Here is a 57,671-nt window from a genome sequence, read left to right on the forward strand (position 1 = left end):
GCCGTTTTTATCAACAAGGTATGCGGGCCGCAACCCTTATACAGTCTATCTCGTAGACCTCTTTGTCACCCCCCCAGAATTCTCTCCGAGGTCTTACATAATTGGTAATTAGTAATTGGTAGTCGGTAAGAGGACGCTGGGCGCTAGGGCTTAGAAACCCGGTTTCGACCTGTATAGGTCGTCGCTAAACTAAGATTTCTCGTAGAAACCGGGTTTCTTTTCCTAAGTCCTGCGTAATTAAGAAGAAAGCGAGTAATTTTGAGTTTAAATTATTAAGTTTTTAACTTAAAACTTTTTCACTAACAACTCAAAACTCTTACACTTAAAACTTTCCTTAAGGTTTCGGTAGCGCGCCTTCTGGACTAGGAGAAGCAGCCGGTTCGGGAGTCGTCGTAGCCGCAGGAGAAGGCAAAGGAGTCCCACTAGCTAACTGATTAATTTGGTCTTTATAGTTAGGAGGAGCTAACTCAGTAGCTCGATCAAACAGCGTTTTTGCCTCATCTGTTTTGCCCTGTTCCTTCAGCACGATCGCCTTTCCTAAAGTCGGGCGAAAATCTTTGGGATTAGCCTTAGCAGATTCGTCGTAAATTGCGATCGCCTCCTCGTAGCGCTTCTGCACAGCATAAACCTGTCCCAAAATCAACTGCACTGAAGTTACATCAACACTTTCCGGTTTCGCCAGATTCGCAGCCGGAGCAGCCTTCAGCGTATCTTGCAGCAATCCGATCGCAGCTTCTGGTCGCTGCTGCACCAGCAGTAAATTCACCAACCCCTGCAAAGCCTTAATTTCCCCAGGCTTAGACGCTAAAATTGACCTGTAAGCTTGAGCAGCCCCTTCGCGATCGCCCGTGCGTTCCTTAGCCTGAGCCAGCAAAATCCCGTATTCAGTAGTCTCAGGATTCAGCGAAGCCAACTTTTCCAAAGGAGCGATTGCATCCTTAATGTCCCCCACTCCTTGGCCGATCAACTCCAGCCGCACCTGCAACAATCCCCGTAAAGCCGTTACGTTGTCTGGTTCTCGCTGCAAAACCAATTCGTACCCCCTCGCCTGAGCTTGCAGCAACTCTGATTGCTTCTCCCCAGACTGCGCCGTTTGAGTAGGTGTTGGAGTTGACGTACTTTGGGCTTGGCTGGCCTTGAGAATACTGTCCAAAATGGGAACCAGAGAAAATCCCAAAAAAGCGATGAGCGACAGCACCACCACCACAGTAATCAACCCACGACGCTTATTTGCTTTTTCCATAATTCAACTATCCCAGCTTAAAATCTACTATTTTCTAAGAATTAACGCATCGCTCAGGGGCGTCTGCCATTTAACTAGATCCATGCAACCATAAAAGTTCTTAACTTCAAAGTCCGAACGGACAAAGCAGCCTTTTACTTGCAGCTAATATGGTAACAGACCCATAACTCCATGCTAGCTAAACAATTTTGGACACTCAGACCTGCAGCCCCACGGACTGCGGTGTCTGTCCAATTTAGTCTGGTCAAGCTAAAAATTACCGAAAATATGGCGGATCAGGCCGTTAGGTAATTGGATTAAGTAAAATAGGCAAGCTGAATATCCTAAATGCTATTAGCCAGCAACTCCAGATCAGCGCGATCGCAGGATCGATCGGTCAGCAACTCCCAAAGTCCTTCCTCGCAAGGATTTTAGCAGCCAGCGAACCGATCGGCACTCGTAGCGTTGAAAGTTGGCGTTGACGGGTCACAACCAGACCTCCGGGCGCAAGCCCGCCTGTCAGGTGCTAGTAGTTTTTAAAGCAGTTTCTTCAGTTTATTCCTAATTTCCCTTAAGGGATGTGTCTCCGCTGCAAGGAGTTTTTATGAACCCCTCTCCCAACCGGTCTTCCAAATCGTCCAAATCTACTTCAACTCGCAAGGATCAGCCGAGCGAACAGGCCGTCAATCCGCCTAAAGATACAGATTCCATTCCTGAGACACCAGACGAAAGTTCGGTGCCTTCGGCGTTGGCTGCACCTGTTGACCAAAATCAACCGGCAACGCCAACAGACGCCCCAGCGTCCAAGGATAGCCTGCAACGACCACGCTACAGTTCTGCCCCCGACAAGGACAAAACAAAGCCACAAGACCAGCCCAGCAATGCTCCTGTACCCCCGGCGCCTGCTGCGTCTTCGACACCTGTCAGCGATACTCCAGCCCAAGCAGTCGCACCGCCGGCAAACGCCGAGCCTGCCGCTAACGAAAGTCAGGCCGCTGAGGACATATCCTCCGTCATGCGCCAACATCCCATTCCCCCCCCCAGCGAACCCAGACAGTACCGAGCTGTTGGTTTGGTGCGGGGCCGCTACACGCCATCAGAAGAGCAATTCACCCGGGGTATGCTGATAGCTGCCGACGGAACTGCCATCGATGCAGTTTTGCTGGGTAGAGTCATGAGTTTAGTCAAAAATCACCTGGAGCTGGAACAAGAACACCTGTGGGTGGTCTATCCCCGCACCAGGCAAGAAGACGGCAACTTGCACGCCCAGATTATGGGGGTTTGGGAGCCGGAAACGCTCAAGAAACCTCCCGAACCTTCCTCTGATGAGGAAAATCAGGAAGCAGCGGAGATTGAGGCTAGTGACGAAGCATCGACCGCATCTTTGCCTCCCTCGGAACCTGATGTTGAAGATGGCTATTTTTCGATTAGAGGTGAGGTGATTTATCAATCCCAAGACCAAGAAAAGTATGTCATCGTCAAAATCAAGCAAGCTCCCCGCAAGAATGACGACAAGATGAAGTTTTTTAAGTTGAAACTCAAGGGAGATTTAGCTACAAAGGCGATCGGGTTTTTTTGGGATTTCCACGTCAAATTGAAAGCTGACAGTCTGATGATTGAGCAGGCTAATAATATTGGTGCCCTGCCGATTAAAAAGCGGAAATTCCCCCCTGGCAGCAAGCCGCCCGGTGGCTTCAAAGGAGGAGGGAAGCGTCCGTTTACTCCTAGGCCCAGCGGTGACGGTGCTCCTGTAGGGCGTCCTACCATCAAATCCGCAGCAGCAGCAGCACCACCGCCTGTCCCCAAGGAACCTCTTCCTAAGCCGGTTAAGAAGCCTAAGCCGATCGAGGAATAAAAAATAGTGAAAGTAAAAATGCAAGATTAAAGGTTAAAAAACTTTTAATCTTGCATTTTTAGTTGAGCTGCTGATTGTACTTCTGTACATGAGCGAGTAGGCTCTGCGCTACCACCTCGCCAATTTGAACAGGAACAGCGTTTCCGATTAAACGACCCAGTTTGCTGAAACAGACACGCTCACCAGGAGCTAGGAAGCGGTAGTTTTCGGGAAAAGTCTGAAGGATAGCGGCCTCTCTCAGAGAAATTGCACGATCCTGTTCCGGATGTCCGAACCGACCATTTCCGTAGCCGAAGCATTGAGTTGTGATCGTTGGAGCCGGGGCGTCCCACTTCATACGACCATACACGCTAGCATAAGTTTGTCCGGATTTCTTACGATGACAGGGTGCCAGCAGTGAATCATCCCAGTCATGCCATGTGCCTCCGGGTTTTGAGGCTCTGATTCGGCGGAGGTTCAGGTCACTTAGTGAGGATGCGGTATGAAGTGCGTCATTTGGATCGGAGCATCCGGCTGCTAAGGCGGGTAGATGGGAAATCGCCTCACGCACAGTTGTGCACGATCGTCTAGAAAAGATTGGAGGTACTAATTCTACTGGCCCGAATCGGGACGCTAGCAGCACAAGCCGTTTACGAGTCTGTGGAACTCCATATTGAACACAATCTACAATACTGCAACTGGTCGCATAGCCTTCGAGGTTCTTCAAAAAATCCTTGAAAACTTCATGCTCTAAAAGCTGTGGCACATTCTCCATCGTTACGAAGTCGGGTTGAGTCTCCCGTACCAACCGACCGAAGTCGGATACGAGAACCCACTTAGTGTCCTGGCGTTCCTGGCGCCCCTTACGGCTGTAAGTCGAGAATGGTTGGCAGGGCGCGCAGCCGGCCAGCAAACGCAATGTCCTATTGCCAAAAATATCTGCAAGTTGGGAACCAGATAGCGAGCTGACATCCTGCTGGACGAAAAGGGCGTCGTTGTTGCTCTGGTATGGGAAGCGACATTGTGGATCGATGTCGATGCCCGCAACAACCTGAATACCTCCTCGGATCAGTCCATGCGTAAGACCGCCCAAACCGCAAAACAGATCGATGCAGCTAATGGCTGTACTTCTGCGATCGATCTGAGGCTCTTTGCCATTGTGAGCGCCGACCATAGTCTCATCTGGATTCATGCCTTGGCTCATGTAGGTCGGTTCTCCGGCATTAGGAACTCATGTGCATCGATCGATAACTTGAAGCAATTTACAACCTCTCTCAGATACAATGCTGTTCGTTCAGTGAGGTCACGAAGCTGGCTAACAGTAATATTATTGCCACTCTCTGCAAATGATAGATTACCGTGTGCTAGTTTGTTCCGAAAACTTTTGATCAGGGAAAGTGCGCCTTGGTCATCCCGAAATGGTTGTTTGACAGCACGATTAGCCTGACGACTTATATTTAAGGACAATCCTAGACGTTTACTAAGTTTGTAAATCTCCTCATCATCCCAATTTCCACCTCCACCTTTTTCAACTTCAAAAGTTGATATGGGAAGTGCTTGCACTAGGTGTTCGCAGAGGTTCAATGCAGATTCCAGGCGATTCTCGTAGTTGAGATCATTATGGGTACGTGCGGTACATCGCACCCACTCGCGGCGCAACTCAATGGACAACTCATTGGGCAGCGATCTGTTATTAACCACTGCCTTAGATACGGCATCTACGCACCGAGTAATAGTTGACTCGACAAGATTGTAGAGCTGTAAGTAAACACTCGAATAGAGGATTTTCTGCTGTTGCGGAGTGATCGTAGCTTCCCCGATTTGTGGAGCTCCTCCCTGTACTTGTTCCTGTATGGACTCAAGCAGGTCAAGGTAAGTTTCAATTTCCTGTAAACGCTCTTCAAAAGCTTGGCTCAAATCCTCCATCCTCAATCTCCAAGTAAACGATCGCGAACGAAATGTATACGAGCCCTGAGTCTGCCTATTGCGTTCGCACCGTCAGCGCCGGTCACTTTTGTAAAGTCCCTGCTGTTCAACCATTCTTCAACTTTGAGCGATTGGTTAGCTATCTCAGGCCGTTGCTGAAGTGCCAGATAGCTTCCAATGGCTATAGCTTCAAAACGCGATCGGGGTGTAGCCTTACCTTTAAGTGTTTTGCGGAAACCCGACGGGAAGTTGCGCGATACAAAGTCTATCATGTCCATGAAGCGTTGCCGGTAGGACTCAATGTCCGCTGGGTTATTTTTAAAGCGATCGTTCATCTTCTTCGTGTAGGTGAAAAGAAATGCCGACACTCTGTCTTTGTATCCTTCGAGCCCATCGCCGTATGCAAAGAATCGTGTAACGAGCTCTTCTCTCTCGCGCTCCAATAACAGCTTGTCCGATAGCGGCGCAAGTTTGACAAAGGTCGGCTCTTTGGCGAGTAAAATGACAAGATCGAGAAAAGCACCTCCTAACGCACCTCGACGCACCTCAGCCTTGTTCGCGACCTTGCTTCCTGTGTTAATTCGATCAAAAAGATCAAATCGTGCTTGCTCATCGGCGTGTTCATTGAGCACGATCCCCCTAATGGAACGGTTCTTGATTTTTCGTTGCCGAGATTCGGGGAGATCTTTGAATCGAAATCCGGTCAGTAGCGACAATTCTTCCAAGTCACCTAGGGGAAAGTCCCCAAGAACGAACTCCTCAATCGTTCTAAGGCGCTGTGAACCATCAACAATTTCAAGCTTACCTGTTGAGGGGCTTTCCCAAAAGAAGAGGAAAGGGATCGGAAGCCCCATCAATACCGACTCAATGAACCGGGATTTGCGCTCTGGTTCCCATGTGAACTCGCGCTGGTAGGCCGGAATCTCGAAATCTCCATTCTGCATCTTTTGGGCCAGAAGCTCAATGGAATATTCCGTCAGATAGAACTCAATTCTCTTTGTGTGTTCAAAAATCTGTACCTCAGCAGTAGCAACCTCCTCATCAGTGAACTTAGACTGGTTCTTGTCGATCATCTTTGAATATCCTCTCGTGGTTCATTCAATTTATAATTCGTGACTTTAGTCTAGGGACTGTCTATTCGAGCCTCACTTGGGCGCCCCACAAATCTTGCGGGAGAAATACTCTGTCGGTGGGTAGGGGAGCAACTGGGGCCGTGAGGGTAAATTGACCCGCTTCAATTTGCTGCTTCAATTCCAATGCTACTTGCCGGGAGAGAAACATACTCGCAAGGGGGGCGGCCCGTACTGGTTTGCCCTCTATCAGGATGCGACCTGTCTTTAATTGAGCGTAACTAACTAAACCGAATGTGGGACGAACGCGCCGGGGGATAGAGAAATCTACCACCGGCGCTACTATTTTTTTGTCTGATACTGCACAGTGGGCGACGACTGTTTCATTTAAGACGGGAAAGGGGATGCCGACTCCCAGCATCAGGGATGGGCCGTAGTTTTTGAAGTAGCAGCCGCGCACCCATTTCGAGTTCATCTGTTTGGCATCGCCGATGAGTGCGAGGGTGGCAGCGGGGCCGATGGGGGTGCGGTTGGGCTGGCGTTTTTGCAGTGGGAAGTGCTGGGTTCCTTCCCAGGTGATGTAGCCCTGAGCGCCTCCTAGGAAGATACGGGTGCCGATGCCGATGATTTCGAGGTCGGGGTCGTTGAGCAGGGGAGACATGGCTCCAAGGTTCGAGTAGACGGCGTTGCCGAGGTTTGGTTGCAGGGGGCCGAGGTAGGTGAACAGCGGGCGATCGCCCCCGTTGACTCCAACAATAAAGTTTTGATATGCGTTGCGGGGATTGAATAAATAAAACTGGTTGATTGTATCGCGGGTAATCGTGGTTTCAAAGGAGGCGCGGGGGTAGCAGTCTGTTACTTGCCCCAAGGCACGCAACTGCACGGGTTTCCCGGCAATCAGGTCTTCGATGACGTGTCCGCCTCCCCGTTCGCGGGATTCTTCGCCGTCTTCGGCTACTTGGGTGGCTCCCAGGTACAGGTCTACTGCCCCGAAGCCGGAGTAGGCTAAAACGCCGTCTAGCCAGCACTGGCGGATTTTTATCGGCGGGTCGGTATGGCCGAGGTTGATGATTGCACCGGAGGATTCCATGGGCTCGAAGGTGCCGGTGGTAATCACATCGACTTCTTTGGCGGCTTGGGTAATGCTGGTTTCTTGAACTCTAGTTTTGAGTTCTTCGATTGTCCAGACTGTGGCTTTGCCTTGGCTGATTTTATCGTTGATTTCGTCGATCGATCTCATATATTTTAGATTTTAGATTTTGGATTTTAGATTTTGAATTGATTGATTTTGGAGTGATTTTGATTTTGGATTGATTTTGGATTGATGGAATGTCGATCGAGCGAATGCTGTTTTGGCGATCAACCTCGGTTTGATAACACCGCAAAATGCTATAACAGATATCAGGATTATATTATAAATAAAATAAAGAGCGATCGCCATGAGTCAAGCGATATTAAAACCAGTCACCTTCGATGAATTTATTGACTGGTATCCTGAAAATTCGGTAAACCGTTACGAACTGCACAATGGAACTATTGTTGAAATGCCTAAAGCAACCGGAGAACATTCAGAGGTAGCCGGCTTCCTTGTCGCTGAACTCAACTTTGAAATCCGACGACTAGGACTTCCTTACTTCATTCCCAAAGAATGCGTTGTCAAAGCTGATAATGAGCTATCTGGTTACGAACCGGATGTGATCGTTTTAGACAGGCAAGGAACGGACAGCGAACCGAGATAAAAAAAGGAATCTATCATTACGATGGGTAGTCCTGTCCGGCTAATTGTCGAAGTTGTCAGTACCAATTGGCGCGATAATTATGGCTACAAATTGGTGAATTACGAAGCTTTGGGCATTTCTGAATACTGGATTGCGGAGTATTTAGGACTTGGTGTCAGACGCTATATTGGCACCCCGAAAAAACCTACTTTTTCTGTTTAACAGTTGATTGACGGTGAGTATCAAGTCAGTCATTTTCGGGGTAGTAATAGAGTTTTGTCACCCACATTTGTGCAGTTGAATTTGAGTGTTCAACAGTTTTTTATAGCTGGCAGAGATACGGTAACAAATGCGAGGCTTGAAGATAATTAGGTGAGAGTGTTAGTACCACATTTTTCCTAATTTTATAGTGAATACTTCTGTACTATAACTGGCAATGAATCAGGATTGAAGTCATTATGAACCTTAACTATTGATTTTCAGGAGCCTCATTTTCAGCATGATCGGGGATGTCTGGTTTCTGTTCTGGTAAATATTTTTCTGGTAGGCTTTCGGCGACTCCTATAGATTCATGTTTTTCATGGATAGCAGAATCGATTGCTGCTAAGGTTTTAGGGCTGGCACTCCACTGGTTTAGAATATCTTTAATGAGGGCTTCCCTAATCCAAACTTGAGCTACAACGGTGAGGGGGAGAGCTAGCAATAAGCCTAAAAATCCAAAGAAGGTGGCGAAGAATACTTGAGCTATTAATGTTACTGCTGGCAGCAGTGATACTTGCTGTGCCATGACGTAGGGGGTGAGGACGTTGCTTTCAAACTGTTGAATTAGAAAGTAAAGGATTAGGACAAAACCTGATTGTAAGGGAGAATCTAAAAGTGCGATCGTCATTGGGGGGATGACGCTCAAAGTGGGGCCTATATTGGGAATTAGGTTAAGAAATCCTGCTACTACAGCGTGAGCTAGCGGTAGGGGGACTTGCAAGACCGACAAACCAATTAAGCTCAAAAAAGCAATCACACTCATGCTAATGAGAGCGCCGATGACCCATCGACCGAGAGCTATTTCGCATTCATCTAAGATGCCATCGACTCGTCGCCGATAAAAAGATGGAAATAGTTGGATGAATGCTTTGCGGTAAGATAGAGGTTCTGCTAATGTCATCAATGTCAAAACTATGACTAGCAAAAAGCTGAGAATAACGCCTAATGTGTTACCGACAAAGGCTCCTGCACCGCCAACGAGTTGGTTGAATAAAGGTTGCAGTTGTTGCATGATGTCGTTAACATCAAGATTGGGCAGCCTCTGACCAAATTGTCCCGAAAAACGACCTTCAAATTGATCTATCCACTGATTTAATCTTTCTATTCCTTGAGGGGCTCTTTGGGTAAGTTGTTGAAACTGTTGGGTAAAGGGCGGTACAATTATCAGGAATAAGCCTACGAATACGAGGATTAGGAAGCTAACTGATAAGAGTACAGCGATCGATCTTTTGAGTCCGAATTTTTGCAAGTAGCGTGCTAGCCTGTTTAAGGCGGTGGCTAAGACGACGGCCGCAAACAGCAGCAGTAGGGCCTGCCTGATTTGCCACAAAATGTAACAAGATGCGATGAGGGCTAATAAGCCCATCCACTGTCCTAGCTTCATTAGATTTTAGATATTAGATATTAGATTTTAGATTGAGGAATAGGGTATGGGGAATTACTGCTTGCTAATTGCTCAGCAGCCCAGAAGCGATGAATCGCCTTTATATCAAGATACAGCAGATGGGCGCGATCGCATCTTTAATCATATACCCCTACTCGGACATGAGTATAAGCAGCCTCCTCAATTCCCTTTGGCGAACACCTGCTGCGCTGTCAGCTTCAATTCGGGGAAAGTTCGGGACTCAATACCCTCGGCGCCTCTGAACAGTTTGACTTGGTATTCCCCGTCAATTAGTTGGTAAACCGAAAAAGTGGGTTGTTTGGGGTTGCCAATAAACCGTCTGCCGCCCAATCCTAGATAGTCTATAATCCAATATTCTTGAATACCCATTGACTCATAAGCCTCAAGCTTTAGGGCATAATCATCACCCCAATTAGTGCTAGTTACCTCGACGATTAGGGGGACTGATGAACCCATTGTGATAATTGATGATTTTTCCCATCGCGGCTCGTTTCCAATGGTTTGTTCGTTAAGTACAATAATATCTGGTTCATATCCCGATTCCTCGCGCATGGGTTTGATGACGCATTCTTTGGGGATGAAGTAGGGTAGGTTTAAGCGTTCTATTTCGAGAAATAACCAGCCGCTGGTAAAACCGGCCACTTTAGAATGTTTACCTGTTGCTTTTGGCATCTCAACAATCTCTCCATTGTGCAGTTCGTAGCGGTGTTCTGAATTCTCAGGATACCAATCAATGAATTCATCGAATGTTACTAATTCTGTGATGGTTTGAATCATGGTGAGTGCCTCAACTTTGGTTTTGATAGCTGTACGGGGAATTAAGATTTTGGCAAAAACATAGTTTTTAGACCTAGTGTATATCGATCGCACTTTTTGATTGTGTCTCTACTGCTGCTGGCGCGATCGCCCTAACCTATAGAATTCTTGTTACCTTCAAGCCTTTCTCGAACAACTTCTTGATAAAAAGTCTCTAAAGCTGTCACGCAAACTTTATCGTCAAACAGATCACCTTGTCGCTGACTCATGCGTTGTGCAATGTCTCGGCGCCACTTTGAATCTATACCCAACTTGACAGCTATTTGAATATATTCTTCTTCATTTTTGGCGATTGTGTCTGTTACTCCCAGCCTTTTGAGAAAGCTATAAGCATGAAGTCCCCGCATAAATTCTCCCGGACAAGTTACTATGGGTAAATTGCAAGCGAGCGCCTCCAAAGACGTATTCCCCCCCGACCAAGTAAAAGTATCTAAAAAAACATCAGACAGAAAGTTAATTGCTATGTAATCTTGTCGAGTTGGAATAGTTCGGAACAGACAGTAATCTTCACTGTCGAGATTCACAGCAGCAAAAGCACGCTTTAACCGTTCCCGCAGTAATTCGCCGCGAGGAAAAATAAACTGAGCTTGCGGAAGGCGGCGAGCAATTTCTGCTAAAATAAAATCATATTGTGGTAAGTATTTGAAAGGAGCTTGGCAGCACAAATAAATAACGGCATCTTCTCGCAGGTTAAAATCTGAGCGAGTTTGGGTTAATTGACCAACAATCGGTTTTGGGTAGGCAACGCCAATATTAGGCAACTTAATTAAGGTTTCTGAGTAGTGCAACTGTGCATTTTCCGGTTCCATCAATTCACTGGAAATAAAATAATCAATCGTCGGTAAACCAGAGGTTACAGGATGTCCCCACGCCGAACATTGCACGGGGGCAAGGCGCAAAGCTGCTACTTGTATAGTTGGTGCGTCCATGCCAATTTCCGGGAAGACAAGAATATGCAATTTATCATCAATAATTTGTTGGCATACGCCTTCTAGGTTGTGAGGAATGTGGCGAAATCGATCGCTGTATTGGCGAAATCTTTCTGTAATTGGATCGGGTTCGTCCCCCGTATAGTAACAGTAAATTTCAAATAGTTGGTGGTTGCAATAACGCAGCCAGCCAGTTAACCATAAAGTGCCGCTGTAAGAATGCAAATAACTAGAAATATAACCGACTCTAATTTTGCCATTTTCCAGCAGGGGAGGCATTGATTGCGGTTGCACCCACTGCGAATAGTTGGCGACCATAACTTGATGCACTAAATTAGCATACTTTGATTGCGATTCCACAACATTGTAAGCCTGATATGCTAGGTAAAAATTAGTAAAACTACTAAAACCCCGCAAAGCATTAATTTTGTATTCGGGAGTTTTTAGGGAGGTTTGCTGAATTACGTTTTCTAATCCTTGGACAAATCTTTTCCTGTAAAATAGGATTTCATCTGATGTGTTATAAATGATCGGCAATATCAAGTGTTTGAATAGTTGAAAAACATATTCATGGGGCAGTAGTTTCGTTGCTCTTTCTGCACTTGATATAGCTTCTTGAGTGCGTCCGTTTTGCTGAAAAATTTTGATTATTTGAAAGTGCAGTTGTCCTGCTGTTGGGTAATGGTGGATGCCTGAGTCAAGAATCCCGATCGCTTCTTCGATTCTGTTGAGGTTTCTTAAACACTCGCTTAAGTTACTATACAGTTCTATATCTCCTATCTGGGATACTAAAAACCTTTGATAGTGCTTAATGGCAGCTTCGTATCTTCCTTGACGATAGAATTGGTTGCCGAATTCTCTCAACGCTAATGCTTGGGAATCAACAGTTATCTCGCTAAGTTGTTCCTGTTCCACTACTGGAATTTCTGCGGTTCCAGACTCTGCTATTGCTTGGTGATTTTCCGCATTCAACTTAATTCGATATTGAATCTGTGGCAAAATATCCTGCCACTGGCTTCGATTGAGGTTTTCTAATAAAATAATTTCTGGTTCGCAGCTAGTATCTAAATCTTCTTCCATAAAAAGATTCATCACAATCGCTGATAAAATTAGATTGGGATCTATTTCGGATTTTTCTAAACTTTCGCTCACATATATTAAAATAGTGATAAAATCGCAATCGGGATGATTTACCCGACTCCTAATAATTAGTTCTAACTCTAAATAAAGAGATTCTTCTGGTTGGTTCCAATCAGGAAAAATCAGCAAATTTAAGGGTTTCAGATTTAAGGTGGCTAGATCCATGTGATTGTCTGTCTCATTTATATTGCTGGGCATGGAGGGGTTTTGGTGTGAAAGTTCGATCGCCCCTGGTTTAATTTAACTCGTCTTTGGGAGCTGGCGATCGCCCTCCATCCCCTATCTTGGCTGTTGGCGCGATCGCCAGCCGAGGACGGCAGCTAGGATGATACTGGGGGTAAAGACGGCGATTAGGGCGTTGAATGCGGTTAAGGGTATAGAGATAATGGGGCCACCGTACTTGATGATGAGGGAGATTACAGCGGAGATCAGGAATACTTTCAGGATAAATCCGGTGTTGGTGTTCATAGAATTGGTCTTTGGTTATATAATCTGGTTTTGGGAGGGAGAAGAGGGGCGCTTCATTTCGGGATAGCTTCGGTCGCGCGGACTTGGCTAATATGCCGAGAAGCCATCGAGACACCATTATTGCAGGATCTCGGAGGATTGGGGGGCGATCAATTTTTCCCCAGATAGCGCGGCTCAGATGCCTTTCCATTCTAGAATAGGAATGTGCCATCAGCTAATTTACTAATATTAGGCTTGAGAGAGAATGGATAAGCAAGAATCAGACTTGATAGAGAAAATTCGTCAACAATTTGACAATGCTCCTTACCCTAAATTTGCCCTCGATTACTCTCCCAAAACAGACTATCAATCTCTCTACATTCATAATCTGGTAACAGCTTACTATTTAAGAAATCAAAAAGTTATAGAGACTGAAGGTAAAGTTATTTTAGACGCTGGCTGCGGCACTGGCTATAAATCCTTAATTTTGGCAGAGGCAAATCCCGGAGCAAAAATTGTTGGCATAGACCTTTCTGAAGAATCTGTTAACTTAGCTCAAAAACGGCTGCGACATCACGGATTTGAAAAGGCCGAGTTTCATGTTTTAGCCATCGAAGACTTACCCAGCTTGAATCTCACATTTGACTACATTAATAACGACGAGGTGCTTTATATTTTACCTGACATAGCGGTGGGATTGCAAGCGATGAAATCAGTCCTCAAATCCGAGGGGATCATCCGTACCAACCTGCACAGTTCTCTTCAGCGCACTAACTTTTACCGCGCCCAAGCACTTTTCAGGATGATGGGGTTGATGGATGAAAATCCGCAAGAAATGGAGATCCAATTAACCCGTGATATTATGAATGCTTTGAAAGATGACGTAAGACTTAAAGTAACTACCTGGGACGGTAACCTTGCTGAAAAGGAACAGTCCATACTGATGAATTATTTGTTTCAAGGTGATAAAGGCTATACGATTTCTGAAATGTTCGCGGCGCTGAGAGTTGCTGATTTACAGTTTGTGAGCATGGTGAATTGGCGACACTGGGAATTGACGGACTTGTTCAAAGATCCAGATAACTTACCTGCATTTCTGGAGATGAGTTTGCCAGAAGTTTCTATAGAAGAGAGGCTGCATATGTTTGAACTGTTACAACCAGTTCATCGTTTAATTGACTTTTGGTGCGCTCATCCCGCGCGAGAGCCGTTGTTACCTGTTTCGGAATGGACTCTTGCTGATTGGCAGACTGCACGGGTGTATCTGCATCCCCAGCTAAGGACTGCTCAGGTACAAGAAGACTTGATTAACTGTATCAATGGTTACAGACCATTCGAGATCAGCAGTTATGTGCGTTTGCCAACCAAAGTTCCTATCCTAATAGAGAGTATTAAGGCTGCTTGTTTGCTGCCGCTTTGGGAAGGAGGTTGTTCTGTCACCGACCTAGCCGAACGCTGGCTAAAGCTCAGACCCATCCATCCCGTTACCCTAGAGCCCGCGAGTCACGAGACAGCGTTTGAGGAGGTCAAGGAACTTTTGAAAATGCTAGAAGCTTTTATATACGTGCTTTTGGAGCGATCGGCTTGAGAACGAAAAAAAAAATCCCGCGAGTGATATGAAGCCTGTCAGAAGTGGGTAAGTTATCTCTAAGAGTTAGAAATCAAGCATCCCACCCCTCTAGGAGAAACAACCAATGAAAACTGAATTTAAAGCCAGATTCCTGCAACACCTCAATCAAAAAAGACAGGATAAGGGTTTCACCCTGATTGAACTGCTGGTCGTTATTATCATCATCGGTATTTTGTCTGCGATTGCTCTGCCTTCCTTCCTCAGCCAAGCCAACAAAGCCAAGCAGTCAGAAGCCAAGCAGTATATCGGTTCCATGAACAGAGCTCAGCAAGCTAAATATGCAGAGGATAATGGCTTTGTAAAGGACGTTAATGATTTGGGTTTGGGCATCAAAACTCAAACTACTAACTATCTATACTCAATCCAACAGTCAGATTTTGCATCGGATACAAAAGCGACCAACTTCGCAACACCTGTAAATAAAAAGTCCCTCCAATTATATGCTGGTGGGGTAGCTATAGGTTCACAAACTGGAGCAGGCGCGGCTACACAGGACAAAACCACGTCAGCCGTTTTATGTGCATATGATGGTGAGGCTACTGCTTATAAGCCAGATCCGAACGCGGCGATCGGTTCTCGGTGTGAAACTGGTGGTACAGAAGTCGCCAAGTAAAAAAGGTATTACGGCTAGGAAGGTTCGATCAATGTAGTCTTAACTTTTTCCAAAAGTGGGTAGTGTTTGTATACACTACCCATTTGCATAGTTTCTAGAAATATTAGTTTCCCATATTAAAAATTTGACACCCTCTAACTTTTTAGACAACCCGGGATTGCCTGAACTACAAACTTTTCAGCAGCAAGCAGATAAATATGCAATGCAGGGACATTATGCTCAAGCAGCAAAGTTGTACGAGCAAGCAATAGAAGTTAATCCAGACACCAAATCTAATTACTGGCATTTGGGCTTGATGTTTCTGTTGCAGGAACAAGAAGCAGAAGCTCAAACTACTTGGCTGCTAGGCATGGCAGAAGGGGAACCAGAACAAGTGGAGGAGTGGACAGCAGAACTGATACAAGTGTTGCAAGCGGAAGCAGAGCGACGTAGAGGTATAGCAGACTATTCAGTAGCTTGGGTAATTCGGCAGCACATCCGAGAAATTAATCCCGCAGATATTAGCAACCTCTTGCACTTGATTGGCTTGTGCATCCTGCTTGAGACCTATACAGGAGAGGAACTGAATGCTCTGGGCTTAATCGATCATCTCCATTCAGAGCAACTCGCAGAGGCAGACTCTGAGCTATTAATGCAAGTGCTCAACAGTGTTTTACATTATGCTCCCCTGCACCCTTCGTCGCTCGAACTAGCGGAAGCCTGTCTAGCCCATGTCCGGGAACCTCTAGTTTTTATTGAAATTGTCATCGCAGCGTCGGTGGAAATTGCTCACTCGGCATTGATGCCGGGACTAGCAATAAGCTTTGCAGAGTTAGCTCGCACTTTAGATATTAATAATCTCGGAATTTTGCTACAGTTAGGTACTTATTATCAAAATGCTCAGCAATATGCTCGGGGTATAGAAATTGCCAAATTGCGCTATTCCTTATGCAAGCAACTAGCAGATAAAGTTTTTTCTAATCATCAAATTATGCGGGGATTGATGAGTGCAGGTGGATATTGGGAACAGGTATTACCGGTAATCCAGAGACACAAATCACTGTTGGAGTCACTGATCGGCGAACAACCAACATCACTTCACGCGACTACAGTCCAAAATCTGTTTCTTACTACCTTCTTTTTACCGTACTTTGAAGACAGTCCAAAAATTAATAAACCCATTCAAAATCAAGTCTCTCAGTTATGTCAAACTAATGTTGAAACCTATGCCAAGGAGCAGGCAGATCGATACAGACAGCGAGTGGCATCCAGTAAAAGCAATGGTACTGCTACTAAGCGTTTGAAGATTGGTTATGTATCGCATTGCCTCAGAAGACATTCAGTTGGCTGGCTAGCACGATGGCTTTTCCAGCATCATGATCGCGCTCAATTTGAAATACACGGTTATTTCCTGATCTATAGAAAGACGGAGGACTCTTTACAGGAATGGTTTGTCAATCATGTTGATAAAGCCCACAAAGGCGGTTTTTACGGTACTGAAGTGGCTGAGCAAATTTATCACGATGAGATTGATATTCTGATCGATCTCGACAGCATCACACTCGATGTGACTTGTGAGGTGATGGCACTCAAGCCTGCACCCGTTCAAGTCACTTGGCTGGGTTGGGATGCTTCAGGGTTGCCGGCGGTTGACTATTTTATTGCCGATCCCTATGTTCTGCCGGAGTCTGCTGAGGAATATTACAGTGAAAAAATTTGGCGTTTGCCTCAAACTTATATAGCTGTGGATGGTTTTGAGGTGGGTATTCCAGATTTGAGGCGCGATAGGTTGGGTATTCCGAGTGATGCTGTTGTATATCTTAGTGCTCAGAGGGGCTATAAACGCCATCCAGATACAGCGCGACTACAGATAAAAATTATTGCAGAAGTACCAAATAGTTACTTTTTAATCAAAGGTTCTGCTGATGAAGAATCAATTAAAAACTTCTTTTTTCAGTTAGCAGAAGAAGAAGGTGTGGCGGGCGATCGCCTGCGTTTTTTGCCAGAGGTAGGAGCCGAATCTGTTCATAGAGCAAACTTAGGCATTGCAGATGTAGTTCTTGATACTTATCCTTACAACGGTGCTACAACTACCCTAGAAACTTTGTGGATGGGCATTCCCCTCGTGACGCGGGTAGGACAGCAATTTGCGGCTCGCAACAGTTACACGATGATGATCAATGCTGGTATAACTGAGGGAATAGCTTGGACGGATGAGGAATATGTCGAGTGGGGGATACGCTTAGGGAAAGATACGGCTATGAGGCAACAAATTGCTTGGAAATTGCGACATTCGAGGCAAACTGCTCCCCTGTGGAATGCTAAGCATTTTACGCTAGAGATGGAGAAAGCTTACCAACAAATGTGGCAAATGTATCTGGAGAAACATCATTCGTAAAACGACTGATAGCAATGTATGACATAACTTGAACTGTGGAGGATAGTTAAGTGAGTGATGCTTTAGATGAGGTGATTGCGCCTCGATTGTCCCTTTGCATGATTGTTAAAGATGAAAAAAAGAATTTACCGAGATGCTTAGAGAGCGCTAAACCTTACGTTGATGAAATGATAGTGGTAGATACTGGCTCTCAGGATGGTACGCCGGAGATTGCTCTTCAATATGGAGCAAAAGTCGATTACTTCAAATGGTGCGATGATTTTGCAGCCGCTCGAAATTTTTCTCTTTCCTTAGCATCGGGCGACTGGATTTTAGTTTTGGATGCTGATGAAGAATTAGTTGTTAATACTGATGCGTTGAAAGAGGAATTAACTTCAAAAAGGGAAGTCATAGCCTATTTACTGATGCTAAGCGAAGCCAATGCTGTACAGGGGACAACCCCATTACACACACCCAGGCTATTTCGCAATCTTCCAGAACTTAGATATGTAAGTCGCCTACACGAATATATAGACTTAAAAAAATGGTACGATCGTTCAAACTTTTTAAGTCAGTTAGAAAGTTTGAAAATTCTGCACCATCCTAAAACCGCTCCTGAAGAAATCCAGCAAGAATTGATAGAGCGTGACATTGCTATTTTGGAACGAATCCAGCAAGAGGAAGGTATTAGCTTAAGACTTCTTTACAGCCTTGCTAATGTTTACGGGGCTACTCAGCAAGCTGAGAAAGCTCAAGAATGCTACGCTGAAGCATTTGAGCGACTTTTTCCACACTTGATGGAAGGGAACCCGCCGGATGATTTTGCTTTTATTCCCTCCCTGATTTTTACATTGGCGGGGCAGTCCTTGCAGAATCAAGATTATGAAACGGCACGGTTAATTTGTCAGCGCGGTCTGGAGTGGTGCGCCAACTATCCGCCTATAAATTACATAGCTGGAATGACTTTAATTAGTTTAGGATTTCCTCTGGGCGCTATTGCTTATTTTGAGAAGTGCTTGCAACTTGGTAAAGATGTCAGTTACTATACAGGAGAGCCTTTTGAAATCAGTTTTATGACAACTGATGCGGCCTGTGGTTTAGGTGCTGCGTACATTCAGATGAAGTCCTGGCAAGCCGCTATATATGCTTTTGAACTAGCGCTTAATTTTGATGAAAACTGTACAGACGCTCAAAGAAATTTAGAGGGAATTAAGGCTTTGCTTAATCAAGAAGTGTAAGGATGGAGATAGGTGGAGAAGTGGTTAGCTATCCTCTACTTTTAGGGCTGATGCCTGTTGGTTAAATTTTTCTAGTTCGCAACAATTAATACCTTTTGCTTCCCGAAGTGCGATCGCTTCTTTATTCTCATTTTCCAACAAAATTCGACCGTAAAGTCGACGTGTCAAAGCTAACCACTGAATTTCGCTCAACTGTCCAATCAGTGTAATTTCTGGGCCGTCGGAAACATCTAAATCTTCTTGCATTAAAAGATTCATCGCCACGCTTGATAAAGCGAGATTAGCATCTTCGTCAGAAATGTTACTATTGTCTACCAGTAAAGTCATCTTGCTTTTGTCTGGGTGAGTTGCGATCGCCCTCACTACTCGTTCCAATTCTAAACCAAGAGACTCTTCTGGCTGCGTCCAATCTGGAAAAATAATTAGATTAATCTCTTTCAAGTTTAAACGCACTAGAGTTGCGTCTATCAGGGCGGAACTAACCGTTTTCGCCATTTTTGACCAAGAGAACTTTTTGGCTTGTTCCAACCCAGCCGCAATCAATGAGTTGCGAACCTTCGGTTTTTGTACCTCGCAAAGTGCATCGGCTAAACCCTCAACATCCTCATCATCCACATATAAAGCTGCTTCTCCTGCCACTTCAGGAATCGAGGCATTAGGACAAGTAATGACGGGACAACCGCAGGAGAGTGCCTCCAGTACAGGCAAGCCAAATCCTTCATATTTCGATGGATAAACCAGTGCAACAGCACCGGCATAAGCTAATCTCAACTCCTCATCATCAAGTTGAAGCTTGTGAACTACAGTACCTAATGTATAATTTCTAAACTCTCCTTCTAATAAAACTCCACTCCCCGTACATACTATTTCAAAACCTTGTTTACTTGCAAGTTGAGCAAATGCGCGGAAGAATAAAATAGAATTTTTATAACCAGCTCCACCACCAACCGAAATAAAATATGGTTTTGAAATTCCGTACTTCGTTTTAAAACTACTAATCTCTTCTTTACTCGCTGACGAGAAAAGATTTTTAACTCCGCAATGAGCTACAGTTACCGATTCTTGGGCAAGGGCTGGGAAAAACCTTGTTAAGTCCCGTGCTGTACTTTCTGAGATAGCAACATATGCAGAAGCATGGCGGATACCGTGATGCTTTTCCCTCCACATGGCTTCATCTAAATTCGTCGACCAAACTTCTGGAATCATGTCATATGCCATAAACACCGAAGGTGTTGATAGCGGTGTCGTGTAGTAGGAAGAGATAAATAAAACAGCCTCTTCTTCATCGCAGACTGCTTGCAGCATTTCGCGATCAGCATCGGTTGTTCCGTAGTTATAAGCTGCTATAGTACGGTATCTGATACCCAAGATTTTGGGCGCTGTTCCAGCCCTGTCAAGAACTACAATATGCTTAGCAAAACCATTTTCTGCCCATTCTTCTAACAATGAGGACCATACACGAGCTATCCCTGTTCTGTAAAGCTGGAAGAATACGCCATCAACAATGATTTTGGGACAAGAATTATAATACTTTCTTATAAAAATTTTTCTATTTTTAAAATGTAAAGCAAGTTGATCGATTCGTCCGTCTCGACCTGTAGCGTTTGTTATATGGCGAATTAACCGATTTGCATCAGGAACAGGGGTCAATGAATAGCCTGCCAATCTTGCCCGATGAGACAAGTCCACATCATCCCAATATCCAGGCCCATAGTCTTCGCACCATCCTCCCAACGCCTCTAACAAATATCTTTTAATACACAGCGCCCAACCTTCTAAATAAAATTCTCCTAGTTCATTTTGCGCTAAAGGTCCAGCTAAACCTTCGGCAGCCAAATTACACAAATATTCAATCGGTGAATCTATTATTTCCACGTCATTATTTAGGTGAATAATATACTCACCATTTGCTACCTTCGCTCCCTGATTGTTTGCTGCCGCAAAGCCTCTATTGGTCTCATTTCGTAGCAGCTTAATCTTCTGTCGCCTGCAAAATTCTTCCAATGCTGTTTTTCCTTTTGGTGCGCTACCATTATCAATAAATATTATTTCGGTATCGGGTAAGTATTGGAGATTTTGTTCCCACAGTTCTAACAATTCACTGTGATCCCACCAAGGTACAACTATGCTCGCTAAACACTTAACTGCACTCGTGAAGTAACCTTTACTTGCTTCAACCCAAAAGCAGCTCTGAGCATGAGACCAGTAATTACTAATCGTGATATTTTGAAAACCTGTGGCTTTCAGCAATTGTTGCAGTCGAGGCGCAGTAAAGCCCGTCTTGTGAAACTCGCCAGGGTGGGTCTGCAACCCAAATATAGTATCTAATTGCCAACCCCATCGTTCATCTTCTGGCTTAGCTAACCACTGCTGCATACACCATTCTAGATTTGGTAAATTCATCACCAATTTACCGTCTGGCTTTAAAACTCTTGCCCATTCTTGAAGAGCTAGTGGCACTTCAAATTTTCCAATATGCTCCAGCATATGTTCTGTAAAAATTTCATCTACAGAGTCACTTTCAAAGGACAGATTAAAGATATCCATTTGAATAACGCCTGAAGCATAAACATATTGGTCTATATTAGAGTATCCCTCCTTGATGTGTGTCCCACAGCCAATATGTAACTTTACTAAGTTGTCGTTTTGCTTCATAATTTCTTCTTTTTTGGAATAACAATTTTTTATCTTTTCTATTTTTAGGGAGCTGGTATGTTTCCCTACTAGAATCACTCAACTTTCCTTAAAGATCGCCCTCCTCTCCCCCTATTCTCCTGCCTCTTACTTTTTCCCCTTCGCCTGCCCCAACAGCGCCTTATAATCAGCTCTGTTGGGATTTAGCTTCACCAACTTCTCCAAAGGCTCGATCGCCCCCACCTGATTATTCATCTGCAACCGCACATTTGCCAACCCCTCCAGAGCCGTCTGATTCTGCGGTTCCCGCTGTAAAACCGTCTCATATCCCCGTTCCTGCGCCGCCAGCAAAGATTCCTGAGAAACTGCTACTGGAGCAGATTTTTGCTGGTGCTGGCTGCTCAAACCGCTGCTGAACAGACTCACCATACCAAAAATTGCCGAACCACTAAAGCCAACCATTGATACAAACGCAAAAATCTGCTTAATTCGATCGCCCTTATTAACTGGACGAGGGCTAGATTTTTTCTGTGTACTTTCCATTGCTAACTCTTGGCCTCGCTGTTTTCCCGGTACTCGCAAAGCACCTATCTCTAGATTGCCCAAGTTCGATCGCAAAACGATCGCCCTTTGCGATTTAAAATTTGGAACCAATTCTAGCCCTGCACAAAATCTCATATTTGTCAAGGACATTTAGGTGACAATAACACGCGGACGATCGAGATCGATGAAGCGCGATCGCACCCTTACTTTTTAGCCGTTACTCTCTGACATTTCGCCAAACCGAGATCGGTAACGCGGTAGCAAAGATGTGAGTTCAGGAGCACGCTGGCGTTCCGCTTCTAGTGCTGAGGCTAATTCCTCAGAAAGCCGATATAATTTTTCTTCTAATTTTGTTGCAGTCATGCCGATCGCTCCTTAATTATGGTTATTTTTAATCTAAAACGCCCTTGCTGACTGGATTGTGCAATCAAAATGGGATTGGATTAAGGGCCGAAAGGCCGATCGACCTTTCACACCTTCAAATGCCATCAGGATCGATGCCTTGGCTTCTCAAGTATGCCATTAGTCGATCGGCCCTCTGGCGTTCCTCTTCGGCCCTCTGGCGTTCCTCTTCGGCACGCTGGCGCTCCTGTTCCACCCGTTCCGCACCCCACAACAGCAAATTGCCATTCTCATCCCACCAGCGCAACCAATAACCCGTTCTCTGAGATTTTTCACCTTCCCAAACCCCCAGAAATAAACCCATCGATTCTATCCAGAATCGCTGATTAGCATCCGGTTCTTGCAGTTCGTATTCTCCCGAAGTCGAGAGTCTGTACACTTCCACTACTCCCGATTTCGGTTCAAAAATTACATAAATCGGCACTTGCAAAATTCGCTCATAAAACCGCCATTTTCCGTAAGGATATGTCGGTTTATTTGAATATTCACTGCCGTCAGTATCCGATAAAAACTCCATCACTACAGCAGGTACTTCTCCCTCAGCATTGCGCGTATAACTGCGGCGAACTTCTCCTGGTTCTGCTGGCAATACCGAGGGAACGTACACCCAATCCGGGGCTTTTACTACTGTTTTGTCGTTAACTTTGGCACACAGTCCAAAATTGGAAGCTATTAGCATTGAAGCTAGGATAAATCCTGCCAGATCCAAGGCTTCTCGTAGGGCGGCGGCTAAAAGTGGTTGGTCAATGTTTTCCACAGGATCATCTGGTAATTTAAAGTCATCTGGCAATTTTTCCCAAGTTATATTATACTGGGTTTTGGTTGCGTCCGGTTTCGATAAAGTTTGCGTCATTGGTTTTCCTTGGTTCGATAGAAAGAGTTTTTTATTAATAGGATTTGGACAATAACTTTAATGCAGGGTGCGAAAGCCATACCTTATTAACTAGGTATAATCGGGGTGCGTATTGCCCACCTTACTAACTAGAGGAAGTCGCGAATCTTGCAAGGGAGGTTATTCAATGATACCCTGTTTTAAGGGGTATTTTTGGGAGCCACTGGTTCTGCTGATCTGGCAGTTTGAGAAGGTATAACAGGCAATTTTTGCTGTTTGTGCAAGCTGGGAAATCCAGGATCTACTGATTGATTTATGGGAGGTGTACTGGCATTTACTTTCTCAGAAAGGGGGGCTAATGTTTGAGTCACTTTAACTTGCTGTCGCAGTTGTTCTGTCGAACCCAACAAGCCTCCCAATCCGTGGAACAACCTGCGAATATTGTTGCGGAAAGCCGGATCTCCCGTCAAATCATCCACGTCGGAAGTAATTTTTTGCACGTTCTGAAATGTAGCTCGTGCAGAATCTAGAGTTTGCTGCAATAATAGCAAAGTGGCGGGATTGTTTACCTGGCTGGATAAATCTCGCAAATTACCAGAAGCTTGGGCAGCATTCGCTGATAAAACTTCTAAATTGTTCAGCAATTGTCCTTGGTTGATGCGATTAATTGTCGGACTCAAACTGCTAACAGCTACGCGCAGTTCCTGACTGCTTTGATTGATGTTATTCAGAGTTGAGACTAAACTGGCGCGGTTGGTTGTTACTAAAGAATTGAGTTGGTTAGCTGTTAATGTAACTTGATTGGCTGCTTGAGTTACTGAATTAGCAGAATTTATCGCAGCGGCAGATACGGCTTTTGTGGAAGTGTCCGCCGTAGCTGCTACTTTAGACACATCAGCGGCGACTGCTGATATTTCTGTCTTGAGCGATTGATTTAAGGTGTTTGCTTCTCCCTTTAATGATTGATTTAAGGTGCTTGCTTCTCCCTTTAATGATTGATTTAAACTTGCTATTTCGGTTTTAACAGATTGATTTAAGCTCCCAATATCTCCCCTTACTGATTGATTTAAAGTTTTTATTTCCGCTTGGGCAGTTTTAGTTAAAGTCGATAAATCTTGAGTAAGTTTAGCTGCACCTTTAGCTGTGTTGGCTGTATTCTCGGCCAGAGATTTAATATTGTTAAACAGGGCGGGGTCAGTGTAGAAATTAGCTAGGCGGACTGTGGATTTAATTAGTTCGTCGATAGTGACACCAGCTTGACCTTTTAAGCGCGAATTTTGGCAGATAATCTCCGAGGGACAGTCGGCACTAACGGGATTGGCGGTAAGTAATGATTCTGGCAAAATCGAGTTGGGGGTAATGTCGATCGACGATTCGCCAATTAAACCCGATTTATTCGCTTCGATCGTAACATCCCTGGGAATCACTAAAGTACCGGGGGAAATCTCCAGCGTCACGTCTACGCCGTTGGAACCGGGTTTGAGGGCGGTAATTTTACCGACTGCCACCCCGCGATACCTGATGGGCGTGCCGATTTGCATTCCTTGGGCGCTGCCAAATTCTACGGCGAATTTGTAGCTGCGGTTCCCTACCTGCACGCCCCGCAGCCAGAGCACTAAGCCACCAAATAAACCGATTCCTACTAAAATTAAGAACCCGACAGAACCTTCTCTTACAGTTCGCGATCGCATATTACCTCCTTAGTCATTGGTCATTAGTCATTGGTCATTAGTCATTGGTCATTGGTCATTAGTCATTAGTTATGGGTTATTAGTTATTGGTCATTGAGCATCATTTTTAGGGGATGACCCGATAGATTGTAGGTATGAGTTTAATTGAGGGGCTAAGTCATTAATGATTGCTGTGAATGTATTTACTTGTTGAACGGTTAAAAGGTTTCGAGTGTAAGCTCGTCTCAACCAGTGTTGAGTTTCATATAAAGAACCTCTAGCTATCTTGACAAAGCGTCTGTTGTCTTGATAACTGCCTCGTCCCACTCCTTCTGCTATGTTAGCACCGACGCTATCGGCTGAACGGACAATTTGTTTGCCGCTCGTATCTTTGGCAAATGGCTCCCAAGTCTTAACAGTTTGCCAAATTTCATCTGCTAGTCGTTCTGATAATTTATAAACTCGCAATTCCTGAAAACTTTTTGTTGCCATATTACCCTCGACCTTAATGACTAATAACTAATGACTAATGACTAAGGAATAATGACAATTGACTATCCAAGCGCTTGAATTGGCCCAGTAACACTGCCACTAAAAAATTGTCTGATCAGCAAATTATCTGTCGCTGCAATGTCATTGACAGTTCCCTCCCATTGCACTTTGCCTCGATAGAGAAACACGATGCGATCGGCAGTGCGGCGGATGGTACTGTCTTGGTGAGTGACGATCGCATAAGTGCTGCAAACACCTTGGGCCGCCTGCAAGTCCCTGATTAAATCTTCAATTACCGTCGAAGCGATCGGATCTAAACCCGCCGTCGGTTCGTCGTACAGCAAAACCTCTGGATTATCCCTGTCATTATCAGGATTCGCCATGATCGCGCGGGCAAAACTTACCCGCTTCCTCATTCCCCCAGACAACTGCGCTGGATAGCGTTCGCCAATTCGCGGCAAACCCACCATCTCCAACTTTTCCTCCACCAATTCCCGAATGCGGCGGCGCGGCAGCTTAGAATGCTGGTAAAGTAAAAAACCGACATTCTCCTCCACCGTCAGCGAATCAAACAAAGCCGCTTGCTGAAACACCATCCCAATTCCGATCGGATCTGCCACGTCGTCCACCCATCCGACCCTGCGCTGTCCCTGAACAAAAACCTCACCGGCATCCGGGGCCAACAAACCCGCAATTATCCGCAGAATCGTAGATTTCCCCGTCCCCGAAGGGCCAATAATTGCCAGGGCCTCTCCCCGATAAATCCTCAGATCGACTTGATCGAGGATCGGGTTCTGGCCGAAGGACTTACTTACCCCCTTGAGTTCGATTAGTGGCTCAGCCATAAAATGTTATCAATAAGTTATCAGTCCTCAGTCCTCAGTCTACCTAATGACTAATGACTCCTGACTAATGATTAATGACTAATAACTAAAATTGACTGGCAAATCAAAACTCTCTTGTATTGTAAATTTGTCAGATCGATCTGTTCCAATACCATTAAGACTAATTAACCATGTCAATTAGTTCACTTCCTAAAGCCCTCCGCGTCTTGGCTAAAGCCAAGCAGGTTTTTGCCCAATCCAGAAATCCTTACCCCCCTTCTTTGCGGAACGGGCGAGTTCACCAGTGGTTTAAGTGGTTAGCCCCCGGGCTGTTAGTGAAACGGTGGCTGCTGATCAGTGCCAGCGGCGTGGTACTTGCCACTTTGGGTTTAGCAATTTGGACTGGGATGACTCCCATTTTCTTCTTATTGCAATTGTTGAGAAATTTTTTGGCGTGGATTGCGGAAGTTATTCCCAATTACGTGTCGGGGCCGATCATCATTGCTGGCGGGATTTTGTTAATTCTGTGGGGGCAAACTCGCAGTTTGAACTCTATTACTCAAGTGCTGATGCCCGAAGGGAATGAGGAATTGGTCGATCGACTTCTCAACCACCGCCGCTTGCACCGCGGCCCGAAAATTGTGGCAATTGGGGGCGGTACCGGTCTTTCTAATTTGCTCAGGGGATTGAAGGATTACAGTGCCAAAATCACTGCTATTGTCACGGTGGCGGATGATGGGGGGTCTTCCGGCCGGCTGCGGCGGGAAATTGGGGTATTGCCACCCGGAGACATTCGCAATTGTTTGGCGGCTTTGGCAGATGAGGAAAAGTTATTGACTGAGTTATTTCAATATCGCTTTCAGGCCGGTGACGGTTTGATGGGTCACAGTTTTGGGAATTTGTTTTTGACGGCGATGAGCGATATTGCTGGAGATTTGGAACAGGCGATCGCCGCGAGTTCTAAAGTTTTAGCAGTTAGGGGAGAAGTGCTGCCGGCCACTCTGAGCGACGTTTCTTTGTGGGCAGAACTGGCTGACGGCCGCAGGATTGAGGGGGAGTCCAGCATTACAAAAGCTAACGGAAAAATCCTCAGAATAGGCTGCACTCCTGCTAATCCTCCGGCGTTACCGAAGGTGGCCCAAGCACTTCGGGAAGCGGATTTTATCATTATTGGGCCGGGGAGTCTTTATACGAGTGTCATTCCGAATTTGTTGGTGCCGGAAATTGCTGATGCGATCGCCAACAGCGAAGTTCCGCGCATTTATGTGTGCAATATTATGACTCAGCCGGGGGAAACCGACGGATACAGTGTTGCAGACCACATTCGGGCGATCGATCGCGCTTGCGGCCGGCCCCTGTTCGATGCTGTAGTAGTTCAAGGCAAAGTCCCTTCTGCAAAGGCTTTGATCCGCTATTCTCAGGAGAATTCTTATCCGGTTGTGCTCGATCGAGAAGCCGTAACGCAATTGGGGCGGCGAATTGTCATCGCAAATGTGATGGATGAAGATAAAAATACGGGTTTAATTCGCCACAATTCTCAAAGGTTGGCGGGGATGTTGCTGCGTTGGTACGGCCGCGCGCACAACATTTAAGCTGCTGACTGTTGACTGTTGACTAATATTATTGGTTATTGGTTATTGGCAGCCGCCAGCGAGTAACAAATAACAAATAACACATAAGAAATAATAAATGACTAATGACTAACTATTGAAATGAAAACTTTGCTTCCCGATTCTGAGGCTACGCGCAAGTTTGGTGTTGCGTTAGGTCGAGCGCTCCCCGCCGGCACTCTAATCTTATTACAAGGAGATTTAGGTGCGGGCAAAACTACCTTGGTTCAAGGCATTGCTGAAGGTTTAGGAATATCAGACTCGGTTGAGAGTCCTACTTTTACGCTGATTAACGAGTATTTTGAAGGGCGACTTCCGCTGTATCATCTAGATTTATATCGATTAGAACCCGAAGAAGTGGAGGCTTTGCACTTAGAAAGTTATTGGGACGGGTTAGAAATGGATTTGGGAATTGTGGCGATCGAATGGGCGGAAAGATTGCAGTACAAGCCAGAAAATTATTTGCAAATTTATTTGAGTTATCTAGATAACTGGCGGCAAGCTGAAGTAATTGGTAATGGCGACTTATTGGATTGGCAATTGGAAGTTTGAGAAAAGGCGATCGAACTTACTGCGTCGGACGGTTGACTCCAATCAATTTCCCCCTCAAAGTTTCCTCACCAGCAATAGCATCATTGATGCCTGTTGCCAACCTTTCTAGATTTTTATCGTCTGTACACACGATAATAGCAGCATGATTTGGTTGTTGAGTATGCAAGCGAATGAAATGCCGACGATTTTGCGTCATAACCCCCCGATCGTTATTCACAGCAAAGGCTAATACTTCGGGGTTATCATCTCCCGCGTTTCCTGCCTCTTGAATAGTCAGGGCATCGTGACCAAAATTTCGCAGCAATGCCACAACAGGAAACGGGAACTGTTCATCTGCATAGAAACGTGCCATAAATTATACTTCCTGCATCATTGCTGCTGCTTCTTCTCGGAGTGCTGTTTCAATTTCTTCTGAGTTAGCCTCAGCATAAGTCCAGACATTTACTAAGTTTGCAGCATTCAACTGGGGATAAAATTGTAGAAGTTCAGCATCGCTTGAACCTTGACGACGTAAACTCACGAACAGCCAAACGGGAAGTCGAGTTTTGGCAATGCAAGCATCGCCGCCACACACGTCGGGAGTCTTGGTAATTCCTGGCCAGCTATTGTTTAAACTTTGGGTTAAAAGCCCGATGGCTTCAGCTTTCTCAGTCGGAGTTAAGGCCAGGAGTTGTGTTTCTAGTTCTTGGAGAAGCATGGGTAAAATCGCCTTTGCGATGCAGGAATACCCAATTATAACACTTGAGTTAAATCCATGCTTACTCAGCGTCAAATGTCAAGGCTTCTCCCCTCACATTTGTATCCAATTTACCATTCTCAAAAACAACTTTTCCTCCCACAACAGTCACAACTGGCCATCCAGTCAAACTCCAACCTTCAAAGGAACTCCAGCCGCACTTGCTCGCCATCTCTGCTCCGACCACCGGGCGGTAGTTCTCCAAATCAACTAAGACTAAATCGGCGTCAAAACCCGGAGCAATCGCCCCTTTGTTCGGAATCTTATAAGCCTTAGCAACAGCCGCCGACATCCAATTAGCAACTTGAGCAACTGTACATCTTCCCTCTACTGCTTGCGTCAGCATCAAAGGCAAAGAAGTTTCGACTCCGGGCATTCCCGACGGCGTATTTGGATATTCTTGAGCTTTTTCTGCTAATGTATGCGGCGCGTGGTCGGTGGCGATAAAATCAATTACCCCGTCGAGTAAAGCTTGCCAAAGTATTTCGTTATCGCGGGGCTCGCGCAAAGGCGGATTCATCTGAGCTAAACTGCCAATAGTTTCATAAGCGCTGGTATTTAACAACAAATGCTGCGGCGTAACTTCTGCTGTCACCCAACTCGGTTTTTCCTGGCGCAAAAACTCAGCTTCATCCCCCGTTGAAAGGTGCAGAATGTGCAGTCGCCGCTGATATTTATTAGAAAGTTTTACTGCTAGTTGAGTTGCCAATAAAGCTGCTTGATTGTCTTGAATTTGCGAGTGAACTGCAATATCGGAAATCCCGGCAAATTCCTGACGCCTCTGGTTGATTCTAGCTTGGTCTTCTGCGTGTACCGCAATTAGCCGATCGCCCTTGGCAAAAATCTGGTCTAAAGTTGCTTCTCCATCCACCAACAACTGCCCGTGCATCGAACCCATAAACACCTTAATTCCCGGAGTCGGATTCGCATTCAACAAATCCGGCAAATTCTCTGGCGTTGCACCAATAAAAAAGCCGTAATTCACCAAACACTTCTCGGCAGCGCGACTTAGTTTATCATCTAAGGCAGCTTGGGTTGTGGTCAGAGGTCGCGTATTCGGCATTTCCAGAAACGATGTCACGCCGCCTTTAGCGCAAGCACAGCTAGCCGTAAACAAGTCTTCCTTGTGTTCTAAACCCGGTTCCCGGAAGTGTACCTGGGGATCAATTACTCCGGGTAACAGAGTTAAGCCTTTCGCATCTATTTCTCGATCGCCAGATTCGACAATTTCCGCAGCAACCTTGACAATTTTGCGATCGCAGATTTGCACATCTCCTACCAAAAACTCACCGTTGGGCAAAAGAATGCGAGCGCGACGGATTAACAAACTTGATTTGGGAGTCATAAGATATCATTAATTGAGTAAACAGCGTGCTAGCATGGAAGCATTATTAAGTTTATAATTCGTATCCAGCTCAGTCACTACAATACACTATGACTCGTCTAGACAAGTCAGCCGACGAAAAACCTCCGCAAGACACCGAAAATCCTTGGATCGAAGGAATTAAGACGATCGGCTTAGCAGCATTTTTAGCCTTTGGTATCCGCACCCTGGTTGCCGAAGCACGCTACATTCCCACCGGCTCGATGCTCCCAACCTTACAAATTAACGATCGATTAATTATAGATAAGGTCAGCTATCGATTCCAAGAGCCCCAGCGAGGAGATATTATTGTATTTATGCCTCCCGATCCGGCTAGTTTGTGCACGGGACAGCCGCCACCGATCAAAGATGCCTATATCAAGCGAGTGATCGGACTGCCGGGGGACAGTGTGGAAGTCAGAGAAGGAAAAGTTTTTATTAACAAGCAGCCGCTACAGGAAAAATATATTGAAGAAATTCCGCAGTATCCCTACGGGCCTGTAGTTGTAGCTCCAAATTCTTACTTGGTACTCGGCGACAACCGCAACGCAAGCTGTGACAGTCATTATTGGGGCTTTGTACCCAAGCAAAATATCATCGGTAGGGCAATTGTGCGTTTTTGGCCACTCAACCGCACAGGTTCGATCGACCCCACGCCCCTTTATCCCGCTAAAAATTAGCTCTAACGGAAGGAAGAAGGAAGAAGCAAAAAAGCCCATTCAATAATAGCAATGATTTGGGTGATTAAGAACATCCTAATCGTCGTATCGTTTGCTATACAAAACGCTAAGGATATTAGATCCCCGACTTCTTCAAGAAGCCGGGGATCTAAGCTGACTGGCTGGATCAATTCTCAAATCTAAAATCTAAAATTTAACATCGCCTGGCGTTTCCCGATCGAGAACTTTCACAACTTTGTTATACATCTCCTCAGCTTGTTGCGGCGAATTGCCGATACTCGTCACTCCCAATTTGCCAAACTCCGACAAACAACCCATTAAATGAAACACACTGCCCGTCTCTGTACCGCTGTCAAAGTGCAGTTGATTGTCAGCAATAATATCCATCAAATCGTTCGGTAATAATCCCCGATAGCGCTCTTTTTTCAAATTGTCCGAAGCGACATAATATTTCGGACGGCCCTGCTGGCTATAAAATAATCCGGTAGTACGCTCGTAACGACCGTTTGTTAACAGCTTCAAAGCCATAAACGGATGAGTTGTGCCTCCTTTACGTAAGTTAATTTCTATTGCTTGAAGATCCCATTTTCCGTCGGATTGCTTTACAGCGAGAAAATCTACTCCAAATCTTTCTAAAGCGCCTTTTTTAGCTAAGTTTTGCCCGACTTTCCATCCCAATTCTTGCAACGCCAGCCGGTAAGATTCGTCCGCCGGAAATCGGCAACCCAAGAAAATTTGGCCGTCTGGGCCTCCTAAAATCTGGTCGTGAGTGGAGAGGATTTCTACTTCCCCGCTGGGAATAATTCTGCCTTGAACGCTGGGGGAGAACTTTTCTTCTCCTTCAATAAATGCTTCGGCAATTGCCCCTAATTCGGGAATGCGGCTGCTAAAGTTGTCCCAGGTTTCGCCTTTGGATTGAAAGCGTAAATTATGGAAGTGATCGCCAATTGCCTTTGCTCTTTCTGTAGGCGCTTTACCTGCCAGGGACTTCAGGTCTAAAATTGCATTCCCTTCCCCCGAAAAACCTTCATTTAACTTAATTACGATCCGCTGCAAATGTGGCTGCCGTTCCCACAATTGAGCGGCAGCTTCTGCTAAATCTTCCGCATTCCAAACCAACTCGGAACCGTCAGGATAAGGCACGCCACATTCTTGGAAAATTTGCCTGCTACCGCTTTTTGTTCCCCAGTATAACAGATCGGGATCGCTGGCCCACAAAGGAATCCCCAATTGAACAGATAACTCGCGTTCTAAGGGCGTCGAGTTATAACAAACCATATAAGATTTTTTCGGCCGTACTGCTTGACGAATGCGCTCCATCAAGCGGGGGCGCTCTAAAATTTTCTGGGTGAGGGATTTGGCAGAAGCATCGTAAGCACTGAACAGCAAAAGCCGATCGCGCGCGTGAGAAAACGGAATTCCCGGCAGCAATTGCAGGTAATAATCCACAATCATCGGGTGCAAGGGCTCCGAGGTAATGTAAATTAAGCGCGTGTGGGGATTTCGCAGGCGAATCAATGAAAATAAATGTCGCTCTTCGTAGTGGTAAGCACCCTCAATTTTCCGCATTTCTTGCTGATCTAAGCTGACAGAAGGAATGATAATAATGTCACAATCTCCGCTGTCGAATTCTTCTATCGCTCGCCAACGCTCGCGTAATTCTGTCTGAAGATTGCGAAACTTGTGCGCGGATTCGGAAGATGATTTATTTAACTCTTGCATTGCTTTTTATCCTAAGTATTCAAATAATTATTGCTGATGATGTCGGGTGTGTCAGCCCCAATATTTGAGACAACTCACACAGTTTTTTGTCTGACTACAATTCTAAATCTTATACCAATTATTAAAACGAACAGTAGGGACTTAGGCCTTGCCATGTCCCGAATCCCGGCGCCGGAGACGGCAATGCTCATAGGTGTCAACTTAAGCTTGAAAGCCTTGATAAATCTCGTTTTTACCTGAGTCCAGAGCCCCCTAAATCCCCCTTAAGAAGGGGGACTTAAAGAGGCTTCCTCTCCCCCCCTTCTTAAGGAGGGCTAGGGGGGATCTGGCCTTAATAGTCAAACAGCCGTCTATAACTAGGTTTGACGTTAAGTTGACACGCCTTGGGCTCTTGGAGTGTCCCTACAGCTACTTTTCAGAATTGCTCTAAGAAGCTCGCCGCGCTCGAAAAAGTCTGGCATACTGCAATATTGGCTCTAAGCGGCGTTGATTTTGCTTGAGAGCCGATCGCAATTTTTCCGAGGGGCGGAACACCAGCGGAGCCGAATATTTGTTCAGCATCTCGATTTCTGGCGACTGGCTCATCAGCATCAGCCGCACGTCTTTGTCGAGCAAATAACTCAGAGACAGCAAATCTCCCATGTTCGTAAAATCGTTGCCGCGATCGCTAATTACAATTGTATCTTTAATCGATCGGTTAGCTATCGCCTCTTTGTTAATAATTTTCGCAACTTCAGCATTAAAATAGCTCAAGTCTTTGCTCCACCAAGTATCAGAAAAAGCGCTGACAGTACAGGATGCTATACTTGCGGTAAAAACCAGGGCTAAAATGACTTGCCAAAACCGCTGCTGAGTTTTCACGTTACTGGCGAGCAAGTAAGCAACTGCTAGCTGCACTCCCGGAAAGCACGAAATCAGATAACGGCTGACTGCCGAACGTTTGCCACCTAGGATGAGATCCGGTAAAGCCAGGAGCAAAAAAGGTACAAAAATTGATGTTACAATAAACAGCCAAGTTGAACTGCTAGTGCGGCGGCAGATTGTGTAAAGGGCTGCCGCAATTAACAGCAAAAATGGCAATCTCAGCAGATAAGTCCAAATATTATCAAACCCGAAGTCGAAGTCAAAAAATAAAGCTGTAAAGCTGAGTGTCCACAATTTGACAAGATACAGCCAACCCGGAGATACTCGCGTCCAATCTGTCGTAGCTGATGCTCGTCCCAGGTTGGTCGCCAGCACGTAAATCCAGGGGATATACAATATTAAAGCTGCTGTTACTGCTAAGAAAAATTGGGAATTAGTTACGTGACCGGGCAATTTTGTTTTTTTGACAAACAACCAGTAAGAAATTATAAAAACTCCGTGTCCAATGAGTGTTAAACTGAAGAACGGGTGAGTATAGAAACCAAGGGCGATCGCCAGCGAGTAAAATACCCAATTTTTCCAATCCCGCAACCGCACTGCTCTCAGCAGCAGCCAACTGCTGCCAATAACTGTGGCTGTCAGCAAACTGTACTGCCTTGCGGTCTGAGCAAACAAGATGTCAAAGGGAGATAAAGCCAAAAGTGCTGTTGCTAATAACGCAGCCAAATTCGAGGCGAAAAGTTCCTGAGCTAAAGCGTACATCAAAGGCAGCGACAGCAAACTCAATAGTGCTGGCAAACTGCGAGATGCTGTTAGAGAACTGCCAAATTGCTGCATCCACCAACGAGCCATGAGAAAGTATAAAGGCGGATGCTGCGGGTCTTCTAGTGCCAAAGAACGAATGGTGTCTGCTTCTGTACTTCCCGGTTTAATCCGCTGATATTTTTGCAATTCTGGTGCGGGAAAAATCCGGTTTTGGAATAGTTCGTCGTCAATTTCTTGGCGTGTGAAACCAGCGGCGCGGATTGATGTGTAAGCTTCGTCGTGCCAGTACAGTTTGCGATCGATCTCAAAAAACCGAAATCCGATACCAAGTAAAATGCCGATCGCCAATAAGTTAATCAACCAGCGGAAATTTTTGCTATTGACAGATGTGTCTTGATGTGTTGTAGATGCCATGCTTGTCCTAATTGTGGCGATTACTTGTTACCAGGCTCTGCCTGGTAACACAGATCCGGAGGCTCTGCCTCCAATTTTAATGTAAGCTTTTCGAGGCAGAGCCTCGCTTACATCGGTTCCCAGACAGAGCCTGGGAACCAGTTAAATATCTTCTACATCTTGGGCATTCTGAAGGCGGGAGCAGGCTGAACCACCCCAAAATCAAGAATCTTCAACCAAATGCTCCCAGAACCTCCAGACCCCAAAAATAACTGCTAACATACGTGTTGTACAGTTAATCAACAAGCTCCGCAAGGGGTCTACCCGCGTACCGCAAATGGCAAAAAAAGAAGCGTCTATAAAAACTTCCACTGAAAACTCAGAAAAGCAAAAAGCTCTAACTTCCGTACTCTCCCAAATCGAGCGCAGCTTTGGCAAAGGGGCGATCGTCCGATTGGGAGACTCCACTCGCATGAGGGTAGAAACCATTCCCACCGGAGCCCTGACACTAGACATTGCTTTGGGCGGCGGTTTGCCAAAAGGTCGAGTTATTGAAATTTACGGCCCGGAAAGTTCCGGTAAAACCACTCTAGCTCTCCACGCGATCGCCGAAGTCCAAAAATCCGGCGGTATAGCAGCCTTCGTCGATGCCGAACACGCCCTCGATCCCACCTACGCCTCAGCTTTAGGCGTGGATATTGAAAATCTCTTAGTTTCCCAGCCGGATACCGGCGAAATGGCCCTAGAAATAGTCGATCAACTCGTCCGTTCCGTCGCCGTCGATATCGTAGTAATTGACTCCGTAGCCGCCCTCGTCCCCCGCGCCGAAATCGAAGGCGACATGGGCGACTCCCACATGGGTTTGCAAGCGCGCTTGATGAGTCAAGCTTTGCGGAAAATCACCGGCAATATCGGCAAATCCGGCTGTACCGTCATCTTTCTCAACCAATTGCGGCAGAAAATCGGCATAACTTACGGCAACCCGGAAACCACAACCGGCGGTAACGCACTCAAATTCTACGCCAGCGTGCGGCTCGACATTCGCCGCATTCAAAGCTTGAAAAAAGGTACCGAAGAATACGGCAACCGCACGAAAGTTAAAGTTGCTAAAAATAAAGTTGCTCCGCCTTTCCGCATTGCCGAATTTGACATTGTATTTGGCAAAGGCATTTCTACTTTAGGCTGTCTGACTGACTTGGCCGACGAAATGGGAGTAATTCTGAAAAAAGGTTCTTGGTATAGCTACAACGGAGAGAACATAGCTCAAGGACGAGACAAAGTGATCCAGCACATGGAGAAAAACATCGATTTCAAAAATGAAATTGAGGAGCTAGTTAAAAAGAAACTTGAGACAGGTGCTCTGGTTTCTGCTAATTCTGTCGCTCCTATTGAGGTAGATGATGTAGATGATGTAGATGATGTAGATGATGTAAATGATGAGGTAGATGATGTAGATGGTTTGGACGAAGAAATCTAAGTTTTTTAGTCCTCAATTATTACTCGTTTACTGGTTGTTTACTGATTGTTTACTCGTTACCAGGCTGGAGCGAAAGTAAGACTCCACAGCTACCTAGAGCCTCGAATTTAATTTTCGCTCGCGAGGCTCTTCCTCTAGGTATCGGTTCCCAGGCTCCAGCCATAGAACCAGTAAATTGACCGGACATGATATGAGATCGGGATTGCCGAATATATTGCGGATTGCTATACTTGTACAGTAAGTAGTACAAGTGTCAAGTACATGAATATTGTTTCTTTTAGCGAAGCGAGAAATAACCTCAAGGCTGTTTTAGACAGAGTAGTGGAAGATACGGACTATACCATCATCACTAGACGAGATGCGGAGGATGCGGTGGTGATGTCGCTAGAGTTCTTTAATAGTTTGCTGGAAACAGTTCATTTACTCAAATCTCCCGCCAATGCTGCCCATTTGGAGCGTTCTATCGCTCACTTTAAGCAGGGGAAAGTGGTAGAGCGAAATTTGTTGGATGACTAGAAAGTTAGCCTGGACGGATGAGGCTTGGGGCGATTATTTATATTGGCAAGGGCAAGATAAGAAAACCTTAAAACGAATTAACAAGCTAATTGAGGCAACAATCCGATTGCCGTTTGAGGGGATCGGAAAGCCAGAACCACTGAGGGAGACTCTGGCGGGTTTTTGGTCGCGGCGAATTGATGATACGAATCGATTAGTTTATGCTGTGGATGACGAGTATCTAACGATTATCTCTTGTCGATACCACTATTCTGATTGACATCCTCCTTAGCCTGCTTAGCTATGGTGCGGCGTTTTTGTATAACAGGAAAGTCGGCGTTTTTTTGAGCAGTTTAATTTTAATTTTATGACGATAGCGAGTTTCTATTTAACGGGCGAGCGTAACTTTTGCCACGCTATGTAACTTTTGCAGGATAAACAGGGATGAGAGGGTACTCCTTTGCATGGCAATTGTTATGCAGTGATCGATTGTTTAGTAGTGAAGCCACAAAATAACGCGGACTTTTTATTTAAATTGCATATTCGAGGCGGGCGGGACGCCCACCCCACTCATTGTTTTATTGTTTTTTGACATACAATTTAAATCCACAACAGCTTATCCCAACAGAATTGTTTTCAAAATACTCCTTCTAAACTGGATTCATGTCTTTTGGTCAGCCGCGTGGCTCTGACAGCGGAACAGGGAGCCTCTCATATTTGTAAAAATACTTCTTCTGGCTCCTTCCTTCTGCCTTCTGCCTTCTGCCTCTGGCCTCAAAACTCCAATTTTGGGCTTGGCTGCTTTCATTGAGATGCTCCCTACTTACGATCACTTATTCAGGCATAGAAACTGGCTGAATGTATTGAGAATTAGCGCGCACATAACAGCCTTGTCTTGTGAGCAACCAGGGTTGACCGTTCGCCATCGTAATAGCATTTGCTCCCCTGAGTTCAGCAGCAACTGTATCTTTATCCGCGCGGTAAACTTGTTGAATTGCTCCGTTTGCGGTCTTGCGACAGTTGAGTTGTCCATCTCGCGAGGTGACTCGCCAAGCAGGCCAAGTTACAAAACCATTTGTTGGACTCGACCAAGTATTAGCATTGCTAGAAGTATAGTCGCCACTTGCATTAGGACGCGGTAAAGCTTCAACTAAATTTACTTTAAATGTCTGGCCAAGAGAAGGACAATTTTCTCCTGCTTTCACCTTCCAAGTAACTTCGGCTCCCAATTGGCTGCTTCTTCCAACTTGACGCCTGACAATGGCAATATCTCCAGAACAAACAATTTTTCGGCCAGGGCCGGTCGCACTGTCTTTGAAAGTCCCATTGTAATAGTAAGAGCCTGCTGCTCCTTCGGAACGGGTAATTTGAATATTGCCCAAAAATTCCCGATTGCCTACTTTGGTCAAGTAAAAACCGCTGCGATTGTTTCCTTTTTCTGACAAGTTTAAAGTAGTTTTACCGTTAGGATTAACATAAGTGGTAGCGCTAGCAGCAGCGCACCAAATTAATGACACAACTCCTGTGGATAACAAAATGGAAAGTTTTTTCACCGCAACACCTTGTATGATATGAATCTCTACTTTATTTATAGCTGTTGGTGAAAATACTTGACCAGTCGCTCAAATGAGTGTCACTCATTTGAGCGACAGCGCACTCGTCTGACCCTGCGTGCGGACTATCCCCGGCATCAACTCTGCATAACTTCACCTTGCTTCAGCTCTCTTCCACTCTCTTCACTTGTATGCACTTGCATCACGATGCCTACAAGCTTCAACTTCTGACTCATTGCAGGTTCCAATAATTAGCAGCAGAATAAATTTATATACGTAAGTAAGGGGGTTCCAATCACCGCTAAATACTGTGGATTTTACGGCTACTCCCCGGTGGGTCAAGTTGCGATTACAAACACTAGGGCGATTTTTACAGGTAGCAGATTTCCAATCTAAGAATGCTTGTAAAGAAATGTAAAAGCTCCTGATCGCCGATTGGTTTGACAGAAAGTACGATTTTTAAGCGGAGTCGGTAAAAAAAGTAGTCTTGATTCAGCGCAAAAATGAACTTGACCAACACAAATTAATTTGCTCGAAACTTAAATCATTGTTGAATGGATAATAAATTATGGCTGACGGTCAATTAGGAGTTATATTAAAGATGGCTCAAACCATTAATCCTCAAATTGAGAGCGATCGACACTTTGAAATAGACTTGGCAAAATTGCGCCAACTGCCAGCAGGAACATTAGGGTGCGAAGTGGCGCGATTTCTAGACGAACAAGGCTTTGAGCCGATCGCATCGGGAGACTGGATTCAGCGAAACCACGACGTTTAAGGGGTTCTGACTGGTCTTTCAGCTTCAACAGAAGATGAATTTATACTTCAAGCGTTTACTCGTGCTCAAGTATTTCTTCCTTCTTGTGCGATTTTAGTGTTAGTTGGACTGATCAGCGGCAAATGCGCGATCGGACAAATTATCAAAGGCTTAAAACACGGAAAATTAGCCACTCGGTTAATTAATTGGGACGTTGCATCTGATTGGGAAACTCCTTTATATGAAGTTCGAGAAAAACTCGGAATTCTACCCTTAATTGATTAGATTTTCACTCATTACCTCATTACAAAAGTATGCAAAGCACAAGTTACAAACCGGAAATTAGCCTGAGTCCGCGGGAAAGAGCGATCGCGCAATTAGTAGCCCAAGGCCTGCCCAACAAATGTATTGCCAAAAATTTAAATATCAGTCACTGGACGGTTGCTACTTACGTGAGGAGGATTTTTATCAAACTCGGTGTTTGCTCCAGAACTGCGATGATTGCACTGCTGATCCAAGAAAATTTGCTCTGGGACTAATAAATAAGTAGGGTGCGTCAGATATTAAGAACGGGCAAGATACCCGTTCCACAAAAATTCAATCTTCTTGTGGAACGGGCATCTTGCCCGTTCTTATGTGCAAGCGTTAATTTTTTTCTATGCCAAAGCCACAGAAGGAGAAGAATTTCTCAGAAAACTCAGCAATTCTCGATTCACCGTTTGCGGCGCTTCCTGCTGAATCCAGTGACCACAGTGAGGAACTAATTTTAACTTAAACGGAGCCGTAATTAATCTGTCTAAACCTTCTACAAGTTTGTGGCTCAAAAACGCATCTTCTTCTCCCCAAAGCACCAAAGTAGGCACTGTCACAGGTTCTAATTTCTGCCCCAAATTCCAAAGCCTCTGCGGATGAAACATCTGCCGGTAATAATTGATAGCGGCGGCTAATACTCCCGGCTTTTCTAAAGCAGTCTGATAAATCTTAGTTTCCTCAGCGCTAAAAGCTCCTTTGCGAACAGCTTGTCCTTGGAAAACATTGTGCACAAAATCTTTCAAGTTTTGCCGGATCAACCATTCGGGAATGCCGGGGACTTGAAACGCCAAAACGTACCAACTGCGGCGGATTTGATCTAAATTGCTCGCCATTTCCTGCGCGAATCGCTGCGGGTGCGGAGCGTTTAAAATTGCCAAGCGGTTGAGTTGTTCGGGGAATTTTTGAGCTAAGTGCCACGCAATCGCCCCTCCCCAATCATGACCTACAACGTGAGCTTTTGTATAACCGAGGCTCGAAATCAAACCGCGAATATCCGCGCTCAGCGTATCTAAATCATAGCCGCTTTCCGGCTTGTCGGAATCGTTGTAGCCCCGCAAATCTGGCACTACCACCTTGAAATGACGGGCTAAAGCAGGGATTTGATGACGCCAAGAGTACCAAAACTCTGGAAACCCATGCAGGAGGAGAACGAGCTCGCCTTCTCCTTGAGAAACGCAGTGGAGGCGGATGTTATTGGTTTCGACAAAGATGTGTTGCTGTTCGGAATCTAAAGAATTCATAGTTGGAAAGTTAGACTTATTTTCGGGAAGTACACAACCCGCCGACTGGTAGCAGGCTAAAACTTCCCAATGGTGTTAATTTTTCTACTTTTATTGTAGCTGCTTTTCGGTTCCCGTCGGTGCAATCTAATGAAACTTAAAACTTGTAGGGTTTTTGGGTGCCCTGTCTTTTAGGTGTAACTTAGGTGTAACTACTGAGGTTAACTTTCTCACCTTAAATCTGTTGTTTTAACAGCGGCGCAAGCGATTCAATAATAGCACAATTTCGTCAGTTGCCGATCGCATTTTTGCAGTCGATAGGTCAGATTGATTGACGATAATGCTAAACACCAGTGGCTCGTAATTCGGAACTTCGATATATCCCGACAGCGCCGAAACTCCGCTCATAGTTCCTGTTTTTGCTTGCAAAATTACGCGGTTTGGTGTAATATTAAAGCGATTTTTCAAAGTGCCGCTCTCGCCAGCGATCGACAGTGACTGGCGGTAAATCGATGCAGCAGGTGAATTAGCCATCAATCTCAAAGTTTCCACCAAGGCTTCTGGAGTAATTAAATTGTGCCGAGACAAGCCGGAACCGTCGGCTAATATGTAGCTGTTTGGATTTACTCCTAATTGAGTTAAAACTGCCTTTAGCTCTTTCAAACCGCTTTCACCTGTATCCTCTTGTGGCACAGGCATCTTGTCTGTAACTTTTCCCAGCAATCTCAATAAAACTTCTGCATAAAGATTGTTGCTTACGCGATTAGTTTCTCTCACCAATTCCGCCAGCGGCGGCGATTCAACGGTCGCTAATTCTTGATTTAAATTGCGAGAAGCCGATGCAACTAAAGCCTGTTTAACAGGAATTCCCTCTGCTGCCAGGGCTTGTTGAAAATACTGCAAAAAATTATTAGCGGGGTTGACAACTGCGACATAAGCTGATTCAGGTTCGCCACCAACTTTCAACTGTCCGCCCAGTCGAATTATAGGTCGATCGAACTCCCGGCCAACTTCAATAAACTCGGATTCGTTTTGAGCGACGGTAACAGTATTGTTCTGAACTTGCCACTGATTTGCCAGCTTTGGTTCGGCAAAAGTAACTTTCAGAGGTTGCCCAAGAGCCTGCGGGGACAATAGAAGGTCGATCGCGTTTTGATTGAAAATTAAACTGTTAATCGGCGCTCCATAGCCTGCTTGCGCGTCTTCCCATTCCCAATTCGGATTAACTGCACTGCCTTGAAAATAACTGTCATCGCCAATCAACTGGTTAACTTGACTGATTCCCCGCTGCTTCAACTGCTGCGCCAAGGATTTCAACTGAGGCTCAGCAATGCTCGGATCTCCCCTGCCGGCAACGTACAAACTGCCATTTTCGCCGCTGTAAACCGATGTCTTAATCCGAAAATCTGCACCGAGTTTCTGCAAAGCAGCGGCTGTAGTTAGCAGCTTGGCATTTGATGCTGGAATAAAATATTTTTGGGCGTCGCGGCTGTAGAGAGTAGTAGTAGAAGATAGAGGTTGAATCAAAATGCCCCAGCGCGATCGACTAAATTCGGGACGGTTGGCGATCGCATCTACTTGCGCCCCCAATTCCCCAGGACAAATATCCCCAGCAACCGCCGACGTTTGAGCAGCAACCGCCGATGGACGCCCCAGAATTAGGACTAACAAACTAAGCGCAATTCCTTGGATTTTCAAAGTGCCAGTTCCTTAACAATAACTATTAAAATTAGATGCGCCCGATCTTGGAAGTTTCACCGAATCAAGTCAATATTAATAATAATAACGCGCATGAATTCTCGGATTGAATAGCGCCTCTACAGGTTTTCCCCCTTTGAGGTGCCCTTCCACAATTAACACTACATCACTCGGTTTAACTCGACAATACCAAATTTCGTCTGGGGTAACTCGTACAGTTGGGCCAGTGGTGCACTGTCCCTGACAGCTAGTAGCCTCAACTTTCACCCCTGCAACTTGTTGAGCTTCAAAAGCAGCTAGCACTGCTGCTGAACCATTTTTCAGGCAAGATTGATACTGGCAAACCAATACACAGCGCGCTTCTGGTTGGGATTCTGGTTCTGTGGCTGGAGATTCTGGCATTGGTAAGGATTTATCCGCTCTTTAAGATATCTTAACAATCTTGTCAGACCGATCGCCCGCTGGAGTCCGGCAAACGGCAGAATTTTATAGTGCGATCGAAAAAAACACTAAAATTCTGGGATTCAAACTTTTTCCTTCTTTCCTACCTTCAAACCAATCCTTTCAGCAGAGCTGCCTTTCTTCAGTCTGTGTCACGCTTTGCCTATATGATCGATTTATAGAGATAACTCAATCAACCGCTAATCATGCCAAAAACAGTAGCCGATGTAATGAGCCGCGAGCCGATTTTGGCGCGACCCGAAATGCCCTTGAACGAAGCGATTAAAATTTTAGCCGATCGACGCATTAGCGGTCTTCCCGTCGTAGATGAGAATGACTTGTTGGTAGGAGTCATCTCCGAAACCGACTTGATGTGGCGGGAAACCGGCGTAACTCCGCCCGCTTATATCATGGTGCTCGACAGCGTGATTTATTTGGAAAATCCCTCTCGTTACGAGCGAGAACTCCACAAGGCTTTAGGACAAACAGTAGGAGAAGCGATGAGTAAAGAACCAGTTACCATTGAACCCGACAAATCTGTCCAAGAAGCTGCCAAACTGATGCACGATCGCAGCATCCACCGATTGCCAGTGCTTGATACTGCAGGAAAAGTAATCGGCATCCTCACTAGGGGAGATATTATCCGAGCGATGGCGGCGGAGTCTTAATTAACTTTTGCAGTTCCAGGAGTGTATCAGAAAATGAGTTGATCGCTCCTTAAATCTCGCTTGCTTTTGGCAATTACCAATTACCAAATCTAAAATCTAAAATCTAAAATCTAAAATCCGATGAGCATTACCCCTGAGTCTGTCGAACAATTGCTGAATTCCGAGGATTTTGGCGAAAGACTGCGAGCAGTCAACCAACTGCGGCAGCTAGAACCCGCGATCGCCTATAAACTAATTCAAATTGCGATCGGCGACAAAAACGTCCGGGTTCGCTACGCAGCAGTCAGCCAATTATCAACCCTCGGCACGCAGAATCTGGCGAACGCTTTAGAGGTACTGCGAAACAGCTTGAACAACGACCCCGAACCCGACGTGCAAGCAGCAGCAGCCGATGCTTTGGGCGCATTGAAATTAACCGATGCTTTAGAAGATTTGCAGCAAGTTTATAGCAGTACCTCTGAATGGCTGGTGCAACTGAGCATCGTCGCGGCTTTGGGAGAAATGGGAGATCCGAAAGCCTTTCCAATGTTAGAAAATGCCCTGAATTCTGAAAACGAATTGATCCAAACCATTGCCATCAGCGCATTAGGTGAATTGGGAGATAAACGGGCGCTGCCGCTGCTGCTTCCCTACGCTTCCAATGCAGATTGGCAGATCCGTTACAGAGTCGCCCAAGCTTTGGGGCGGTTGGGCGGTGCAGAAGCACAGACAGCTTTGGAAATTCTCGCCAAAGATGAGGTTGAACAAGTTGCTCAGGAGGCTAAAGCCGGACCAGAAAATAGTTGGAAATCTTGAGATTGCTTTGGCGATCGCGAACAACCCTGCACGCTTGTGAATTTTGAATTAATTTAGAATTTTTTGTGAAGATTCTACTAAAAAGTCTGTTCGCGATCGCACACATATTTCAGAAACCCGGTTTCTTCCTATATTTCTTGTTCCTATCTGCAAAACTCGTAGAAACCGGGTTTCTAGCCAGCCAGCCAGCGGGCTGGTTGCGTAGCGTAAACCTTACTAATCAGGAAAAATCTAAAATCTAAAATCTAAAATTGTATTGATGCCACGGGCGATCGCGAATTCCTTGAAAACTCTCCTCAAAGTCGATCGCACTCTTCCCAATCCAAACCAGAGTCTGCCTCTTGACATCCCCACTTTGACAAAAGCTATAATTAAAATAAATACAGTAGCGGCAGGGATTAACACAATTCTTAAATTGTGTCCAGCCAGCTAGCGATCGGGGAAACTATCGTTAAGACGGTAAGCCATCTACCAGCAAAGCCAAGTCTTAAAACTCTTGATCATCCCCATGCTTGAACAACTACAAAATTCAGGTTCTCAGTCCTCGGACATTTTACCAGGAGAGCGATCTGCCTCTCAAGTCGCACCAACTCCAACCAATCAAAACTTTATTTATAGAGTTTTAGAACTTACAAACATCGAACGCAGCAAATTGAGTTTATCACCGCTAACCTTAAATACTCAGTTACTAAATGCGGCGGAAAATCACAGCCAAAACATGGCACTGCAAGACTTCTTTTCGCATACCGGAAAAGATGGTTCGTCATTCACCAGTCGCATTACTACAACGGGCTATAAGTTCTCAGCGGCAGCAGAAAATATTGCTGCTGGATCTTCTACACCCGAACAAGTTGTATCATCGTGGATGAACAGCAGCGGCCATCGCACTAACATTCTAAACCCGAATCTCAAAGAAATTGGGATTGGTTACTATTTCTTAGCCGACGATACTGGCACAGAAAATTTCAATCACTATTGGACGCAAGTTTTTGCGACTTCTCTTGACGGTAGTGTCAATCCCGCACCGACACCCACACCTACTCCCACACCTACTCCCAACACATTGGTATCGATTACTTCGCCAATACCCAATGCTATAGGGGACGGCAGCCCGACGACAGCACCCAAAAATACAGCCAGCGACGGCAATTATTTCCTCTCAGATAGTGCCGATAGTCAAATACCGACAAATGCTGCGGGATTGCCAATTTTTGCCCTTTCCGGCAAAGACAATATCACGGGGGGAGAAGGTGCTGATAGCATTAATGGAATGCAAGGTGCGGATACAATTAATGGCGCAGGCGGCAATGACAGCTTATCGGGTGGCAAAGAATCGGATTCAATTGATGGCGGTGTTGGCAATGATTTTATCAGCGGCAACAACGATAACGATCGACTAATCGGATCTGACGGTAACGATACTATTCGCGGCGGCAAAGAAGATGATATCTTAATTGGCGGTAACGGATCCGATTTGTTAGCGGGCGATCGCGGTCAAGATATGCTGACCGGCGGTGCTGGAAATGATACGTTTATCTTGGCAGGAGGTTTGTCTGCGGCGGCTACTTTAATAAGTGCAGATGTAATCGTCGATTTTGGGGCTGGGGATAACATTGGTTTGACGGACGGTATCGGGTTTGCCAACTTGACTTTTGAAGCTGTGAGTTTGCAGTTGGATGGAGGTGCAAGTGTCGCTTCTACGGCGATTAAGTCTGGCAGTAATTATTTGGGCATCGTGCAGGGTGTAAGTCAAAGTCAGCTTACATCGAGCGTTTTTGTGAATGGGTAACGGGGAATCGGTAGTGTAAAATTTCACTTAGGCAGCTTGTAAGGTGCGTCAGTTCGTAGGGATTGGATGGGTAGCCCAGATTGTCGAAGCTGACGCACCCTACTACTTCAGTTGTTATAGCAATTCTCCACAGTGTTGCTACAATTTGCATCATTACTAAGAGGGGTAACTATGAAAAAAGTAGCCGTGTTTGGCAACGCTGGAGGCGGTAAATCAACTCTCAGCAAGAGATTATCAGAAATCACTGGTTTGCCACTTTACCCTTTGGATAAGATTAAATATCAATCTGGGGGCGCTGAGGTTCCCAATGAAGAATATAAGCAGATCCATGAGAAAATTTTGGCTACTGACCGATGGATTATAGACGGTTTTGGTTGTATGGAAACCGTCTGGCTTCGACTCAACGAGGCAGATAGTCTGGTTTTTGTCGATCTGCCCCTATACGTGCATTTCTGGTGGGTGACTAAACGGCTGATTACAGGTAAGTTTATACCGCCCGAAGGCTGGCCGGAAAAGAGTCCGATCTTGAAGAGTTCAATTAATAGTTACCGCGTTCTTTGGTTGTGTCATAAGTATTTGACTCCCAGATATCGCGAGTATGTCGATCGCGCTCAAAAAACCAAAAGTGTTTATCACATCAGATCCACTGAAGAGATTTCACAATTTTTTGAATCGATATTGCAAAGGACTAATGACTGTTGACTGTTGACAGCCAGGGGAGATGCCCCAAGGATGAGTATAGGTTAAGGTTAGGCTTTAGTTTCATAGGACTCGGTTTGAAAATTCAAAGTTGGTAGGCTATCCAGCAGTCTGGTACTAGGTGCGTTGGCTTCTGAAACGGCTTTCCTAACTAATGAGCGATCGCCAAACAACAAATCTATATACTGACTCTAATCGCCTTTCTCAAAAACGTCAACGAGCGCGCCAAAAATCACCGAAATTTACTTTTTTGAAAGCTACAAATTCGCTCTGTCTTCAGCTTTTAGTCCGCTACTGATTTAATAACCATTTCTTCTTCGAGAAATAATCTATGTAGCAAGGCCGAAGCAGTGATGTAAAATATATTTTACTGTATAATTTATACGCAGTTAGGTATATCGCATCGGGAGAGGACTCGCTTGTGATTCAAAATAGACTACATACTACACAACTGTACAAGACAAAACTGTTGCCCAGCTTCTGCTCAAGTACCTCGAACTTGAGCAAGTAAATAAACTATTCGGTCTTCCAGGCGGCGCACTCACGCACCTATTAGACGAACTAAGCAAGCAACAAGATAAATTTGAGTATATCATTTGTCGCCACGAAACTGGGGCGGCTTTTATCGCTGATGGTTATGCACGGGTAACGGGAAACTTAGGGGTGGTTTTGGTAACTTCTGGCCCTGGTGCCACCAATGCTTTGACGGGAACGGTGAACGCTCACAATAGTAACTCGGCGCTGTTGACTATTACTGGGGAAGTGCCAGAAGTTTATTTTGGTAAAGGTTATCTTCAAGAAGGAATTGATGCCAATCTAGACATTGATAATATTTATCGCAGCGCCTCGCAGTACAGTGGTGTAATTACTAATGCGACCAATTTCCCAACGCTGTTTTCCCAAGCTTTACGGGATGCGCTTTCAATTCCTAACCGCGCCGCTCACATTAGCCTTCCCGACGATGTTGCTGGGAGTACGGTTAGCAATGTCCAAATTCCCAATAGCCCTGATAATTATCGCGCCATTCCCGATGCTTTTAGCCCAGGGAAAATAGAGCAAGCTTTTAAGTTGCTGTTGTCAGCGCAACTGCCGTTATTTTTCTTGGGAAATGGCTGTCGCCGCGCTTTGCAAGATGGCGATCGCCTGCGAAAATTTGTAGAGTTTGTTAACAAATTTGCCATTCCGGTGAGGACAACTCCCGACGCAAAGAGCATTTTTCCAGAAAATATCCAGTTATCGCTGCGAAATTACGGTTTGGCGGGTTGCGAGTGGCCTAAGTATTATTTAAACCCACAACTTCTCAATCCTAAATTACCACCACACTACGATGCACTGATGGTTTGGGGATCGAGTTGGGGTCAACTGGCTACTTCCAAATAGGACTCGATTTTGATTCCCAACGGGCCTTTTATTCAAGTTGACTTGAATCAAAATGCGATCGCCCGTTCTTTTCCGATTGAATTGGGAATTGTGTCGGAAGTTGGCCGCGCGATCGACTACTTGTGCGAGTTAGGTCAGCAAGTAAAAGCTGATGAAAAAGGAATTGATTTCCGCAGGCGGTTGATCGACGAAATTAAAAGTACAAAATCTCCGTTCCGCAACCCCGAAAAACGAGACTCGGAAGCTTCCCCTATTTTTCCTCAAGCGTTGATGAAGTGCATCAATGAGATGATGCCAGAAGACGGACATTTGTTTATAGATTGTGCTAACTGCGTTGGTTGGTCGGTGCATTATATTGTTGCCAATCCGCCTTTGCAAATGCACAATTCGCTGGCAATGGGGTCGATGGGTTTTGGTACTGCTGCGGTAATCGGCGGTAAAATGGGAGCGCCGTATAAAACCTGCGTTGCGATTGTTGGCGATGGTGCGTTTATGATGCACGGAAACGAAATTTCAACAGCCGCGCAATACGGCGTTGGCGCAATTTGGGTGGTCATGGACAATAACGAATTGGGGATGATTAGCCAGTACATGAACCAGTTTTGTCCTCAACCTGGAAAACCGGGATTTTGGAAAGATTATTATAAAAATGGTAATCCCAATTTGGCGCAGTTTGCCGCAGCTTTGGGTGCTGATGCTTTTGATATTTAGAGTCCTACTGAGATGAGAGAAGTATTTCCCAGAGCCATGAAAAATGCACTAGAAAATAACAAACCGCAGGTAATAGTTGCTCACATTAATAACTATGAGGTGCCACATTATTATCCACCTTCACAAAGCTGAGTGATAGGAAGATCTGGTTGTAAGTTCCCCAATTTACAGCAGATTCCACGTTTATGAAGTACACTGCGATCGCTCGCGATCCTAGTAGTAGAGACACTCCCATTGGTGTCAACTTAAGACTAAAACCCTTGAAAAATCTCGCTCATACCCGAGTTTAGATCCCCCTAAATCCCCCTTAAGAAGGGGGACTTTGAGAAGGCTCTTGTCCCCCCCTTCTTAAGGGGGGCTAGGGGGGATCTAAGTTTAATGGTCAAACAGCATTCTGTGACTGGGCTTGAAGTTAAGTTGGCACCTATGGGCTCTTGGAGTGTCCTTACCTCTGCTTTAATTATGTGTAGTAAAAATTCAAAAACCCGCCCCGTCTACTACTTGCGCTTCAGCAATAGTGCGGCTGTCTTGAGTTCAGTTCCTAAACCCAGCAATACTAGGTACTCCGTTTTAATCTCGCGATAGAAATAGGCAAGATTTACTGGAATGCTGGCCAGTGTCATGTTGGCAAATGTTTCTAAGGTTTGTAAGTATTGAGCAGGCGCGATCGCACTCGCCCAAGCATCCATTAGTACAGTCGAAGCTTGATGGGTAATCAAGGCAATGTCAGCACCCCGAATACCATGACGTTCTAACAGCCGATGGATTAATCTCGGTGGCTCTTTTTCTATAAATTCTACAAACGCTTGCTGACCAGTTGGTGTAATGTGAAAGTACGGTCTGGTGTAAATTTGTTCGGGGTTGTTTTGAAAATCGAAGGCATCAGGCGCGATCCCATCTGGCTGCATATACATACACCCATATACTTCTGTATACACCGAATTTTCAGCGTCCACTAAAGTAAATTGCGACGGAGCTCTGAACTCACCCACCACCGCTGCCCCCGCTCCATCCGCAGCACTAATACTTTGAGGCGTGTGGTAGCTGACATAGCGAGTCCAATTGCAACCACAGACAATAAGTGCGTTTCTTACTTGCCCCGCCCGTACTAGGGCATTTGCCATCAACAGCCCTGTATTAAAATTCGTGTATTCATCGTTAATCGGAAATATCCAAGTTGTGGGCGACAAACCCAGTTGTTGGTGAACTTTAGCGAGCCCATTGGGTGTGAGATACTCAGAAACCGAATCATAGCCTAGTAGCGCGTCAATCTCGCCGATGTTCAATCCTGCATCCTTTATAGCTACCAAGGCAGCCTGTACCATAAGCTCCGTCACACTTTCCCCTGGGGACAAGACACGGCGCTCCTTGTAGCCTTTAAACAAATCCTGACCCGGCACAGGATGTTGTTTGAGCCAGTCAAAAATCGGGTCATCATTAGTCCGAATCTGCGACGGTACCGCATAGCCTGTACCGATGATACCAATGCCATCATAGTTAGCCATAGTTCAACCCTCTTCTGTCACCCAATCGGGCGGTTGCAGGCCGAAGTGGTCTTGCAGTAAAATTTCGGCTGTAGATAGCGCTCCTTCCACCCACCCCTGACCATCTGAATAAGCTTCACCGCAAATATACACCGGGACATTCTCTTGCGGGTGGACGATTTGGGGGATAACTTCCCAACTTTTGGCGTGGATATTCCAGAAATTAACCGCACCGCCATAGGGATCGTCGCCCCAGTCCATGTAGACAGCGCTATAAGGTTCTGGAATTTCACTTAATCCGTGCATTTCTTTGAGCTGGCGCTGGATTTCTCTCACCATTGCCGCTGGCGCTTTGTAATGATGCCAGTCGGGGGAACCGGAGTAGTCTGAGCCATAGTAACCTGCTTTCGTCTCAAAGGGCGGTTCTTCTTTTTTGTCCCGCAGTCCTTCCCAAAAAGTGACATTGAGGGTATCGTCGTAACTTGCCAACAGCACTGAATTCTGGTTTTGTCGATCGGCTTTGAGCTGTTCTCCTTCTGTGCCCCAATAGTAACATTGCCGCACTGGTAGGTCGGTAACAGATCGCCCTTTCGTGACTTCAACCTTTTCCCACCAAGGTGTGTGGTAGGAGACAAACATTTTAAACATAGGCACTGGTGTCACCGTGCGGATCAGTGTTTGAACTTTACGGTTTCGTGGATCTAAAACCTCGCCTGTCGGATCTAGTAGTTCCAGGGAGCGTCGTGGCATCGCTAAGATTAAGGCGCGAGCGAAGATTTCTATGGTTTCACCTGGTTGATTTTGCGAGATGAGACTCCTTTTGACACCGCTGCTACCATCGGGCAACTCTGCTGCTGCAAAGGATTTGAGTCGGTGTTCCAGATAAACTTCTCCGCCTGATTGGACGAATTGTTGGCAGATTTCTAAAGGTATTGGTTCGTAACCTTTAACTATCGCTTTGTAAGTTACATCCGGTGTGAAGTCGCAGTTTAATAAGATGGTGTCGGCGGCGTTCCAGTTTAAGACGGTGGTATCGTAGCCGCCTGCTTGGTAGGCTCAGGTGTAAGCTTCGTGGGAGAGCGATCGTGCCAACAAATTCCAGAAGCCCCAATTGTAGAGATGTTTGCCCTCAAATTTATGAGTTCTCACAAAATGCCGCAATTCTTCCCCATGTAGTTTGCTAATTCCGGGCATAAGCTGTTCGAGGGCAAAACCAATAAAATTGCTGGGATCTATCCCTTGTTCGGCACTTTTGAGGGCATAGGGCACCAGTTTCGGATCGGTAAGTTGAGAAAGGCGTAGGTGTTGGCCTCGCAAATAAGCGATGTTTTCAGGTTCGCTGACGTATAAAGGGCGGGTTTCTAGTTTAAGTTTATTTTCAACTAGCGATCGCACCAGTTTTTGCGATGACATATAACGCATCCCGCCCAATTCGCAGCGGGTGTTTGGCATTCCCGGTGGAGTTACCGATAGCAATCGCCCACCGATGCGGTGGCTACCTTCAAACACGGCAATTTTCAGCCGATCTTCTCCTCGCTTTGAGAGCATTTGTTCGAGTCGTTCGGATTTTTGAGTTTGGCTAGTCATTAGTCGCCAAGCGCTGTAAACTCCTGATACACCGCCGCCAACGATCGCCACGTCGAGTATTTCGTCTTTCAACATTACATTTACTCTTTTTCTTCCTGGGTATTTATAGTTTGTAGGGCAGAGCCTCAAAAATTTCCAAAGATTATTTTTTCTTTATAATTAACCCTAAACGTAAACAACTTACCGATCGCTACTTCTGTTTAATCACGACTATGGTGATATCATCGTAAACCTTTTGCTTGCCAATATGTCGCCGCACATCTGCGATCGCAGCTTCTTTAATAGCTTCGGCCGATTCTTCCCTACACTCGCAGACAACTTCAATAAGTCGTTCTAAACCGTATTGTTCGCGATCCATATCAAACGCTTCTGTAATCCCATCGGTATAGAGAACCACAACATCTCCTGAATGCAACTCAATATCTGTCGAACTCACAAAATCAGCTATATCCGGTTCTAACGCAATGATAAATCCCAAATCCATTGTATCAATTTGCTCCACTTCGCCATCAGCGCGCACGATAATTACTTCCTCATGCTGTCCGCTCAAACGCAGGATATTATCTTGATAATCCAGCAAAGCTAGCGTCATATTTTTCTCACAACTCATCCGAGTTGCGTTGTCAAAAAGCGTCCGATTCACAATATTTAAAAAATTCACAGGATCGGCTTCATTATTGGTTAATAAAGTACGGATAGCCGTTTGTGCCATAATCATTAACACGCCACTTTCTAACCCGTGTCCCGTTACGTCACCAATGCCAATTTTGACGCTACCATTGTGTTGCAGCACGTCATAATAATCGCCTCCTACTTCATCGGCTGGTTCCATAAAACCAGCAATTTCTAACCCTTCAACTTGGCTGAGTTCCTGTTCCCTTGGCAACAGCATTTTCTGTAGGCGGCGCGTCACATCTAGTTCTGCACTCATGCGAATATTATCTGCTTTCAGTCGTTCGTTGAGTACAGTAATTTCCTGATTGGCTTCCGCAAGGTGAGAGTTAGCTTCAGCTAATTGAGCCGTGCGTTCCTCTACTTTTTGTTCCAAAGTTTGATAAAGTAGTGCATTTTCCAGAGAAATAGCAGCTTGGGAAGAAATGATTTTCAAAACTTCTAACCTGTCTGTAGTAAAAGCACTTGTTGCTAAATTATTTTCTAAATATAGAATGCCGATTAATTTACCTTGATTGAGGATCGCATTGCACGAAATTGACTTGGGGCTATTTTCTAATACATAAGGATCTTTCGTAAATAATCCCTCATTAACAGCATCATTTAAAACCACATCTAACTGAGTTCTAGTCACATAGTTGACTACAGTTATTGGCAACAAATTACTATGGCTAATTGGCACAGATTGCAGGACGCTAACTTCATTGTTTGCAATTTCTAAAGCCGCTTCTATTTTTAATTCACCGCGATCGAACAATAAAAGAAAACCTTTTTGCGCGCCGGCATTTTCAATGGCAAGTTTAATCAGCTTTGATAGCAACTTTTCCAGGACAATTTCACCAGAAATGGCTTGAGCAGCCCTCATTACTGTGGCAAAATCTAATACCTGAGAACTGTTGCTGCCACTGGTAGTGCGGCTAGATAAAGTAGTTCTCGTTGTTGATTCAGAGGTTCTTGGCTGCAAGTACGGGTAAGCTTTCTCTAAATGTTGAAGCTTGTGTTTAGCGCCCCATAGTTGATAGCAATAATGAGCTTTTTTCATATAAATTTCGCCAATCTCTTCTCTTCCTAAAGCCAGATAAAATTCTGCAGCTCGTTCGTAAGAGATTGCTTCTTCCTGGGTGTATAATCCTTTTCTAGCTCCTTTAATAGCGCAGTCATAATCTGCCATCGCTTTAGAAATATCTCCTGTAACTCGCGCTTGTTCTGCTGCTACTAGATCGTATTTATGCTGAAAATTCATCGGGGCATTATCTGCCCATACTTTCATTTTTTCTTGATTGCTAACTACTTTTTCGAGGTACTGCTCTTTTTCTGCATTAGCGGCGACAGGATAAAGTGATAGGCGGTTTAAAGAGTCGTAAAAATAAAAATTTGGTACGGAAAAAATTCCCGTTAAACCATCTAAATAAGGTTCACCTTTGATCGCATTCTCTAAAGCTTGCGGGTAATCTTTAAATATATAGCATAGAATAAGTTGCATAATATAGACATAAGCAGTACCAGCGCGGTCGCCCATTTCTAAACATTCAGCAAGAAATGCTTCCTCGTTGCAAACTTCACCATCTAACCTACAGGGATTGTCACAGGGAGAAAGCAAGTTAAGCACCGCTTGCCAAGTCATGCGATTATATTTAATAGATGTTTTTTGCTTGATGTCTGCCATTGCTTTGTCATAGATAGCTATCTCCCTTTCTACAGATACTAATTCCATGCCACTCAAATATAAGTATTGACATCTAACATTAGCAGCTTCACCTGCAAAAGAAAAATCTCCCATGACAATCCCGCTTTGATATCCCGCTAAGAAAATATCAAAACACTCCCTGATATGAGCCTTTACGTGAATTGTGAATCCAGCCACCAAATGAAATGTTTTAGCTTTAACTTCCACAAAATTTAACTGCTGTAATACACGCATAGCTAGTTGACCATATTGATAGGAACTCTCCATATCTTGGAATCCACCGTTTAAGATTACGCCTAAGCCAGCGTAGCCAAAGGGAGAGTTATTTGTGTTTCCATACTTAATAGATAAATTTACCATTTGGCAGGCTATCAAAGGTAGCAGCGCCGGAGCAACTTGATAAGCAGGGGCGAAGAGAGATGATAATATCCGCATGGCTGCTTGCGGAGCAGGTTCTACCATCAAAGGTAGGTCAATTAAATCTTCTATTTTTCGTCCGCTTAAGGCAGCATTTGTAGTCGCCATTGCTTGCTGAATGTCGGATAAATTAGGAGCTTCTGGTAAATCAACTCCTAAAAGTTTCAGGACATCAATACCGAGTTTAACTAATTCTACTCGTCTTGATTGTGTCGTGAGTGCCGCAATTTTTGTTTCATAGATTCCGGCACTATCTAGGAGGGTTTTAGCTTGTTGCAAGGCCACCGCAGCTAAGTTTTCCATGCGGTCAAATTCGCCAACTAGCTGTGCAGCTTTTGCCGCTTCTGCATACAATTTTACTGTCAGATTATAGTCGGTTTGCCAACTTGCTTCGGCTAACAGTTCAATGCCAAAGGTTAAATATTTGAAAGCTGATTCGTAGGCGGCTGATGCTAAGGCTTTTTGACCTGCGATCGCATTTAACTCGGCTAGTTCATTTTTTTCTGATTGGTTATCAATTAATTGAGGATCGAAGTTGAGTTGATTGACGATATCAAAAATTTTTTCTTCTCTTTGAGAAAAAGGGGTATTTTGTAATAAACTTCGTCCTACTTGTTGGTGAACGAGGGATTTTTGCCGATCGGGAATTAAGGAATAAGCTGCTTGTTGAACTCGGTCGTGAATAAATTTGTATTCCACAATTAACTCTGCTTTTAAATCTAAAGGTGTCACCTCTAATTCTACTGACTTGTAGGTATCGCTCAGAGGTACAATTAGCCCTTCGACTGTGGCATTCCGCAAAGATAAGGCCACTTCTGTTAGGGAATTTTCAATGCTGTTAGCTAAAATCTTGAGGTCAAATTGGTTGCCAATGCAAGCAGCTACTTTCAAAACTTCTTGGGTGGCTTCCGGTAATTTTGTAATTTTTCCTGCCATCAATTCAACAACGTTATCGGTAAAACCTCGCTCTTTAATTTGTTCTAAGTTCCATTGCCAACTAACTTGTTGGATATTAAATGTCAATAATTTTTCAGCATACATCGACTTCAAAAATTCATTAACAAAAAAGGGATTTCCCTGGGTTTTGGCAATAACTAATTTAGTCAGGGGTAGGCTGCGCTCGCGCTCGCATTTAAGAGTATCAACAATTAATTGATTGATATGAACTTCTTTCAATGCCGAGATCCTGATAGAATTAACTGTCGTACCGTTTTTCCTAATTTCATCAATAGTTATCATTAATGGGTGACTCGGACTAACTTCATTATCCCGATAAGCTCCTAAAAAAAATAGATATTCGCTTTCTGCTGCTGTCATTAAAAGCTGCATAAGTTTTAGGGAAGCCCCATCAGCCCACTGCAAATCATCAATGAACATTACTAGGGGATGCTCTTTTTGAGCAAATACTCGGATGAATTTTTGAAAGACAAAATTGAAGCGGTTTTGGGCTTCGGCAGGCGGCAAGGATACTACTTCAGGTTGCTTGCCTGCAATCATTTCTACTTCGGGAATAACTTCGACAATAATGCCGCCATTTTCCCCTAAAGCTGCGTTGATTTTTTCTTTCCACTGTTCCAGTTGAGATTCCGTTTCAGTTAATAGTTGCCGCACTAATTCCTGAAAGGCTTTGATCGCAGCCCAGTAGGGAATATTGCGCTGGTATTGCTCGAATTTACCTGAAATAAAATAACCCTTTTGTTTGGTAATTGGTTTATAAATTTCTTGCACTAGAGATGACTTGCCGATACCGGAATAACCCGCTACAAGCATCATTTCAACCGCCCGTTTCCCTGAACTCGCGACCTCAATATTTTCTCCTGCTACGCGCTCAAAAGCTGCTAGTAAGGTTTCAACTTCTTGTTCTCTGCCGTAGAGTTTTTGGGAAATTTGAAATTTATCTAAAATATCTTGACGACCTAAAGGAAATTCTGATATGCTACCGAAAGATTGTAGTTGCGTGAGACATTCTTCTAAATCAGCTTTAATTCCCCAAGCACTTTGGTATCTTTGCTCCGCAGTTTTGGCTAACAATTTCATTACGAGGTCTGAGACAACTTTAGGTATTTCTGGATTAATTTGATGGGGTGGAGTTGGCTGTTTGGCAATGTGGTAGTGAACTAATTCTAGTGCATCTGTGCTCTCAAATGGCAGTTGATGGGTAAGGAGTTCGTAGAAGGTTGCACCGAGGGAATAAAAGTCTGTCCGGTAATCTAAACTGCGGTTCATTCTGCCAGTTTGTTCTGGTGACATATAGGCAAGAGTGCCTTCTAAGACATTGGGATTTTTCAGAGTGGTGCTTTCGCGGGTTAAAACTGTTGATAGACCAAAATCTATGATTTTGACTTGCCCCGTTTCTGGGTTAAGAACAATATTAGAGGGGTTGATGTCTTTATGAATAATATTGGTCGCATGGATTTCACCTAAAATAGCGGTGATATTGACTGCCATTTCCAAAAATTGAAGCAGGGAAAATTTATGTTCAGTGATTAATATACTGAGTGACGATCCGCCAAAATCTTCTAAACTCATTACCAGGGTATTCTGATAATTTTCTAAACTGTAAACTTTGGCGACTCCATCAATATTTAAGCTGCGGTTGATTTCATATTCTTGTTTGTAGCGAGTGAGTTGGGCTGGGGTGGGATAGTCCGCTTTGAGAACCTTAAGCATAACTGGTGTCTCACCCTCAAGCTGAATTCCCCGATAAACAAGGGAGTTAAAGCTTTCATGGATTTGGGCGGTGATTTTGTAGTTTGTTAGGGTAATCATAGGGGGAATGGGGAATGGGGAATGGGGAATGGGGAATGGGGAATAACAAATAACAACTGACTAATGACTAATAACTAATGACTACTGACTAATTGATGCTACAGCCGATCGCAAATTCCCTTGAAACTCGCCCAAAATTCGATCGCACTCTTCCTTCTCCAAATTAGTCCAGTGCATCATCAAAGCTAATTTAACCGACTTGCCACTTTTTTCGAGCAAAAAACCCGCCTCATCCCGGTTCAAATCAGTCAAATCCTGCAACATCCGCACAGCCCGATCGCGCAATTTCTTATTAGTCACCGCCACATCAACCATCCGATTGCCGTAAACCTTCCCCAGCTTCACCATTACCCCAGTCGAAATGATATTCAAA

Annotated in this window: 51 protein-coding genes and 2 pseudogenes (1 of these 53 running past the window's edge); 22 read left to right on the top strand and 31 right to left on the bottom strand. The window is 45.0% G+C overall.

What is annotated here, in order from left to right:
* Nucleotides 1-334 precede the first annotated feature (334 nt).
* The gene (locus QUA90_RS19860) at nucleotides 335-1,243 is read right to left on the bottom strand and encodes a tetratricopeptide repeat protein (protein ID WP_333386910.1); all 909 of its coding nucleotides are present in this window, start codon (nucleotides 1,241-1,243) and stop codon (nucleotides 335-337) included.
* A 583-nt stretch (nucleotides 1,244-1,826) separates the two neighbouring features.
* On the opposite strand from QUA90_RS19860, the gene QUA90_RS19865 reads away from it, so the two are divergent.
* Complete coding sequence (locus QUA90_RS19865; protein WP_333447287.1) at nucleotides 1,827-3,077, top strand: hypothetical protein; 1,251 nt, start codon at nucleotides 1,827-1,829, stop codon at nucleotides 3,075-3,077.
* 58 nt (nucleotides 3,078-3,135) lie between these two features.
* Here QUA90_RS19865 and QUA90_RS19870 read toward each other — a convergent pair whose 3' ends face one another.
* The 4 genes from QUA90_RS19870 to QUA90_RS19885 form a co-directional block, all read right to left on the bottom strand.
* Nucleotides 3,136-4,260, bottom strand: coding sequence for a DNA cytosine methyltransferase (locus tag QUA90_RS19870; protein ID WP_333447289.1), 1,125 nt, complete (start codon nucleotides 4,258-4,260; stop codon nucleotides 3,136-3,138).
* A complete protein-coding gene (locus QUA90_RS19875; protein ID WP_333447291.1) occupies nucleotides 4,257-4,982 on the bottom strand; it encodes an MAE_28990/MAE_18760 family HEPN-like nuclease in 726 nt (241 codons plus the stop codon). Before QUA90_RS19875 ends, QUA90_RS19870 begins: the two co-directional genes overlap by 4 nt.
* A gap of 2 nt (nucleotides 4,983-4,984) precedes the next feature.
* The gene (locus QUA90_RS19880) at nucleotides 4,985-6,055 is read right to left on the bottom strand and encodes a DUF262 domain-containing protein (RefSeq protein ID WP_333447293.1); all 1,071 of its coding nucleotides are present in this window, start codon (nucleotides 6,053-6,055) and stop codon (nucleotides 4,985-4,987) included.
* A gap of 61 nt (nucleotides 6,056-6,116) precedes the next feature.
* Nucleotides 6,117-7,292 (bottom strand): homocysteine biosynthesis protein, encoded by a 1,176-nt coding sequence (locus QUA90_RS19885; RefSeq protein WP_333036886.1) that lies wholly within the window; start codon nucleotides 7,290-7,292, stop codon nucleotides 6,117-6,119.
* Between the two features lie 199 nt (nucleotides 7,293-7,491).
* On the opposite strand from QUA90_RS19885, the pseudogene QUA90_RS19890 reads away from it, so the two are divergent.
* A pseudogene (locus QUA90_RS19890) lies at nucleotides 7,492-8,142 on the top strand (Uma2 family endonuclease).
* 97 nt (nucleotides 8,143-8,239) lie between these two features.
* Here QUA90_RS19890 and QUA90_RS19895 read toward each other — a convergent pair.
* The 4 genes from QUA90_RS19895 to QUA90_RS19910 all read right to left on the bottom strand — a co-directional run bounded on the left by QUA90_RS19895 (nucleotide 8,240) and on the right by QUA90_RS19910 (nucleotide 12,789).
* A complete protein-coding gene (locus QUA90_RS19895; protein WP_333081475.1) occupies nucleotides 8,240-9,415 on the bottom strand; it encodes an AI-2E family transporter in 1,176 nt (391 codons plus the stop codon).
* A gap of 180 nt (nucleotides 9,416-9,595) precedes the next feature.
* Nucleotides 9,596-10,213 (bottom strand): Uma2 family endonuclease, encoded by a 618-nt coding sequence (locus QUA90_RS19900; protein ID WP_333447297.1) that lies wholly within the window; start codon nucleotides 10,211-10,213, stop codon nucleotides 9,596-9,598.
* A 131-nt stretch (nucleotides 10,214-10,344) separates the two neighbouring features.
* Nucleotides 10,345-12,519 (bottom strand): O-linked N-acetylglucosamine transferase family protein, encoded by a 2,175-nt coding sequence (locus QUA90_RS19905; RefSeq protein WP_333447299.1) that lies wholly within the window; start codon nucleotides 12,517-12,519, stop codon nucleotides 10,345-10,347.
* A gap of 81 nt (nucleotides 12,520-12,600) precedes the next feature.
* Entirely contained in the window at nucleotides 12,601-12,789 is a 189-nt protein-coding gene (locus QUA90_RS19910; RefSeq protein ID WP_333081478.1) for a hypothetical protein, read from the bottom strand.
* Between the two features lie 244 nt (nucleotides 12,790-13,033).
* Between QUA90_RS19910 and QUA90_RS19915 the strand changes: the two genes are divergently transcribed.
* The 4 genes from QUA90_RS19915 (at nucleotide 13,034) to QUA90_RS19930 (ending at nucleotide 18,605) form a co-directional block, all read left to right on the top strand.
* Nucleotides 13,034-14,356: a methyltransferase domain-containing protein gene (locus QUA90_RS19915; RefSeq protein ID WP_333447301.1), complete on the top strand. Its 1,323-nt coding sequence runs from the start codon at nucleotides 13,034-13,036 to the stop codon at nucleotides 14,354-14,356.
* A gap of 106 nt (nucleotides 14,357-14,462) precedes the next feature.
* Nucleotides 14,463-15,011, top strand: a complete 549-nt coding sequence (locus QUA90_RS19920) for a type IV pilin-like G/H family protein (RefSeq protein WP_333081480.1) — start codon at nucleotides 14,463-14,465, stop codon at nucleotides 15,009-15,011.
* 202 nt (nucleotides 15,012-15,213) lie between these two features.
* Nucleotides 15,214-17,388, top strand: a complete 2,175-nt coding sequence (locus QUA90_RS19925; protein WP_333386991.1) for an O-linked N-acetylglucosamine transferase family protein — start codon at nucleotides 15,214-15,216, stop codon at nucleotides 17,386-17,388.
* A 50-nt stretch (nucleotides 17,389-17,438) separates the two neighbouring features.
* Entirely contained in the window at nucleotides 17,439-18,605 is a 1,167-nt protein-coding gene (locus QUA90_RS19930; protein WP_333386923.1) for a glycosyltransferase family 2 protein, read from the top strand.
* Nucleotides 18,606-18,629: 24 nt separating this feature from the next.
* Here QUA90_RS19930 and QUA90_RS19935 read toward each other — a convergent pair whose 3' ends face one another.
* From QUA90_RS19935 to QUA90_RS19965, 7 genes are all read right to left on the bottom strand, one after another.
* A complete protein-coding gene (locus QUA90_RS19935) occupies nucleotides 18,630-21,338 on the bottom strand; it encodes a glycosyltransferase (protein WP_333447303.1) in 2,709 nt (902 codons plus the stop codon).
* A 48-nt stretch (nucleotides 21,339-21,386) separates the two neighbouring features.
* Complete coding sequence (locus tag QUA90_RS19940; protein ID WP_333447304.1) at nucleotides 21,387-21,893, bottom strand: tetratricopeptide repeat protein; 507 nt, start codon at nucleotides 21,891-21,893, stop codon at nucleotides 21,387-21,389.
* A 99-nt stretch (nucleotides 21,894-21,992) separates the two neighbouring features.
* Nucleotides 21,993-22,145 carry a hypothetical protein gene (locus QUA90_RS19945; RefSeq protein ID WP_333081485.1) on the bottom strand — a complete coding sequence of 51 codons (153 nt, stop codon included), beginning with the start codon at nucleotides 22,143-22,145 and terminating at the stop codon, nucleotides 21,993-21,995.
* Nucleotides 22,146-22,260: 115 nt separating this feature from the next.
* Nucleotides 22,261-23,037 (bottom strand): Uma2 family endonuclease, encoded by a 777-nt coding sequence (locus QUA90_RS19950; RefSeq protein WP_333447306.1) that lies wholly within the window; start codon nucleotides 23,035-23,037, stop codon nucleotides 22,261-22,263.
* A 179-nt stretch (nucleotides 23,038-23,216) separates the two neighbouring features.
* On the bottom strand, nucleotides 23,217-24,707 hold the full coding sequence (locus QUA90_RS19955; RefSeq protein ID WP_333447308.1) for an MlaD family protein: 1,491 nt from the start codon (nucleotides 24,705-24,707) through the stop codon (nucleotides 23,217-23,219).
* Between the two features lie 90 nt (nucleotides 24,708-24,797).
* Nucleotides 24,798-25,178: a four helix bundle protein gene (locus QUA90_RS19960; protein WP_333447310.1), complete on the bottom strand. Its 381-nt coding sequence runs from the start codon at nucleotides 25,176-25,178 to the stop codon at nucleotides 24,798-24,800.
* A gap of 62 nt (nucleotides 25,179-25,240) precedes the next feature.
* On the bottom strand, nucleotides 25,241-26,023 hold the full coding sequence (locus QUA90_RS19965) for an ATP-binding cassette domain-containing protein (RefSeq protein WP_333447312.1): 783 nt from the start codon (nucleotides 26,021-26,023) through the stop codon (nucleotides 25,241-25,243).
* 170 nt (nucleotides 26,024-26,193) lie between these two features.
* Between QUA90_RS19965 and QUA90_RS19970 the strand changes: the two genes are divergently transcribed.
* Both QUA90_RS19970 and tsaE read left to right on the top strand, forming a co-directional pair.
* Nucleotides 26,194-27,594, top strand: a complete 1,401-nt coding sequence (locus QUA90_RS19970) for a gluconeogenesis factor YvcK family protein (protein ID WP_333081488.1) — start codon at nucleotides 26,194-26,196, stop codon at nucleotides 27,592-27,594.
* Nucleotides 27,595-27,714: 120 nt separating this feature from the next.
* Nucleotides 27,715-28,164 carry a tRNA (adenosine(37)-N6)-threonylcarbamoyltransferase complex ATPase subunit type 1 TsaE gene (gene tsaE, locus QUA90_RS19975; RefSeq protein WP_333447314.1) on the top strand — a complete coding sequence of 150 codons (450 nt, stop codon included), beginning with the start codon at nucleotides 27,715-27,717 and terminating at the stop codon, nucleotides 28,162-28,164.
* A gap of 16 nt (nucleotides 28,165-28,180) precedes the next feature.
* On the opposite strand, the gene QUA90_RS19980 is transcribed toward tsaE, so the two are convergent.
* From QUA90_RS19980 to QUA90_RS19990, 3 genes are all read right to left on the bottom strand, one after another.
* Nucleotides 28,181-28,516, bottom strand: coding sequence for a DUF5615 family PIN-like protein (locus QUA90_RS19980; protein WP_333447316.1), 336 nt, complete (start codon nucleotides 28,514-28,516; stop codon nucleotides 28,181-28,183).
* Between the two features lie 3 nt (nucleotides 28,517-28,519).
* On the bottom strand, nucleotides 28,520-28,861 hold the full coding sequence (locus tag QUA90_RS19985) for a DUF433 domain-containing protein (RefSeq protein WP_333325824.1): 342 nt from the start codon (nucleotides 28,859-28,861) through the stop codon (nucleotides 28,520-28,522).
* Between the two features lie 61 nt (nucleotides 28,862-28,922).
* Complete coding sequence (locus tag QUA90_RS19990; protein WP_333447317.1) at nucleotides 28,923-30,245, bottom strand: dihydroorotase; 1,323 nt, start codon at nucleotides 30,243-30,245, stop codon at nucleotides 28,923-28,925.
* An 89-nt stretch (nucleotides 30,246-30,334) separates the two neighbouring features.
* On the opposite strand from QUA90_RS19990, the gene lepB reads away from it, so the two are divergent.
* The gene (gene lepB, locus QUA90_RS19995; protein WP_333081491.1) at nucleotides 30,335-30,943 is read left to right on the top strand and encodes a signal peptidase I; all 609 of its coding nucleotides are present in this window, start codon (nucleotides 30,335-30,337) and stop codon (nucleotides 30,941-30,943) included.
* Between the two features lie 186 nt (nucleotides 30,944-31,129).
* Here the strand turns inward: lepB and QUA90_RS20000 are convergent, their stop codons facing one another.
* Complete coding sequence (locus QUA90_RS20000; protein ID WP_333447319.1) at nucleotides 31,130-32,665, bottom strand: peptide ligase PGM1-related protein; 1,536 nt, start codon at nucleotides 32,663-32,665, stop codon at nucleotides 31,130-31,132.
* Between the two features lie 426 nt (nucleotides 32,666-33,091).
* Complete coding sequence (locus tag QUA90_RS20005; RefSeq protein WP_333447321.1) at nucleotides 33,092-34,708, bottom strand: glycosyltransferase family 39 protein; 1,617 nt, start codon at nucleotides 34,706-34,708, stop codon at nucleotides 33,092-33,094.
* A 316-nt stretch (nucleotides 34,709-35,024) separates the two neighbouring features.
* On the opposite strand from QUA90_RS20005, the gene recA reads away from it, so the two are divergent.
* From recA to QUA90_RS20020, 3 genes are all read left to right on the top strand, one after another.
* The gene (recA, locus tag QUA90_RS20010; protein WP_333081494.1) at nucleotides 35,025-36,164 is read left to right on the top strand and encodes a recombinase RecA; all 1,140 of its coding nucleotides are present in this window, start codon (nucleotides 35,025-35,027) and stop codon (nucleotides 36,162-36,164) included.
* A 261-nt stretch (nucleotides 36,165-36,425) separates the two neighbouring features.
* Nucleotides 36,426-36,680: a type II toxin-antitoxin system prevent-host-death family antitoxin gene (locus QUA90_RS20015; protein WP_333325836.1), complete on the top strand. Its 255-nt coding sequence runs from the start codon at nucleotides 36,426-36,428 to the stop codon at nucleotides 36,678-36,680.
* Nucleotides 36,673-36,939: a Txe/YoeB family addiction module toxin gene (locus QUA90_RS20020; RefSeq protein ID WP_333447323.1), complete on the top strand. Its 267-nt coding sequence runs from the start codon at nucleotides 36,673-36,675 to the stop codon at nucleotides 36,937-36,939. Before QUA90_RS20015 ends, QUA90_RS20020 begins: the two co-directional genes overlap by 8 nt.
* A gap of 553 nt (nucleotides 36,940-37,492) precedes the next feature.
* On the opposite strand, the gene QUA90_RS20025 is transcribed toward QUA90_RS20020, so the two are convergent.
* Nucleotides 37,493-38,212, bottom strand: coding sequence for a hypothetical protein (locus tag QUA90_RS20025; protein ID WP_333447325.1), 720 nt, complete (start codon nucleotides 38,210-38,212; stop codon nucleotides 37,493-37,495).
* Nucleotides 38,213-38,780: 568 nt separating this feature from the next.
* Here QUA90_RS20025 and QUA90_RS20030 point away from each other — a divergent pair.
* From QUA90_RS20030 to QUA90_RS20040, 3 genes are all read left to right on the top strand, one after another.
* Nucleotides 38,781-38,990 (top strand): hypothetical protein, encoded by a 210-nt coding sequence (locus QUA90_RS20030; protein WP_333447327.1) that lies wholly within the window; start codon nucleotides 38,781-38,783, stop codon nucleotides 38,988-38,990.
* 96 nt (nucleotides 38,991-39,086) lie between these two features.
* Nucleotides 39,087-39,254 (top strand): hypothetical protein, encoded by a 168-nt coding sequence (locus QUA90_RS20035; protein ID WP_333215830.1) that lies wholly within the window; start codon nucleotides 39,087-39,089, stop codon nucleotides 39,252-39,254.
* Nucleotides 39,255-39,283: 29 nt separating this feature from the next.
* The gene (locus QUA90_RS20040) at nucleotides 39,284-39,508 is read left to right on the top strand and encodes a response regulator transcription factor (protein WP_083888111.1); all 225 of its coding nucleotides are present in this window, start codon (nucleotides 39,284-39,286) and stop codon (nucleotides 39,506-39,508) included.
* A gap of 117 nt (nucleotides 39,509-39,625) precedes the next feature.
* Here the strand turns inward: QUA90_RS20040 and QUA90_RS20045 are convergent, their stop codons facing one another.
* The 3 genes from QUA90_RS20045 to QUA90_RS20055 form a co-directional block, all read right to left on the bottom strand.
* Nucleotides 39,626-40,522, bottom strand: a complete 897-nt coding sequence (locus QUA90_RS20045) for an alpha/beta hydrolase (RefSeq protein ID WP_333447329.1) — start codon at nucleotides 40,520-40,522, stop codon at nucleotides 39,626-39,628.
* Nucleotides 40,523-40,750: 228 nt separating this feature from the next.
* Nucleotides 40,751-42,193, bottom strand: coding sequence for a D-alanyl-D-alanine carboxypeptidase/D-alanyl-D-alanine endopeptidase (dacB, locus tag QUA90_RS20050; protein ID WP_445300127.1), 1,443 nt, complete (start codon nucleotides 42,191-42,193; stop codon nucleotides 40,751-40,753).
* Between the two features lie 81 nt (nucleotides 42,194-42,274).
* Complete coding sequence (locus QUA90_RS20055) at nucleotides 42,275-42,601, bottom strand: (2Fe-2S) ferredoxin domain-containing protein (RefSeq protein WP_333447333.1); 327 nt, start codon at nucleotides 42,599-42,601, stop codon at nucleotides 42,275-42,277.
* 245 nt (nucleotides 42,602-42,846) lie between these two features.
* Here QUA90_RS20055 and QUA90_RS20060 point away from each other — a divergent pair, with 245 nt between their 5' ends.
* Together QUA90_RS20060 and nblB are read left to right on the top strand one after the other, a co-directional pair.
* On the top strand, nucleotides 42,847-43,308 hold the full coding sequence (locus tag QUA90_RS20060) for a CBS domain-containing protein (RefSeq protein ID WP_333447335.1): 462 nt from the start codon (nucleotides 42,847-42,849) through the stop codon (nucleotides 43,306-43,308).
* Between the two features lie 120 nt (nucleotides 43,309-43,428).
* On the top strand, nucleotides 43,429-44,103 hold the full coding sequence (nblB, locus tag QUA90_RS20065; RefSeq protein WP_333447336.1) for a phycobilisome degradation protein NblB: 675 nt from the start codon (nucleotides 43,429-43,431) through the stop codon (nucleotides 44,101-44,103).
* A gap of 231 nt (nucleotides 44,104-44,334) precedes the next feature.
* Here nblB and QUA90_RS20070 read toward each other — a convergent pair whose 3' ends face one another.
* Nucleotides 44,335-44,508: a hypothetical protein gene (locus QUA90_RS20070; RefSeq protein ID WP_333447338.1), complete on the bottom strand. Its 174-nt coding sequence runs from the start codon at nucleotides 44,506-44,508 to the stop codon at nucleotides 44,335-44,337.
* 103 nt (nucleotides 44,509-44,611) lie between these two features.
* Between QUA90_RS20070 and QUA90_RS20075 the strand changes: the two genes are divergently transcribed.
* From QUA90_RS20075 to QUA90_RS20095, 5 genes and pseudogenes are all read left to right on the top strand, one after another.
* Complete coding sequence (locus QUA90_RS20075) at nucleotides 44,612-45,892, top strand: CAP domain-containing protein (RefSeq protein ID WP_333330506.1); 1,281 nt, start codon at nucleotides 44,612-44,614, stop codon at nucleotides 45,890-45,892.
* 171 nt (nucleotides 45,893-46,063) lie between these two features.
* Entirely contained in the window at nucleotides 46,064-46,594 is a 531-nt protein-coding gene (locus tag QUA90_RS20080) for an adenylate kinase (RefSeq protein WP_333447340.1), read from the top strand.
* A gap of 474 nt (nucleotides 46,595-47,068) precedes the next feature.
* A pseudogene (locus QUA90_RS20085) lies at nucleotides 47,069-47,392 on the top strand (thiamine pyrophosphate-binding protein); the annotation flags it as partial.
* Nucleotides 47,393-47,641: 249 nt separating this feature from the next.
* Entirely contained in the window at nucleotides 47,642-47,971 is a 330-nt protein-coding gene (locus tag QUA90_RS20090) for a hypothetical protein (RefSeq protein ID WP_333447358.1), read from the top strand.
* A 9-nt stretch (nucleotides 47,972-47,980) separates the two neighbouring features.
* On the top strand, nucleotides 47,981-48,682 hold the full coding sequence (locus QUA90_RS20095; RefSeq protein ID WP_333447341.1) for a thiamine pyrophosphate-dependent enzyme: 702 nt from the start codon (nucleotides 47,981-47,983) through the stop codon (nucleotides 48,680-48,682).
* A gap of 497 nt (nucleotides 48,683-49,179) precedes the next feature.
* Here the strand turns inward: QUA90_RS20095 and QUA90_RS20100 are convergent, their stop codons facing one another.
* The 5 genes from QUA90_RS20100 to murQ all read right to left on the bottom strand — a co-directional run.
* Entirely contained in the window at nucleotides 49,180-50,187 is a 1,008-nt protein-coding gene (locus tag QUA90_RS20100) for a 3-oxoacyl-[acyl-carrier-protein] synthase III C-terminal domain-containing protein (RefSeq protein WP_333447343.1), read from the bottom strand.
* A 3-nt stretch (nucleotides 50,188-50,190) separates the two neighbouring features.
* Entirely contained in the window at nucleotides 50,191-51,165 is a 975-nt protein-coding gene (locus tag QUA90_RS20105; RefSeq protein WP_333447360.1) for an FAD-dependent oxidoreductase, read from the bottom strand.
* A 57-nt stretch (nucleotides 51,166-51,222) separates the two neighbouring features.
* Nucleotides 51,223-51,828 (bottom strand): NAD(P)-binding protein, encoded by a 606-nt coding sequence (locus tag QUA90_RS20110; RefSeq protein ID WP_333447345.1) that lies wholly within the window; start codon nucleotides 51,826-51,828, stop codon nucleotides 51,223-51,225.
* A gap of 115 nt (nucleotides 51,829-51,943) precedes the next feature.
* A complete protein-coding gene (locus QUA90_RS20115; protein ID WP_333447347.1) occupies nucleotides 51,944-57,298 on the bottom strand; it encodes an AAA family ATPase in 5,355 nt (1,784 codons plus the stop codon).
* 81 nt (nucleotides 57,299-57,379) lie between these two features.
* Nucleotides 57,380-57,671, bottom strand: the end of a protein-coding gene (murQ, locus tag QUA90_RS20120; protein ID WP_333447349.1) for an N-acetylmuramic acid 6-phosphate etherase. The gene runs 623 nt beyond the window's last position; 292 of the gene's 915 nt are visible here — the last part of the coding sequence; the start codon falls outside the window, past its right edge; its stop codon occupies nucleotides 57,380-57,382.

The organism is Microcoleus sp. D3_18_C4, assembly GCF_036702355.1.
GTDB lineage: Bacteria > Cyanobacteriota > Cyanobacteriia > Cyanobacteriales > Microcoleaceae > Microcoleus.

What these genes read in the sequence shown, in the direction of transcription:
- QUA90_RS19905 (WP_333447299.1), bottom strand. Translation starts at nt 12,519, where the DNA reads ATGCCCAGCAATATAAATGAGACAGACAATCACATGGATCTAGCCACC.
- QUA90_RS20080 (WP_333447340.1), top strand. Translation starts at nt 46,064, where the DNA reads ATGAAAAAAGTAGCCGTGTTTGGCAACGCTGGAGGCGGTAAATCAACT.
- recA (WP_333081494.1), top strand. Translation starts at nt 35,025, where the DNA reads ATGGCAAAAAAAGAAGCGTCTATAAAAACTTCCACTGAAAACTCAGAA.
- QUA90_RS20110 (WP_333447345.1), bottom strand. Translation starts at nt 51,828, where the DNA reads ATGTTGAAAGACGAAATACTCGACGTGGCGATCGTTGGCGGCGGTGTA.
- QUA90_RS19925 (WP_333386991.1), top strand. Translation starts at nt 15,214, where the DNA reads ATGCAGGGACATTATGCTCAAGCAGCAAAGTTGTACGAGCAAGCAATA.
- QUA90_RS19860 (WP_333386910.1), bottom strand. Translation starts at nt 1,243, where the DNA reads ATGGAAAAAGCAAATAAGCGTCGTGGGTTGATTACTGTGGTGGTGGTG.
- QUA90_RS19965 (WP_333447312.1), bottom strand. Translation starts at nt 26,023, where the DNA reads ATGGCTGAGCCACTAATCGAACTCAAGGGGGTAAGTAAGTCCTTCGGC.
- QUA90_RS19945 (WP_333081485.1), bottom strand. Translation starts at nt 22,145, where the DNA reads ATGACTGCAACAAAATTAGAAGAAAAATTATATCGGCTTTCTGAGGAA.
- QUA90_RS19875 (WP_333447291.1), bottom strand. Translation starts at nt 4,982, where the DNA reads ATGGAGGATTTGAGCCAAGCTTTTGAAGAGCGTTTACAGGAAATTGAA.
- lepB (WP_333081491.1), top strand. Translation starts at nt 30,335, where the DNA reads ATGACTCGTCTAGACAAGTCAGCCGACGAAAAACCTCCGCAAGACACC.
- QUA90_RS19865 (WP_333447287.1), top strand. Translation starts at nt 1,827, where the DNA reads ATGAACCCCTCTCCCAACCGGTCTTCCAAATCGTCCAAATCTACTTCA.
- QUA90_RS20045 (WP_333447329.1), bottom strand. Translation starts at nt 40,522, where the DNA reads ATGAATTCTTTAGATTCCGAACAGCAACACATCTTTGTCGAAACCAAT.
- QUA90_RS20115 (WP_333447347.1), bottom strand. Translation starts at nt 57,298, where the DNA reads ATGATTACCCTAACAAACTACAAAATCACCGCCCAAATCCATGAAAGC.
- QUA90_RS20030 (WP_333447327.1), top strand. Translation starts at nt 38,781, where the DNA reads ATGGCTGACGGTCAATTAGGAGTTATATTAAAGATGGCTCAAACCATT.
- QUA90_RS19895 (WP_333081475.1), bottom strand. Translation starts at nt 9,415, where the DNA reads ATGAAGCTAGGACAGTGGATGGGCTTATTAGCCCTCATCGCATCTTGT.
- QUA90_RS20040 (WP_083888111.1), top strand. Translation starts at nt 39,284, where the DNA reads ATGCAAAGCACAAGTTACAAACCGGAAATTAGCCTGAGTCCGCGGGAA.
- QUA90_RS20015 (WP_333325836.1), top strand. Translation starts at nt 36,426, where the DNA reads ATGAATATTGTTTCTTTTAGCGAAGCGAGAAATAACCTCAAGGCTGTT.
- QUA90_RS19960 (WP_333447310.1), bottom strand. Translation starts at nt 25,178, where the DNA reads ATGGCAACAAAAAGTTTTCAGGAATTGCGAGTTTATAAATTATCAGAA.
- QUA90_RS20000 (WP_333447319.1), bottom strand. Translation starts at nt 32,665, where the DNA reads ATGCAAGAGTTAAATAAATCATCTTCCGAATCCGCGCACAAGTTTCGC.
- QUA90_RS20060 (WP_333447335.1), top strand. Translation starts at nt 42,847, where the DNA reads ATGCCAAAAACAGTAGCCGATGTAATGAGCCGCGAGCCGATTTTGGCG.
- nblB (WP_333447336.1), top strand. Translation starts at nt 43,429, where the DNA reads ATGAGCATTACCCCTGAGTCTGTCGAACAATTGCTGAATTCCGAGGAT.
- QUA90_RS20005 (WP_333447321.1), bottom strand. Translation starts at nt 34,708, where the DNA reads ATGGCATCTACAACACATCAAGACACATCTGTCAATAGCAAAAATTTC.
- QUA90_RS19910 (WP_333081478.1), bottom strand. Translation starts at nt 12,789, where the DNA reads ATGAACACCAACACCGGATTTATCCTGAAAGTATTCCTGATCTCCGCT.
- QUA90_RS19885 (WP_333036886.1), bottom strand. Translation starts at nt 7,292, where the DNA reads ATGAGATCGATCGACGAAATCAACGATAAAATCAGCCAAGGCAAAGCC.
- QUA90_RS19980 (WP_333447316.1), bottom strand. Translation starts at nt 28,516, where the DNA reads ATGGCACGTTTCTATGCAGATGAACAGTTCCCGTTTCCTGTTGTGGCA.
- tsaE (WP_333447314.1), top strand. Translation starts at nt 27,715, where the DNA reads ATGAAAACTTTGCTTCCCGATTCTGAGGCTACGCGCAAGTTTGGTGTT.
- QUA90_RS19915 (WP_333447301.1), top strand. Translation starts at nt 13,034, where the DNA reads ATGGATAAGCAAGAATCAGACTTGATAGAGAAAATTCGTCAACAATTT.
- QUA90_RS19955 (WP_333447308.1), bottom strand. Translation starts at nt 24,707, where the DNA reads ATGCGATCGCGAACTGTAAGAGAAGGTTCTGTCGGGTTCTTAATTTTA.
- QUA90_RS19990 (WP_333447317.1), bottom strand. Translation starts at nt 30,245, where the DNA reads ATGACTCCCAAATCAAGTTTGTTAATCCGTCGCGCTCGCATTCTTTTG.
- QUA90_RS20020 (WP_333447323.1), top strand. Translation starts at nt 36,673, where the DNA reads ATGACTAGAAAGTTAGCCTGGACGGATGAGGCTTGGGGCGATTATTTA.
- QUA90_RS20075 (WP_333330506.1), top strand. Translation starts at nt 44,612, where the DNA reads ATGCTTGAACAACTACAAAATTCAGGTTCTCAGTCCTCGGACATTTTA.
- QUA90_RS19970 (WP_333081488.1), top strand. Translation starts at nt 26,194, where the DNA reads ATGTCAATTAGTTCACTTCCTAAAGCCCTCCGCGTCTTGGCTAAAGCC.
- QUA90_RS19985 (WP_333325824.1), bottom strand. Translation starts at nt 28,861, where the DNA reads ATGCTTCTCCAAGAACTAGAAACACAACTCCTGGCCTTAACTCCGACT.
- QUA90_RS20055 (WP_333447333.1), bottom strand. Translation starts at nt 42,601, where the DNA reads ATGCCAGAATCTCCAGCCACAGAACCAGAATCCCAACCAGAAGCGCGC.
- QUA90_RS19900 (WP_333447297.1), bottom strand. Translation starts at nt 10,213, where the DNA reads ATGATTCAAACCATCACAGAATTAGTAACATTCGATGAATTCATTGAT.
- QUA90_RS20100 (WP_333447343.1), bottom strand. Translation starts at nt 50,187, where the DNA reads ATGGCTAACTATGATGGCATTGGTATCATCGGTACAGGCTATGCGGTA.
- QUA90_RS19880 (WP_333447293.1), bottom strand. Translation starts at nt 6,055, where the DNA reads ATGATCGACAAGAACCAGTCTAAGTTCACTGATGAGGAGGTTGCTACT.
- QUA90_RS19870 (WP_333447289.1), bottom strand. Translation starts at nt 4,260, where the DNA reads ATGAGCCAAGGCATGAATCCAGATGAGACTATGGTCGGCGCTCACAAT.
- QUA90_RS19950 (WP_333447306.1), bottom strand. Translation starts at nt 23,037, where the DNA reads ATGACGCAAACTTTATCGAAACCGGACGCAACCAAAACCCAGTATAAT.
- QUA90_RS19920 (WP_333081480.1), top strand. Translation starts at nt 14,463, where the DNA reads ATGAAAACTGAATTTAAAGCCAGATTCCTGCAACACCTCAATCAAAAA.